General features: G+C 32.3%; 51 protein-coding genes and 1 tRNA gene (2 of these 52 running past the window's edge). 31 read left to right on the top strand and 21 right to left on the bottom strand.

All coding sequences use genetic code 11. From position 1 onward, the window contains the following. The 5 genes from ABD715_RS06075 to ABD715_RS06055 all read right to left on the bottom strand — a co-directional run. Nucleotides 1-365, bottom strand: the beginning of a protein-coding gene (locus ABD715_RS06075) for a hybrid sensor histidine kinase/response regulator transcription factor (protein ID WP_344787224.1). It extends 3,907 nt beyond the left edge of the window; only the first 365 of its 4,272 coding nucleotides appear in the window; its start codon is at nt 363-365; its stop codon lies off the left edge, out of view. A gap of 14 nt (nt 366-379) precedes the next feature. Next, the gene (locus ABD715_RS06070; protein ID WP_344787223.1) at nt 380-3,676 is read right to left on the bottom strand and encodes a VCBS repeat-containing protein; all 3,297 of its coding nucleotides are present in this window, start codon (nt 3,674-3,676) and stop codon (nt 380-382) included. A gap of 87 nt (nt 3,677-3,763) precedes the next feature. Next, nucleotides 3,764-5,335 carry a RagB/SusD family nutrient uptake outer membrane protein gene (locus ABD715_RS06065; RefSeq protein WP_344787222.1) on the bottom strand — a complete coding sequence of 524 codons (1,572 nt, stop codon included), beginning with the start codon at nt 5,333-5,335 and terminating at the stop codon, nt 3,764-3,766. A gap of 18 nt (nt 5,336-5,353) precedes the next feature. Next, the gene (locus ABD715_RS06060) at nt 5,354-8,419 is read right to left on the bottom strand and encodes a SusC/RagA family TonB-linked outer membrane protein (RefSeq protein WP_344787221.1); all 3,066 of its coding nucleotides are present in this window, start codon (nt 8,417-8,419) and stop codon (nt 5,354-5,356) included. A gap of 364 nt (nt 8,420-8,783) precedes the next feature. Continuing rightward, the gene (locus ABD715_RS06055) at nt 8,784-9,857 is read right to left on the bottom strand and encodes a 2Fe-2S iron-sulfur cluster-binding protein (protein ID WP_344787220.1); all 1,074 of its coding nucleotides are present in this window, start codon (nt 9,855-9,857) and stop codon (nt 8,784-8,786) included. Nucleotides 9,858-9,969: 112 nt separating this feature from the next. Between ABD715_RS06055 and ABD715_RS06050 the strand changes: the two genes are divergently transcribed. The 16 genes from ABD715_RS06050 (at nt 9,970) to ABD715_RS05975 (ending at nt 23,306) form a co-directional block, all read left to right on the top strand. Continuing rightward, nucleotides 9,970-10,308 (top strand): PadR family transcriptional regulator, encoded by a 339-nt coding sequence (locus ABD715_RS06050; RefSeq protein ID WP_344787219.1) that lies wholly within the window; start codon nt 9,970-9,972, stop codon nt 10,306-10,308. Beyond that, the gene (locus ABD715_RS06045; RefSeq protein WP_344787218.1) at nt 10,309-11,004 is read left to right on the top strand and encodes a hypothetical protein; all 696 of its coding nucleotides are present in this window, start codon (nt 10,309-10,311) and stop codon (nt 11,002-11,004) included. A gap of 69 nt (nt 11,005-11,073) precedes the next feature. Continuing rightward, a complete protein-coding gene (locus tag ABD715_RS06040) occupies nt 11,074-11,481 on the top strand; it encodes a DUF2059 domain-containing protein (protein ID WP_344787217.1) in 408 nt (135 codons plus the stop codon). A 7-nt stretch (nt 11,482-11,488) separates the two neighbouring features. Next, nucleotides 11,489-12,970: a DUF5687 family protein gene (locus ABD715_RS06035; RefSeq protein ID WP_344787216.1), complete on the top strand. Its 1,482-nt coding sequence runs from the start codon at nt 11,489-11,491 to the stop codon at nt 12,968-12,970. A 7-nt stretch (nt 12,971-12,977) separates the two neighbouring features. Then, a complete protein-coding gene (locus ABD715_RS06030) occupies nt 12,978-13,685 on the top strand; it encodes an ABC transporter ATP-binding protein (protein WP_344787215.1) in 708 nt (235 codons plus the stop codon). Nucleotides 13,686-13,890: 205 nt separating this feature from the next. Then, a complete protein-coding gene (porW, locus tag ABD715_RS06025) occupies nt 13,891-16,455 on the top strand; it encodes a type IX secretion system periplasmic lipoprotein PorW/SprE (RefSeq protein ID WP_486357904.1) in 2,565 nt (854 codons plus the stop codon). 14 nt (nt 16,456-16,469) lie between these two features. After that, on the top strand, nt 16,470-16,886 hold the full coding sequence (locus ABD715_RS06020) for a bactofilin family protein (RefSeq protein WP_344787213.1): 417 nt from the start codon (nt 16,470-16,472) through the stop codon (nt 16,884-16,886). After that, on the top strand, nt 16,846-17,100 hold the full coding sequence (locus ABD715_RS06015; protein ID WP_344787212.1) for an AtpZ/AtpI family protein: 255 nt from the start codon (nt 16,846-16,848) through the stop codon (nt 17,098-17,100). The genes ABD715_RS06020 and ABD715_RS06015 overlap by 41 nt, the downstream gene beginning before the upstream one ends. After that, on the top strand, nt 17,101-17,472 hold the full coding sequence (locus tag ABD715_RS06010) for a DUF6168 family protein (protein ID WP_344787211.1): 372 nt from the start codon (nt 17,101-17,103) through the stop codon (nt 17,470-17,472). It begins immediately after the preceding gene. A 135-nt stretch (nt 17,473-17,607) separates the two neighbouring features. Beyond that, nucleotides 17,608-18,720, top strand: coding sequence for a F0F1 ATP synthase subunit A (gene atpB / locus ABD715_RS06005; protein ID WP_344787210.1), 1,113 nt, complete (start codon nt 17,608-17,610; stop codon nt 18,718-18,720). A 41-nt stretch (nt 18,721-18,761) separates the two neighbouring features. Continuing rightward, entirely contained in the window at nt 18,762-18,950 is a 189-nt protein-coding gene (gene atpE, locus ABD715_RS06000) for an ATP synthase F0 subunit C (protein WP_004569351.1), read from the top strand. A 159-nt stretch (nt 18,951-19,109) separates the two neighbouring features. Next, complete coding sequence (locus ABD715_RS05995) at nt 19,110-19,610, top strand: F0F1 ATP synthase subunit B (RefSeq protein WP_344787209.1); 501 nt, start codon at nt 19,110-19,112, stop codon at nt 19,608-19,610. Nucleotides 19,611-19,616: 6 nt separating this feature from the next. Continuing rightward, nucleotides 19,617-20,153, top strand: coding sequence for an ATP synthase F1 subunit delta (gene atpH / locus ABD715_RS05990; RefSeq protein WP_344787208.1), 537 nt, complete (start codon nt 19,617-19,619; stop codon nt 20,151-20,153). Nucleotides 20,154-20,181: 28 nt separating this feature from the next. Then, nucleotides 20,182-21,762, top strand: coding sequence for a F0F1 ATP synthase subunit alpha (gene atpA / locus ABD715_RS05985; RefSeq protein ID WP_344787207.1), 1,581 nt, complete (start codon nt 20,182-20,184; stop codon nt 21,760-21,762). 117 nt (nt 21,763-21,879) lie between these two features. Next, on the top strand, nt 21,880-22,740 hold the full coding sequence (gene atpG, locus ABD715_RS05980) for an ATP synthase F1 subunit gamma (RefSeq protein ID WP_344787206.1): 861 nt from the start codon (nt 21,880-21,882) through the stop codon (nt 22,738-22,740). 362 nt (nt 22,741-23,102) lie between these two features. Further along, entirely contained in the window at nt 23,103-23,306 is a 204-nt protein-coding gene (locus tag ABD715_RS05975) for a PID-CTERM protein-sorting domain-containing protein (protein ID WP_344787205.1), read from the top strand. Here the strand turns inward: ABD715_RS05975 and ABD715_RS05970 are convergent. After that, entirely contained in the window at nt 23,303-23,893 is a 591-nt protein-coding gene (locus tag ABD715_RS05970; protein WP_344787204.1) for a riboflavin synthase, read from the bottom strand. The two genes, ABD715_RS05975 and ABD715_RS05970, sit on opposite strands and share 4 nt — an antisense overlap. A gap of 62 nt (nt 23,894-23,955) precedes the next feature. On the opposite strand from ABD715_RS05970, the gene pdxA reads away from it, so the two are divergent. From pdxA to ABD715_RS05925, 9 genes are all read left to right on the top strand, one after another. Next, the gene (pdxA, locus tag ABD715_RS05965) at nt 23,956-25,011 is read left to right on the top strand and encodes a 4-hydroxythreonine-4-phosphate dehydrogenase PdxA (RefSeq protein WP_344787203.1); all 1,056 of its coding nucleotides are present in this window, start codon (nt 23,956-23,958) and stop codon (nt 25,009-25,011) included. A gap of 122 nt (nt 25,012-25,133) precedes the next feature. After that, on the top strand, nt 25,134-25,673 hold the full coding sequence (locus ABD715_RS05960; protein ID WP_344787202.1) for a YceD family protein: 540 nt from the start codon (nt 25,134-25,136) through the stop codon (nt 25,671-25,673). A gap of 9 nt (nt 25,674-25,682) precedes the next feature. After that, a complete protein-coding gene (rpmF, locus tag ABD715_RS05955; RefSeq protein WP_344787201.1) occupies nt 25,683-25,886 on the top strand; it encodes a 50S ribosomal protein L32 in 204 nt (67 codons plus the stop codon). A gap of 180 nt (nt 25,887-26,066) precedes the next feature. After that, nucleotides 26,067-27,062: a beta-ketoacyl-ACP synthase III gene (locus ABD715_RS05950; RefSeq protein WP_344787200.1), complete on the top strand. Its 996-nt coding sequence runs from the start codon at nt 26,067-26,069 to the stop codon at nt 27,060-27,062. A gap of 27 nt (nt 27,063-27,089) precedes the next feature. Next, a complete protein-coding gene (gene accB / locus ABD715_RS05945) occupies nt 27,090-27,572 on the top strand; it encodes an acetyl-CoA carboxylase biotin carboxyl carrier protein (protein WP_344787199.1) in 483 nt (160 codons plus the stop codon). A gap of 96 nt (nt 27,573-27,668) precedes the next feature. Beyond that, on the top strand, nt 27,669-29,021 hold the full coding sequence (gene accC, locus ABD715_RS05940) for an acetyl-CoA carboxylase biotin carboxylase subunit (protein ID WP_344787198.1): 1,353 nt from the start codon (nt 27,669-27,671) through the stop codon (nt 29,019-29,021). A 227-nt stretch (nt 29,022-29,248) separates the two neighbouring features. After that, complete coding sequence (locus ABD715_RS05935) at nt 29,249-30,361, top strand: NAD(P)/FAD-dependent oxidoreductase (RefSeq protein ID WP_344787197.1); 1,113 nt, start codon at nt 29,249-29,251, stop codon at nt 30,359-30,361. Nucleotides 30,362-30,391: 30 nt separating this feature from the next. Then, nucleotides 30,392-31,102 carry a monofunctional biosynthetic peptidoglycan transglycosylase gene (gene mtgA / locus ABD715_RS05930; RefSeq protein WP_344787196.1) on the top strand — a complete coding sequence of 237 codons (711 nt, stop codon included), beginning with the start codon at nt 30,392-30,394 and terminating at the stop codon, nt 31,100-31,102. Continuing rightward, a complete protein-coding gene (locus ABD715_RS05925) occupies nt 31,080-31,541 on the top strand; it encodes a 3-oxoacyl-ACP synthase (RefSeq protein WP_344787195.1) in 462 nt (153 codons plus the stop codon). The genes mtgA and ABD715_RS05925 overlap by 23 nt, the downstream gene beginning before the upstream one ends. An 11-nt stretch (nt 31,542-31,552) precedes the next feature. On the opposite strand, the gene ABD715_RS05920 is transcribed toward ABD715_RS05925, so the two are convergent. The 6 genes from ABD715_RS05920 to ABD715_RS05895 all read right to left on the bottom strand — a co-directional run bounded on the left by ABD715_RS05920 (nt 31,553) and on the right by ABD715_RS05895 (nt 42,872). Beyond that, entirely contained in the window at nt 31,553-32,917 is a 1,365-nt protein-coding gene (locus ABD715_RS05920) for a hypothetical protein (RefSeq protein ID WP_344787194.1), read from the bottom strand. A 21-nt stretch (nt 32,918-32,938) separates the two neighbouring features. Further along, the gene (locus ABD715_RS05915) at nt 32,939-33,850 is read right to left on the bottom strand and encodes an ABC transporter ATP-binding protein (protein ID WP_344787193.1); all 912 of its coding nucleotides are present in this window, start codon (nt 33,848-33,850) and stop codon (nt 32,939-32,941) included. A 70-nt stretch (nt 33,851-33,920) separates the two neighbouring features. Further along, a complete protein-coding gene (locus tag ABD715_RS05910; RefSeq protein ID WP_344787192.1) occupies nt 33,921-36,020 on the bottom strand; it encodes a prolyl oligopeptidase family serine peptidase in 2,100 nt (699 codons plus the stop codon). A gap of 256 nt (nt 36,021-36,276) precedes the next feature. After that, nucleotides 36,277-38,058, bottom strand: coding sequence for a RagB/SusD family nutrient uptake outer membrane protein (locus ABD715_RS05905; protein WP_344787191.1), 1,782 nt, complete (start codon nt 38,056-38,058; stop codon nt 36,277-36,279). Between the two features lie 17 nt (nt 38,059-38,075). Then, nucleotides 38,076-41,465 carry a SusC/RagA family TonB-linked outer membrane protein gene (locus ABD715_RS05900; RefSeq protein WP_344787190.1) on the bottom strand — a complete coding sequence of 1,130 codons (3,390 nt, stop codon included), beginning with the start codon at nt 41,463-41,465 and terminating at the stop codon, nt 38,076-38,078. Between the two features lie 231 nt (nt 41,466-41,696). Next, on the bottom strand, nt 41,697-42,872 hold the full coding sequence (locus ABD715_RS05895) for a FecR family protein (protein WP_344787189.1): 1,176 nt from the start codon (nt 42,870-42,872) through the stop codon (nt 41,697-41,699). Nucleotides 42,873-42,982: 110 nt separating this feature from the next. Between ABD715_RS05895 and ABD715_RS05890 the strand changes: the two genes are divergently transcribed. After that, nucleotides 42,983-43,585 carry an RNA polymerase sigma factor gene (locus tag ABD715_RS05890; RefSeq protein WP_344787188.1) on the top strand — a complete coding sequence of 201 codons (603 nt, stop codon included), beginning with the start codon at nt 42,983-42,985 and terminating at the stop codon, nt 43,583-43,585. Between the two features lie 84 nt (nt 43,586-43,669). On the opposite strand, the gene ABD715_RS05885 is transcribed toward ABD715_RS05890, so the two are convergent. The 4 genes from ABD715_RS05885 to ABD715_RS05870 all read right to left on the bottom strand — a co-directional run bounded on the left by ABD715_RS05885 (nt 43,670) and on the right by ABD715_RS05870 (nt 47,027). Next, nucleotides 43,670-44,659: an aspartate-semialdehyde dehydrogenase gene (locus ABD715_RS05885; protein ID WP_344787187.1), complete on the bottom strand. Its 990-nt coding sequence runs from the start codon at nt 44,657-44,659 to the stop codon at nt 43,670-43,672. Between the two features lie 139 nt (nt 44,660-44,798). Further along, nucleotides 44,799-45,200, bottom strand: a complete 402-nt coding sequence (gene mscL / locus ABD715_RS05880; RefSeq protein ID WP_344787185.1) for a large-conductance mechanosensitive channel protein MscL — start codon at nt 45,198-45,200, stop codon at nt 44,799-44,801. Nucleotides 45,201-45,277: 77 nt separating this feature from the next. After that, nucleotides 45,278-46,387: an alanine racemase gene (gene alr, locus ABD715_RS05875; protein ID WP_344787356.1), complete on the bottom strand. Its 1,110-nt coding sequence runs from the start codon at nt 46,385-46,387 to the stop codon at nt 45,278-45,280. Continuing rightward, on the bottom strand, nt 46,380-47,027 hold the full coding sequence (locus ABD715_RS05870; protein WP_344787183.1) for a thymidine kinase: 648 nt from the start codon (nt 47,025-47,027) through the stop codon (nt 46,380-46,382). Before ABD715_RS05870 ends, alr begins: the two co-directional genes overlap by 8 nt. Before the next feature lie 266 nt (nt 47,028-47,293). Between ABD715_RS05870 and ABD715_RS05865 the strand changes: the two genes are divergently transcribed. The 3 genes from ABD715_RS05865 to ABD715_RS05855 all read left to right on the top strand — a co-directional run bounded on the left by ABD715_RS05865 (nt 47,294) and on the right by ABD715_RS05855 (nt 49,303). Continuing rightward, nucleotides 47,294-48,037: a hypothetical protein gene (locus tag ABD715_RS05865; protein WP_344787182.1), complete on the top strand. Its 744-nt coding sequence runs from the start codon at nt 47,294-47,296 to the stop codon at nt 48,035-48,037. Between the two features lie 158 nt (nt 48,038-48,195). After that, entirely contained in the window at nt 48,196-48,639 is a 444-nt protein-coding gene (locus ABD715_RS05860; protein ID WP_344787181.1) for a retropepsin-like aspartic protease, read from the top strand. Between the two features lie 31 nt (nt 48,640-48,670). Next, on the top strand, nt 48,671-49,303 hold the full coding sequence (locus tag ABD715_RS05855; RefSeq protein ID WP_344787180.1) for a response regulator: 633 nt from the start codon (nt 48,671-48,673) through the stop codon (nt 49,301-49,303). 290 nt (nt 49,304-49,593) lie between these two features. Here the strand turns inward: ABD715_RS05855 and ABD715_RS05850 are convergent, their stop codons facing one another. Then, complete coding sequence (locus ABD715_RS05850; protein WP_344787179.1) at nt 49,594-50,124, bottom strand: alpha-ketoglutarate decarboxylase; 531 nt, start codon at nt 50,122-50,124, stop codon at nt 49,594-49,596. Between the two features lie 158 nt (nt 50,125-50,282). Between ABD715_RS05850 and ABD715_RS05845 the strand changes: the two genes are divergently transcribed. Both ABD715_RS05845 and odhB read left to right on the top strand, forming a co-directional pair. Then, nucleotides 50,283-53,018 carry a 2-oxoglutarate dehydrogenase E1 component gene (locus ABD715_RS05845; protein ID WP_344787178.1) on the top strand — a complete coding sequence of 912 codons (2,736 nt, stop codon included), beginning with the start codon at nt 50,283-50,285 and terminating at the stop codon, nt 53,016-53,018. 37 nt (nt 53,019-53,055) lie between these two features. Next, nucleotides 53,056-54,264: a 2-oxoglutarate dehydrogenase complex dihydrolipoyllysine-residue succinyltransferase gene (odhB, locus tag ABD715_RS05840; protein ID WP_344787177.1), complete on the top strand. Its 1,209-nt coding sequence runs from the start codon at nt 53,056-53,058 to the stop codon at nt 54,262-54,264. A 354-nt stretch (nt 54,265-54,618) separates the two neighbouring features. Here the strand turns inward: odhB and ABD715_RS05835 are convergent, their stop codons facing one another. From ABD715_RS05835 to ABD715_RS05820, 4 genes are all read right to left on the bottom strand, one after another. Beyond that, a complete protein-coding gene (locus ABD715_RS05835) occupies nt 54,619-55,374 on the bottom strand; it encodes a DUF5995 family protein (RefSeq protein ID WP_344787176.1) in 756 nt (251 codons plus the stop codon). A gap of 41 nt (nt 55,375-55,415) precedes the next feature. Next, the gene (locus ABD715_RS05830) at nt 55,416-57,194 is read right to left on the bottom strand and encodes a patatin-like phospholipase family protein (protein WP_344787175.1); all 1,779 of its coding nucleotides are present in this window, start codon (nt 57,192-57,194) and stop codon (nt 55,416-55,418) included. Nucleotides 57,195-57,301: 107 nt separating this feature from the next. Beyond that, nucleotides 57,302-57,463, bottom strand: a complete 162-nt coding sequence (locus ABD715_RS05825) for a hypothetical protein (RefSeq protein WP_344787174.1) — start codon at nt 57,461-57,463, stop codon at nt 57,302-57,304. 186 nt (nt 57,464-57,649) lie between these two features. After that, a tRNA-Asn gene (locus tag ABD715_RS05820) sits at nt 57,650-57,671 on the bottom strand (it continues 52 nt past the right edge of the window).

The following is a 57,671-nucleotide window of genomic DNA, read 5'->3' as shown; positions in this document are numbered from 1 at the left end:
TCGAAAAAAAGTAAACCATCGCCTGTGGTGCCAATCCAAAAATTACCATTTATATCCTTTTCTATGGCATAAATTAAATTACTTGTAATGCTTGTTGGGTTGTTTGGGTTTGGGTTAAATACTTTAAACTTATAGCCATCGTATTTATTTAAACCATCATGAGTGCCAAACCACATAAAACCATCATTATCTTGAATTATACACATAATGTCGCTTTGCGATAAACCATTATTTGTAGTTATTCTTTCGAAATGGTTTAGGTTTTGTGCAGTGGCTAATGATGTGATTAAAAATAATAGAACCCATAAGATAGTTGCTAAATATTTAGAACTATTAATGGTTATATGTTTGTTTGTAAAACTCATGTAATAAAGCTAACCTATTTTTTTATTTTTAATAGTGTTAAATGGCTATTGTTTTTTGCAATTAAAATAGCAGGTATTTTGTTTTGCCCTAAGTGTATGGTTTTTATATCTTTTACTTCGCCATCTATAAATAATCCGGTTTCCGTATTTTCGGTTAATGTTCCTCCGGTTTTATCTCCTAATAAAACAGAGCCTAAGCTAGCATCGTTTCTAGGTGTTTCAACTTCAGATCCATATAAGTTTCCTGCAATTATAAAATCTGTAAATTCATCATTATTAAAATTAAAAGGATAAAAAGTGTTGATAGAAGAAAACTGTAATGTGTTTGGTAACTTATGTTTTTCGAAAACACCTTTGCCTTTGTTTTCTATCCAATAATGAGCAAATGTATTGGCTGTATAATGCAGCGATTTTTTTAGCATTGATTCGCCATAAATATCAACTAGATCTGCGTTTGCATAAGACTCGTAAGTTTTAAATCTTTTGGCAATAGCTGGCACTTGTTGAGAAGAGCATTCTCTGCCTCTTAAAGGTAATTTGGTGCCGTGTTTTTTATAACTTAATACAATATCTGAAGAGCCATTTTCGTCAAAGTCGTTTGCATATACCTCAAACGGGGCTTTTTCGCTAGCTTTGTATTTATAGTTTAAGCCTAGGTTTCCTGCTAAATAATCAATATCTCCATCGCCATCCATATCAGCTTTTTGTAAGCCATACCACCAGCCTTTTAGATTATCTAATCCTAGGTCTTCGGTGTTTTCTTTAAAATGCTCGCCTGTGTTTTTAAAAAAACGAATTGGCATCCATTCTCCAGAAATAATTAGGTCTAGTTTTCCATCATTATTATAATCGTCCCATAGGGCAGAGGTTACAAGTCCTGCTTGTTCAAGTTCTGGAGCTACAGTTGCTGTAACATCGGTATATTTAATTGAGAGGTTTTTACCTCCATCATTTCTTAAAATGGTGCTTTTTGCAGGGTGCGGATAGTTGCCAGGTATAATACGCCCACCAATAAATAAATCTAAATCGCCATCATTATCATAGTCTCCAGAAATTACTTTTTGTCCACTTGTTGTTGGTAAATTAATGGTAGATTTTATAAAGCCATTAGGTGTGTTAATGTATAGTCTATCTTGGTAAGCTTCATTAGTATTTAGTTTATTGTTGCCTCCGCTTACTACGTATAGGTCTAAATCGTTATCGTTGTCTGCATCAAATAAAATAGCGCCGGTATCTTCAAATTTAGTATCTGCTTGCCAAGGGCCATCTATTATTTCGAATTTGCCTTTATTGGTTTGTTTATATAGGGCTGCACTGCTGCCAGAAGCGTTGCCAATATAGAAATCGTCTAAACCATCATTATTAATATCGCCAACAGCAAGGGCAGGACCCATTTGCGAATATTTATGAGGTAATAGGGGTTCGTACTTAAAATCGTTATATATGTTTTCTTGATGTTTAAAGGCTATTCCAGATGCTTTAGTTATATCTTCAAAATAATTTTTTGGTGTTTGCTTTTGCTCAACATAGGTGTTGTTTTTTTCTATGTTTAATTGCTGATTTAATTTTACGTTCGAAATTTTTTGAATTGACCCGTCTGGCCACTGTACTTTTAATTGTTTTATGTTGTCGTTTTTGCCAAAACCAAAATGTAAAATAGGCTCGACACTAGATTGATATCCTCTGGTAAGTGTTAATTCTTGTGTTTGATTTTGTTTTTCTGATGTTATAGTAACCTTTGCTCCTAAGGCATAAAGATTGTTTTTTGTGCCTTTAAGTTTAATTTTTAGATAGTTGTTTTTTTTGTTGTCTGTATGGTTAATATATATTGAAGCAGGAGCATCCATGTTGTTAATAATGATGTCTAAATCTCCATCGTTATCTAAATCTGCAGATGCAAAACCATTAGAGAATCCTTTTTTATCTAAGCCCCATTTTTTGGTTGTATTGCTAAAAGAGAAATCGCCATTGTTTTTATAAGCGTAGTTAGATATTGGTGTGCTTGGCATTCTTGTAAAATCTTTTGGTTTTTTTTCACCGAACATAGATTCTGTTCTATAGGTTTCGTTAATATCATTATTATTAACATCTCGTTTTACACCGTTAGTAATAAATACATCTTTATAGCCATCGTTGTTGTAGTCTGAAAATAATACACCCCAACTCCAATCTGTGGTTGCCATACCAGCAAACCTAGAAATGTTGCTAAACATAGGTAGGTTGTTTTTGGTTATACCTTTATTTAGCTGAAGTGAATTTTGCATGTATTGGTGATTAAAGCCTAGGTATACAGCTTGGTAAAATGTCTCTGGGCTCATGCTTGCCATGTTGGTTTTAGAGCGTTTGTAATCTCCAGGTGTCATGTCTACTTGAACCAAATCTGTTAATCCATCGTTATTAAAATCTGAAGCATCAATGCCCATACCAAACATAGATGTGTTTTTAGATGTTTTTTCTGAAACTTCGGAGAATGTTCCGTCTCCATTGTTAAGGTATAAGTAATCTGGAACATTGAAATCGTTAGATAAATAGAGGTCTTTATAGCCATCGTTATTAAAATCTGAAGCTACTAGGCCTAGAGTTAATCCAAAACGATGTACACCTGCTTCTGTGGTTACGTTAGAGAACGTTCCGTTACCATTGTTTTTGTATAAATGTCCGGAGTCTTCAAAACGGTTTAAGTCCATTTTTCTTTTATAATACATGTTGCCTTGGCTAACTAGCACGTTAGGGTAATTGGCAACGAAGAGGTCTAAATGCCCATCGTTATTATAATCGAAAAAGGTAGATTGTATAGATTTACTAGAATCTGCAATGCCATAGGCTTCGGCTTGTTCTGTAAATGTGTTATTACCATTGTTTATAAATAATTGGTTGGCAGTATTCCCGGATTTTCCAGAAACACTTAAGTAAATATCTAGATACCCATCATTATTTATATCGGCCATGGTTGTGCCAGAATACCATCTAGAATCGCCTGTAATGCCTGCCGATTCTGTAATGTCTTCAAATTGTAAGTTGCCTTTATTTAAGTACAGTTTGTTAGAAACTAAATTTCCTGTAAAGTACAAGTCTGTAAGACCGTCGTTATTTATATCTCCAGTAGAAACACCGCTGCCTAGGTATAAAAAAGGGAAATTAAAATAGTTTAAGGTGTCGTTTTCTATTATGGTGTTAGCAAACGATATATTAGAATTATTAAGATTTAATTCTTTAAATATTGTGGTTGGGTTGGTTGTTTTTTTTTTCTGATTACATGACGTTAAAACACCAAGTAAAAACAAAATAAAAATTGGGTTCCATTTAATCATTTTTAATTTTTTTAAATTAGGTCACCAATCCAAAAATATGGATCGATGACCTTTAAAACAAACATAATTTAACTAAAATGTTAATTTTTAATAACCTGGATTTTGTTTGAATCCTTCATCATTATTGTTACCATCTAATTCTGATAGTGGAATTGCAAGGTACTCTCTTCCTGGTTTGTAAGATCCAGTTCCTCCACTTTCAGATTTAAAATCAGACTCTACTATTCTAGATTTAACTCTTCCCCAACGTAATAAATCGAAATATCTAGTACGCTCAAATGTTAATTCTTTTATACGTTCGTCTTCAATGTCTTGCATTGTTACTGTTGTAAACTCTGGCATATCTACACGTCTTCTTACTTCATTTACTGCATCTACAGCTGGTTGTGTAGAGTTTCCTCCATTACTCATTACTTCTGCTTCTGCAAACATTAATAATACATCTGCGTATCTAAGTAATCTTACATTATTTCCAGATGCATGCCAACCACCATCTCTTGATTCTTTTTTGCCATTAAATTCCCAATCGGCATATTTATTTCCAAAAATATTAGTTCCTGTTGGGCTAAAAGCTTCTTCATATGATGCGTTTAAATAGGTTCTAGATTTTAATGATTTTCCTTGGTATTGAGTAGAGTCTTGAGTGTTCCAGAAAAATGTAGTGTATGTTCTAGGGTCTATTTCTCCATTAATTGTTTTCTCATCCAAGAATAAATCTAACGCCCATTGGTTTACGCGCATTGTATTTTGATTTGTGTAGCCTACAGGAGCTAAATCTGCTTGGTATGCAGAGCCAGAACCGCTACTTGCGCTATCTGCTCCCCAACCTTGATTTCCGTCAGATATTAATTGGATTTCGAATATAGATTCAACATTGTTTTCAAACTCTTCAGTGAAGTTAGCAGCATAATCATCTGTTAGTGTATATGTTGTTCCCATTATTTTTGCAAATTCAGCTTTAGCTAAATCGTATTTTTTCTGGTATAAATATACTTTTCCTAGCATACCTGTTGCAGCGCCATAAGTGGCTCTACCGGTTTGTGTTGCTGGCCAACTAGAAGGTAGTTTAGATTGTGCCATTTTTAAATCTTCTTCAATAAGTGCCCAAGTATCTGCTGGAGGTGCCTGAGGTATTAAGTCTGGAGCAGCAATTTCAGATATTGGTGTTTTAATAATTGGAACATTTAAAAAGTTATTTATTAAATTAAAATAATTTAATCCTCTAATAAAATGAGCTTCACCTATAATGTTGTTTTTTTCTGTTTCATCCATTTCAATATTTGGAACATAGAATAAAACGTCGTTAGATCTTGAAACTCCTCTAAATTGAGCTTCCCACATCCATTTTGGTGCATTACGGTCTGCGGTAGCATTAAAAGCTCCAGCAGCAGTTCTATCTGATGTGTTAAATCCATTTACAACATCGTCTCTATAATCAGAAAGAAAAATTTCGAATCTAGAGTAATATGTAATTGCTAAAAAAGGACTGTAAGCACCTATAATAGCTTTGTTCGCATCTTCTGGTGTTTGCCAAAAAGAAGTTGGTACCAAATCGTTTGGGTTGTCTTGATTTAATACACTGTCTGAGCAGTTTGTATTTAAGGCAAATACTGCTAATACAGCAAGTATGCCTTTTATAGAAGTTTTGATATTTTTCATTTTTTTCATTTTTATTTTTTAAAAAGAAACTTGTAAGCCAAGTTGGAATGTTCTTGGTGTAGGGTAGTTACCCTCGTCTACACCAGCATTAAATAAGCTTGTCCCACCTCTACTATTTCTACCAACTTCTGGGTAGTAACCAGAATAATCGCTTATGGTAAATAAATTTGTTGCAGAAAGGTATAGTCTTATTTTTTGAAGTTTAATTTTATCCATTACATCATCAGGTAAACTGTAACCTATTTGAGCATTTCTTAATCTAAAATAAGCTCCGCTTTCAAGGTAAAAATCAGACATTCTACGGTTAAACCCAGAATCTACTTGTGTGTTTCTTGGTACATTTGTATTTGTATTTGTTGGAGTCCATGCGTTAATGGCATCTGCTAAATAATTTCCATTAAAATCAAAGTAACCTCTGTATTTTGTAGAATTTAAAATTTTATTTCCTGCAACACCGTTAAAAAATAGGCTTAAATCGAAATTTTTATAATCTGCTGTGATATTAATACCGTATTCAAAATTTGGTATTGGGCTTCCAAGAAATCTTCTGTCGTCAGGGTTTAGCCCATCACCATCAAAATCTTTAAATTTTAAATCTCCAGCTATTGGGTTTCCTTCTTGATCGTTTGCAGCAGATGCTTCATCGTTTGTTTGGTATATACCATCGGTAACATATCCATAAAAAGAGCCAATAGGTTGGCCAATTTCTGTTCTAGTTCCTCGTAATCCGTTAGATGTAAAACCTCCGCCTATTATTGGAGCTTGACCACCTAAAGATGTTACCTCGTTGTCTAGTGTAGAAAAGTTTCCGGTAACGCTAAAGTTTAAGTCTCCTATTTGATCTGCATATGTAGCTAAAAATTCAAATCCTTTATTTTGAATGCTACCTCTGTTAAAAGGAATTGTATTAGAGAAACCAGTGTATAATGGTAATTGGATATCAACTAAGATATCTTCAGATTTTTTAATAAAGTAATCCATAGTAACACTTAATCTAGAGTTTAAAGCATTAAACTCTAAACCAAAGTTTGTCGTTTTAGTTGTTTCCCAAAAGGCATTACTATTTGTACCTCTAGTAACTGCATTACCAGATATTCTTGTATTAACATCTCCTAAAACATAAGTACTAAATAGGTTTATAGTTGGCACTATGTCGTAAGCATTAATGTTGTTCGATCCAATTTCACCATAACCAGCTCTTAATTTAATATTTGTAAGCGCATCGAAATTTTCCATGAATTTTTCGTTACTTAAATTCCAACCCAAAGCAAAAGATGGAAATTGACCAAACCTTAATTCTTCTCTAAATAAAGAAGACCCATCACGACGAATACTTGCTGTTAATAAATACTTATCATCAAAAGTATAGTTTAATCTACCAAAGTATGATTGGATAGTTGAGGTTATGTCTTCTCCAGGAGCAGATTGTAAGTTGTCTTTAGAGAAAGCGCCAGCAGTGCTTATCCCGTTAGTAGCATTAATAGCAACTATGCCTAAAGATCTTGAATTATTTTTTTGATCTGTAAAACCAGCTAATGCATTTACTTTATGTTTACCAAATGTTTTACTATAGTTTAAAGTTTGCTCTACTAAAGTGTTTAATGAGTTTGTGTTAGTTTCGTTTAATTGAGAGGTTGCTTTATTGGTTCCGTTATAAATAACTTGTGCGTCTGGACTAAATGTAAAATTGTTTCTAGAAGCAGCTTCCATACCAAGGTTAAGTTTATATGTTAAGCCTTCTAATATTTCGTATGATGCAGAAATGTTTCCTAATACATTGTTTATCGTGTTTTCTCTTTCTTCTAAAGCAGCAATACCTAGCTCGTTAGCAATGGTTCCGGGACCATAAAAAGCTCCGTAGGCAGTTGTTATTCCGCGATCTGCTCTATCATCAGCACTCCATTCTCCAGCGTCATTTTTTAATCTAATAGTTGGTAAAAGGTTTCTTTCTTTATTAAAGTATGGGTTTGGATTATTTACAGTTCTTGTTAATCCAATAGTACTTTCCATTTTAAACTTACCTTTATCTAGGCCTGCATTGGCTCTAACGGTTGTTCTTTTAAATTCTGAGAATTTAATAATTCCTTCTTGATCGAATTGATTTAAAGAAAGGCTGTATACGCTATGTTCTCCTCCTCCAGAAAGTCTTAAACTTGTATTACTTACAGAAGCAGATCTAAAAGAGTCATCATATAAATTACTACTATAATTTGGGTCGAATTGCGTATCGTTTGCAGGGTATCTTGGTACGCCATCTGCATCATTAGATCTATTTACAATTGTTGCATATTGTGTAGCATCTGCCCATTGTGGTTCGTTTATTACACTTTGAAAACCAAAACTAGTATCTAAGTTTATGCTAATTTTTCCTTTTTTTCCTTTTTTAGTAGTAATAATAACAACACCGTTTGCAGCTCTAGACCCATATATTGCAGTTGCAGAGGCGTCTTTTAAAACAGATACTGTTGCAATATCTCCTGGGTTTATGTTACTCATGCTTCCAGTAATCATTCCGTCTATAACATATAAAGGGCCAGCGTTACTAAATGTACCAGTACCTCTAATTGTTATTACAGAGCCTGCTCCTGGAGCTCCGCCTTGAGCTTGTACATTAACACCTGCCATTTTACCTTGTAAGGCTTGCGAAGCATCATTATATGTGTATTTTTCAATGTCTTTGGCTCCTACTGTTGCCACAGATCCTGTTAAATCGGATTTCTTTTGAGAACCGTAACCAATAATAACAACCTCGTCTAATTGACTAGCATCTTCTGCAAGACTAACATTTAAAGAAGTACCAGATACAGTAATCTCTTTAGTAATGTAGCCCAAGTAGCTTACTACAAGTGTAGCGCCTTTGGCTGCAGAGATAGAGAAGTTTCCATCAAAATCGGTTTGTGTTCCATTAGTTGTTCCTTTAACAATAATGTTTGCTCCAGCCAAAGGGATACCAGACTCGTCACTGGCTACACCGCTTACTGTTATGTTTTGTGCATGTCCTACTGCTATACCAGCAAGCCATACCATCATTAACATAAAAATGCGATGTTGGCATTTTTTCTTAAGTAATTTTGATAATTTCATAAACATTTGAATTTAACGTTAATTTAAATTTAGTTTTCGTTAACACAAATTTAACTTTGACATGCTTATTTTGATGTTACATATTACTAAAAGCATGTAACATATTGCTTATTACTTGTTTTTTGTATGCATTTTTAAAATTGATTTATTTTATTGACTATCAGTTTTTTAATTTAATTTTTAGCTGTTTTTAACATGTTTTTTTTAAGTAAATTGTTGTTGTAATGTTCAAATTGTAGCTTTTAAAAACAGATTTTAATTTAGAGCATATATGGGCAAAAACTAATAGTGTTTTGGAGTTATAAGGCATAAAAAAAGCGCTGAATATTCAGCGCTTTAGGAGGTAATAAAAATATTTTAGATTTTAAACATCGTCAAAATCGATAACTATTTTATCGGTTGTTGGGTGTGCTTGGCATGTTAATGTTAAGCCTTCTGCTATTTCGCTATCGGTTAAAATATTATTTTGTCTCATGGTTGCTTCTCCTTCTTTTATTCTGGCTAAACAACTACTGCAAATACCACCTTGGCACGAATACGGTGCATCTAAATGTTTATCTAGAGCAGCTTCAAGAAGTGTCTGTTTTTGCGACATTTCAAAAGTAGTTTCTTCATCGTCTACAATAACAGTAATTTTTGTTTGTCCGTTAGTAACACTTACTTCTTCTTCTTCTTCTTCTTCTTTTATTTCGGTAGGTTTCGATGCTTTAAATAATTCGTAATGTATAGTGTCTGCATCAATATTGTGTTCTGTTAAAACATCTTTAACTGTGTGAATCATAGCTTCTGGTCCGCAAAGGAAAAAAGCATCAACCTCAATATGTTTGTATTCGTTTTTAATAATATAATTAACGGTGCTTTTTTCTATTCGACCAAAAATAGAATCGTTTTCGTCTTCTTGACTAAATACAAATTGTATTGTGAAACGCTCTTTGTATTGGTGTTGAAGCGCTAATAGCTCGTTTAAAAACATAGTGTCTTTGGTTGTTTTGTTACCATATACAAGTATAACTTTGCTATGTACTTCTTCTTCTAAAGCACATTTTATAATACTTAATACAGGTGTAATACCGCTACCAGCAGCAAAAGCAGCAATGTTTTTTGTTTTAGAGTCGTTTGGGGTAAAAGTAAACCTACCTTTTGGGGTGGCTACATCTAAAACATCTCCAGCTTTTAGAGTATTGTTGGCGTAAGATGAGAACGTACCATCTTTTACTTCTTTAACAGCAACTTTAAGTTCTCCACTTTTGGGGGAGGAGCAAAGTGAGTAATCGCGCCTTACTTCTTTACCGTTTATTTCTGTTTTTAGTGTAATATACTGTCCTGCCTTAAATTTAAAATCGTCTTTTAAATTATTAGGCAATTCAAAACTAATGCTAATCGCTTTCTTAGTTTCTCTTTTTATATCTTTTATAGTGAGTTTGTGAAATCCAGACATATGTAAAATTTTTACAAAAATAGTGAAGCCATAACATATGACATATATAATCGTTGAAAAATAAATACATAAGATTATTATGCATAAGTATTTTATGTATATTTACTGTGTTATGAAAAAATCTAATTTGTATAAGGGTAGTTTAACCACTATTATTTTGAAGCTTTTAAACGAGCATGATAAAATGTATGGTTACGAAATAACCCAAAAAGTAAAAGCTATTACTAATGGAGAGCTTAAAATTACAGAAGGGGCGCTTTATCCTTCTTTACATAAGCTAGAGGCACAGGGTTTGTTAGATGTTGAGGTGTTAAAAGTAGATAATAGATTACGAAAATATTATAAACTAACAGAGGAAGGTGTAAAAGAGACGGTAAATAAACTTAATGAATTAGAGCAATATATAGAGACTATGCGGGCTTTGGTTAATCCTAAATTTAGATTTGAATAGATGAGAAAAGTTACCAAAAACCAAATAGAACAACTATACACTTTTGTTGAAAAACATTATGTAGAATGGTACGACGTACAAACAGAGTTGGTAGACCATTTAGCAAACGGTATTGAAAACCAATGGGAGATAAATACCGAAACTTCTTTTGATACAGCTTTAGTAAATGAGTTTAAAAAATTTGGAATTTATGGTTTTTCAGACTTGGTTGAAGAAAAAACAAAAGCACTAAATAAACACTACAGAAAACAAGTTTTGTTGTATTTAAAACCATTTTTAGAATTACCCAAAATAATAATTACTCTATTTTTTGTTTGGGCTTTATTTAGGTTAATGCATTTTTTAGACGATAAAAATTTATTAATGATGGGACTTGTTATTGTAATATTTTCTGTGCACGTCTTTCATGTTATAAGAATTAAAAAAGGTATTAATAAAAGAAAAAAGAAAACTGGTAAGAAGTGGTTGTTCGAAAATAATATTATCCAGTTAGGCGGATTGATTCATTTTTTAAACATTGGAGTTTGGTCTCAGAATTTATTCGCTTCAGATGGAGAATGGACAACCACTACAGAGTTGATAATTTCAACATGTATCGTTTTATATTTATTAATCTTTTTTATTTCTGTAGTAATAATTCCAAAAAAATTAAAAGAGAAAATGTCAAAACAATATCCAGAATATATTTTATCATAAAAAATGTAACACTTTTCTTAAAAAGAATACATATATCGATAACGACATTAACCTAATTAAATAAAAAAAATGAAAAAAGTATTATTAGCATGTTTATTTGTTGCAACGTTTTCAATACACACTCAAGCTCAAGAGGAAACAGAATTTAAACAAGAAACTATTGATTTTATAAAATTAACAGGTGCAGGAGCTGCATTTGAAAACGCTATAGATCAAATAGGCATGATGGTGTCTGCAGAAAAAAAAGAAGCGTATACTAAAGAAGCTAGTGGGACTTTAAAAGGTTTGTATGCAAAAATGGCAGGACTTTATATGGAAGAATTTACAAGAACCGAAATTAAAGAATTAGTAAAATTCTATCATACAGATTTGGGTAAAAAATTAGCCGAAAAACAATTAGGGTTAACACAAAAAGCCATGGCTTTTGGGCAATCTTGGGGAATGGAAGTTCAAGCTATTGCACAGAAATATAATTAATTAAACGATGTTTAATAATTTTTTAAAGCTAGAATGGAAATCGTTTTTTAGGTCTGCCAATTTTGGTAAAAGTATGGGTATAAAAGTACTTATGGGCTTTTTTGCGGTCTATTTTATGCTTATGTTTTTAATTCTTGGATTTGCTATGGATAAATTGCTTGCCGATTTTTATCCAGAATTAGATGCTTTTACAGCTTTTAATAAGTTAATTTTCTTTTGGATTTTAGGCGATTTAATGCTTCGGTTTTTCTTTCAAAAATTGCCGGTTGTAAGTGTTAAACCATTGCTTATCTTGCCAATAAAACGAAGTGCTATTGTTAATTTTGTTTTAGCTAAATCGGTAATTTCTGTTATAAATATTTTGCCTTTATTTGCTATTGTACCGTTTGGATTAAAACTAATTTCTAGCGGAAGCAATAATGCTTCAGTTATTTTTACCTGGATGATAATTATTGTTTTGCTCACCTTAATTAACAATTTTATCAATTTTATTATTGAGAGTTTTTCGGCAGAATCAGAACTTTCTTTTTTACCAATAATTGTTATTGCAAGTGTTTTATATGGCTTAAATTACTTTAACATTATTAGTTTTTCTAATGGCTTGTCAAACAGTATTATAGTTGTTGCTAACAATCCTGTTTTAATTTTTATTCCTGTAGCAATCTTAATTGTTTTGTATGTTTTTAATTTTAAAATACTTAGAAACAAACTGTTTTTAGATAGTTCTTTAAAAACTAAGGTTGCAAGGGTTAGTACATCTAATTTAGATTGGACAAAAAACTTTGGAGATATTGCTCCTTTTATGCAATTAGATTTAAAATTAATATGGCGAAATAAGCGGTCTAAGTCTACACTTTGGATGTTAGGCCTAGGTCTATTCTATGGGTTACTGTTTTTTTCAAACCCAGACTTTGCAAACCAGCCTTGGTTATTCGTTTTCGTAGGTATCTTTTCTACAGGTATTTTTTTAATGAACTTCGGTCAGTTTATTCCAGCCTGGGATAGTAGTTATTATAAGCTATTAATGAGTCAGAATATTAAATATGAAAAGTATTTAAAATCTAAATTTACATTAATGGCGCTTAGTGTTATTATTTTGTTTGTATTAAGTGTACCCTATGTATACTTTGGGTGGAAAATTTTGTTAGCATATTTTGCAGCTACTATTTATAATGTAGGTATCAATACCCATGTTATTATGTATGGAGGTTCTTTTAATAGGAAAAAGATAAATTTAGACCAGAAAGCAGTGTTTAATTATCAAGGTACGGGTGCTGTACAATGGTTAATTGGAATCCCTATTTTATTGCTTCCAGCTATTATTTTTGGCGTTTTTTATGCTGTTTTTAATTTCGAAATAGGTTGTTTGGTTTTGGGCTTAATGGGGGTTATGGGCATTGTTTTTCATCAAAAATTAATGAAATTTATTGCTGATAAGTACTTAGCATCTAAGTATGAAATGATTAGCGCATTCAATCAAGAAAATTAATATAGTTATGATAACAACATATAATCTTTCAAAAAAATATAAAGAAAATCAAGTATTAAACATAGCGTCTTTAAATATTCCAAAAGGTCAAAGTTTTGGCTTGGTTGGTAATAATGGTGCTGGTAAAACTACATATTTTAGTTTGCTGCTAGATTTAATTAAGCCAACAACAGGGCACATTAAAAATAAGGATGTGCTTGTGCACGAGAGCGAAGACTGGAAACCTTTTACATCGGCATTTATAGACGAAAGTTTTTTAATAGGATATTTAACTCCAGAGGAGTATTTTTATTTTATTGGAGAATTGAGGCATCAAAATAAAGCAGATGTAGATCGTTTGGTTGCTCAGTTTTCAGATTTTTTTCATGGCGAAATATTGAATCAAAAAAAGTATTTAAGAGACCTAAGTAAAGGTAACCAAAAAAAAGCGGGCATTGTTGCTGCTTTAATTGGTAATCCAGAGGTTATTATTTTAGACGAGCCTTTTGCTAATTTAGACCCAACAACACAAATAAGATTAAAAGATATTATTAAAAACTTAGCTAAAAAGCAGGGTGTAACTGTATTAATATCTAGTCACGATTTATTGCATGTAACCGATGTTTGCGAGCGTATTGTGGTTTTAGAAAAAGGCGAAATTGTTAAAGATTTAGAAACAAATACAGAGACGTTAAAAGAATTAGAAAACCATTTTTCTGGGACAGAAGTTATTTAGTTTAATTGGCTCGCGACCAGTTTTTTTGTTTTTGTAAATTGTATTAAAACCTAACAAGCAGGTTTAATTTTGTTATATCAATTATCTCTTAATCAAAAAAGATGCTTATTTTTACCCTCTTAGGTTGGTAAATACAAATATTAACTGGCATAATATACTATAAATAAGAGTTTATAGTTATTTACTTATATTAAATAAGCAGGTATTGAAAACATCTTTAAAAGTTATAAGCGTCCTTTTTTGTTTTTTAATTGTGATTACAAGTTGTTCTCGCAAAAAAGACAAGTTTATTAGCAGAAATTTTCATGCGGTAACTACAGAGTTTAACATATTATATAATGGTTATTTAGCACTAGATCAGGGAAGAGAGAGTCTTAACGAAAGTTATTTCGATAACTATTGGGAGGTGTTACCAATAGAGCGCATGCAAATTGTAGACGAGATTGTTTTGCCAGGGCAATCTAAAAATCAAGAATTTACAAGAGCAGAAGAAAAAGCAGTTAGTGCCATACAAAAGCATAGCATGAATATTGGAGGAAAAGAAAAAAAACCTCAAATAGACGAAGCTTACTTACTTCTTGGTAAATCTAGATATTTCGATCAGCGTTTTGTGCCTGCTTTAGAGGCTTTTAACTATATTCTTTACAAATATCCAACAAGCGATAAAATTAATCAAGCCAAAGTGTGGCGCGAAAAAACTAATATTCGTTTAGAGAACGATGAGTTGGCTATTAAAAACTTAAAACGTCTTTTAAAACAAGAAGAATTAGAAGATCAAGATTTGGCAGATGCTACATCTATTTTAGCGCAAGCTTACTTAAACACCAAAGCTATAGATAGCGCTATTACACAATTAGAAATAGCATCTAACGCAACAAAAAGTAATGACGAGCGTGGGCGTTACCGTTTTATACAAGGTCAGCTTTATAATAAATTAGGTAAAAAAGATAGCGCTAATTATGCTTTCGATCGGGTTATAGAGCTTAATAGAAGAACACCTAGAATTTATATGATTAGTGCACATATCGAAAAAATTAAAAATTTCGATTACGAACATGGTAATAAATTTGAGCTTTTAGAACACCTTACTAAACTTGAAGAAAATAGAGAGAATCGTCCGTTTTTAGATAAAATTTATCATGAAATAGGACAGTACTACTTAATAAATGCATCCGATTCTTTGGCGGTAAATTATTATAATAAATCGTTACGAACCAATTCTAGAGATCATATCTTAATGGCTAAAAATTATGAGGTTTTAGGCGATATGAATTTTGATGCTTCTATTTATAGAGAAGCGGGTGCGTATTACGATAGTACATTAACTAAGCTTAAATTAAACTCTAAACCTTACCGTGTAATTAAAAAGAAGCGCGATAATTTAGAAGATGTTATTTATTACGAAAACATAGCTAAGGTAAACGATAGTATTTTACACCTTGTTAACATGCCAGAAGCAGGACGTCTTGCTTATTTTGGTGATTTTGTTGAGGTTTTAAAAGAAAAAGCAGAAGAGGAAGCTAAAAAACTAAAGTTGGCAGAGCGTAATAATGGACTAGCTACGGTAAATAATAATTTAGGAACTTCGGCATCTAATATGTCTAGAGGTGGTTCTCCAACCCAAGCAGCCACATTTTATTTTTACAACCCAACAACGGTGTCTTATGGTAAAAATGAATTTGTAAAAATTTGGGGAGATCGAGATTTAGAAGATAATTGGAGATGGTCTGTTAAAAATAGTACAGGTGCAGGAGTAAACATTTCTTTAAATAACGCTATTACTGCCAATGCTTCAAACGACGAGTTATTCGATCCGCAGTTTTATATCTCTAAAATTCCAACTTCAGATAAAGAAATAGATAGCCTTTCTAGAGATAGAAACTATGCTTATTATCAATTAGGACTTATATATAAAGAGAAGTTTAAAGAATATGACTTGGCAAAAGATAAATTTCAAAACTTACTTAAAAGCAATCCAGAAGAACGATTAATACTGCCATCAAAATATAATTTATATAAAATTTATGAATTATTAGGCGAAAACGACGAGGCATCTATTGCTAAGGCAGATATTATTAAAAGTTACCCAGAGTCTAGATACGCTACTATTTTAACCAATCCAGAATTAGCTAATCAAAAAGACGAAAATAGCCCGACAAGTTTATACGAGAGCACATATGCATTACACGAAGCACAAAAATATGCCCAAGTAATTGCAAAGAGTAACGAGTATATAAATACGTTTGATGGAGAACCTATCGTGCCTAAATTCGAGTTGCTAAAAGCAACAGCTTTAGGACGTTTAAAAGGGTTTGAAGCGTATAAAAAAGGAATTAACCATTTAGCAGTTACGTATGCAAACACTTTAGAGGGTAAGCAAGCAAAAAATATAGAAACCGAAATGTTGCCAAAAATAGAAACAGCAAATTTTGTTAACGATAGTGTTGTAAATAGTTTTAAGGTTGTTTACCGATTTAAAAACACTGAAGCAGAAAACATGATGAATTTTAATACAGATTTAGATTCGGTTTTAAAAAATATTAAATATTATAAATTAAATACATCTGTTGATGTATATGATGAAAATGAATCTTTTGTTTTAGTTCACGGTTTAAAAAACAACGAAGTAGCCAAGGCATTTTACCAATTATTTGAAGAGGAGGATAAAGGTAAAATTACCAAGCCCTATTTTGTAATATCGTCTGCAAACTATCAAATTATTCAAATTCATAAAAACTTAGAAGGATATTTAAATAAAGACAACAACTAAATAATAGCATTATTATGTTCTCAGATAATAAAAAAGATAAACAAATGGTTGATAGCACATCTAGTCAAAATATAATTTCAAAAGGCACTAAAATTGTAGGTGATTTTAATAGCCAAGGCGATTTTAGAATTGATGGTACTATAGAAGGAAATATAATAACAACAGGTAAAGTAGTTGTTGGTAGGTCTGGAAACATAACAGGTACACTACAAGGTACCGATGCTTATTTTGAAGGTAAATTTTCTGGTAAATTAACTCTCTCTGGAATATTAACATTAAAAACAGCTGCTCAAATAGAGGGCGAAGTAGAGGTTGGTAAACTTGCTGTAGAGCCTGGAGCTATTTTTAACGTAACTTGTGTTATGAAGGGTATTGCAAAAGATATTGACAATGGCAAATCGCGAAAATCGAAATCAGAAAAAACAGCTTAATCCATTTATTCGGTTTTCGTCTATAGCAATTCAAATGGGCGCTACCATTTATTTAGGAAGTAAACTAGGCGAATGGTTAGATGTAAAATTTAATAATACCAATCAACTGTACTACAAAATAGTCACTTTAATCGCTGTTTTTATAGCTATGTATGCAGTTATAAAACAAGTATTGAATATAACAAATAGCGATAAAACCAAAAATAACCATTAAATGATTAAGCGTATATTAATAGTAAGTATAATACTTTTTCTTTTATTTGTAATAGGTTCTAATCTTCAAAATTATTTAACAACGGTAGCGCTTTCGTTCTCGCTGTTTTCTATATACCTATTTCATTTAGTAGCAGCCATTTTAGTTTATGTTTCTGTAGAAATTGTAGCCGAGAAACTTCCAAATCAAGCAGGATATGCCTATTTAACTTTAATGTTTTTTAAAATAGGGGCGTTTGTTTTAATTTTTCAATCATCGGTTTTTGCTAACGAAAATTTGACGCAAATGGAGCGTATAGGTTTGGTAATTCCGTTATTTCTTTTTTTAATAGCAGAGGCCATAGCTGTATCAAAACTCTTAAACAGTAAGTAATTACTAACTTTACAAGAAAAACCTAGTAAATTTCTATTCTTAAAGAATTCTTAAAAAAAAAGGCTTTGCATTTTTAAATTATTACTTACATTTGCACAAAATTTACAGAGCATAAATTTATTAGTTAGAAAAAGTATGATGGTGGCAAAAAAATCTATCAATTTTATAGCAATTTTAGTTTTAGCGTTGTTTTCTATATCTTCTTATGGAGATGATACACAGCATAAACCTGGAAACAAAGTAGATACGGGAGAAGAAATTAGAGAATACATTGCACATCACTTAAAAGATTCGCACGATTTTCATTTTTACACACACAACGAGTCTGGTACGCATTATAGTTTTCCGTTACCAGTAATTGTATGGACTAGCAATGGTTTAAAAACATTTATGTCTTCAGCATTTCATCATGATGATAGTGGTAAGGTTGTTGTTGATAAAGGTGATACTAAATTAGTAAAACTTCACAGTAAAATATACGAACTAGACAATGGGGCTACATCCGTTAATTTTGATGAAGCACATCATGCAACTAATGCACACAAGGTTTTAGATTTTTCTATTACTAAGTCTGTATTTGGTATGTTGTTAACAGGTTTATTAATGTTGTTGGGCTTTGGTGCATTAGCGCGAGGGTATAAAAACGGAAAAACAATACCAAAAGGATTCTCTAGAGTGTTAGAACCTTTGGTAATTTATGTTCGTGACGAAATTGCAAAACCAAATATTGGAGAGAAAAAGTATCGTAAATTTATGGGCTTCTTGCTTACTGTCTTTTTCTTTATATGGATATTAAACTTATTAGGTTTAACACCGCTAGGGTTTAATGTAACAGGACAAATAGCAGTAACAGCATGTTTAGCCATTTTTACCATGTTAATATACATGTTTAGTGGTAGTAAAGATTTTTGGTCTCACACATTATGGATGCCAGGAGTACCGGTAATATTAAGACCAGTATTAGCAATAATAGAGCTTGTAGGTTTTGTAATTATTAAACCATTCTCATTATTAGTGCGTTTGTTTGCTAACATTACTGCAGGTCACTTTGTGGTAATGAGCTTAATTGCTTTAATGATTACAATGAAAGAAGCATTTGGTCCTGTAGTATCTACAGGAATGTCTCTTGTATTATCGTTGTTTATAATGATAATCGAAATTTTAGTAGCGTTTTTACAAGCGTTTATTTTTACGATGTTATCATCGTTATTTATTGGTATGGCTGTTGAAGAACATGACCATCATTAAAAAGAATTTGTTTAATTAATATTTATAAAAATCAAATTAGTATGTACAATTTAATTGGAGCAGGATTAATCGTTATCGGTGGTGGTATCGGATTAGGTCAAATTGGTGGAAAAGCAATGGAAGGTATTGCACGTCAACCAGAAGCAGCTGGAAAAATCCAAACTGCGATGATCATCATTGGAGCCTTATTAGAAGGTTTAGCATTCGGTGCATTAATCTTAGGGAAATAAGAATTTCCTAAAAAAACAACAAGAACAGTATCCTGTAACGGTTGGTTGCAGGACCTGTTTTTAAATTTTCATAATAAGGAAATACTAGTACTAAAGAGAGCTATAATGTTTTCTTTAAAAATTAAACAAAAACAAATAACAACTAATTTATAGTTTTACATGGATCAGTTATTACATGATTTTTCGCCAGGCTTATTTTTTATGCAAGCCATTATCTTATTAATATTAATTGTATTAATGAGAAAATTTGCTTGGAAACCTATTTTAGACTCATTACAGTCTAGAGAAGATGGTATTCAAGATGCATTAGATTCAGCTGAAAAAGCAAAGTTAGAGATGCAAAATCTTCAAGCAGATAATCAAAAGTTATTGCAAGAAGCTAGAGCAGAACGCGAAGAGATGCTAAAAGAGGCTCGCGAAATGAAAAACAAGATGATTGAAGATGCTAAGTCTGAAGCAGAAGGTCAAGCAAACAAAATGATAGCTCAAGCACAAGTTGCAATAGAAGGAGAAAAGAAAGCTGCCATAGCCGATTTAAAAGCGCAAGTATCTAACTTATCTTTAGACATCGCAGAAAAAGTAATTCGTGCAGAATTATCTAATAAAGACAAACAAGTTGCCTTGGTAGAGTCTATGTTAGGTGAAGCAAAATTAAACTAATATACAATGGCGGGAGCAAGAGCAGCAATACGTTACGCAAAAGCGGTTTTAAGTTTAGCATCAGATCAAAAAGCAGCAGATGTTGTAAATACTGATATGAAACTAGTAGCTGATACTATACAAGCTAGTAAAGAGTTGAGCGAAGTGCTTAAAAGCCCTGTAGTTAGCTCAACAATAAAAAAATCTGTAGTTTTAGAGGTGTTTAAAAACCTTAATAAAACCACTTTAAATTTAGTTGACACTTTAATTAGCAATAATAGAATTGATATTTTAGGTGATGTGGCTGTAAAATATAATCAATTATTTGACGAGTCTAAAGGAATAGAGCTTGCTACAGTAACAACAGCGGTAGCTTTAACAGATGCATTAAAAAGTAAAGTTTTAGCTAAAGCTAAAGCACTTACAGGTAAAGATGTGGAAGTAGAAAATATTGTAGATGAAAGCATTATAGGTGGTTTCATTTTACGTGTAGGAGATGTGCAGTACAATGCAAGTATAGCAAATCAACTAAACAAATTAAAACAAGAATTTACATTAAACTAAGATCTTTAAGATCTAAATAAATTATAAGATGGCAGAAGTAAAACCAGCTGAAATATCAGCAATCTTAAAACAACAACTTTCGGGTTTTGAAGCAAGTGCTTCATTAGACGAAGTAGGAACTGTATTAACTGTAGGAGATGGTATTGTACGTGCTTACGGATTAGCTAACGCTCAATATGGTGAGTTAGTAGAATTCGAAGGTGGTTTAGAAGGTATAGTACTTAACCTTGAAGAAGACAATGTTGGTATTGTATTACTTGGTGGATCAGTAGGAGTTAAAGAAGGATCTACAGTAAAGCGTACATCTCGTATCGCATCTATTAATGTAGGTGAAGGTATTGTTGGTCGTGTTGTAGATACATTAGGAAATCCTATTGATGGTAAAGGACCTATTTCTGGCAAAACCTACGAAATGCCTCTAGAGCGTAAGGCACCAGGTGTTGTATATAGAGAGCCAGTAACAGAGCCATTACAAACAGGTATAAAAGCTATTGATGCGATGATTCCTGTAGGTAGAGGGCAACGTGAGTTGGTAATTGGCGACCGTCAAACTGGTAAGACTACAGTTTGTATTGATGCTATCTTAAATCAAAAAGAATTTTACGATGCTGGTAACCCAGTATATTGTATATATGTTGCTGTAGGTCAAAAGGCTTCAACAGTAGCAAACATTGCTAAAACTTTAGAAGAAAAAGGCGCTTTGGCTTATACTACAATAGTAGCTGCAAATGCATCAGATCCTGCTGCAATGCAAGTTTACGCACCAATGACAGGGGCATCTATTGGAGAGTATTTTAGAGATACAGGTAGACCAGCTTTAATTGTATTTGATGATTTATCAAAACAAGCAGTTGCTTACCGTGAGGTATCTTTATTATTAAGACGTCCACCAGGACGTGAGGCTTACCCAGGAGATGTATTTTACTTACACTCAAGGTTATTAGAGCGTTCTGCAAAAATTATTAATAATGATGCAATTGCTCAAGAAATGAATGATTTACCAGATTCATTAAAACCAATTGTAAAAGGTGGAGGTTCTTTAACAGCTTTACCAATTATTGAAACACAAGCAGGTGACGTTTCTGCATATATTCCAACAAACGTAATTTCTATTACAGACGGGCAAATTTTCTTAGATGGAGATTTATTTAACTCTGGTGTACGTCCAGCAATTAACGTAGGTATTTCTGTATCACGTGTTGGTGGTAACGCACAAATTAAATCTATGAAAAAAGTATCTGGTACTTTAAAATTAGATCAAGCACAGTTTCGTGAGTTAGAAGCTTTCGCTAAGTTTGGATCAGATTTAGATGCTGTTACTTTAAATGTAATTGAAAAAGGTAAACGTAACGTAGAGATTTTAAAGCAAGGTCAAAACGATCCGTTTACAGTGGAAGATCAAGTTGCAATTATCTATGCAGGATCTAAAAACTTATTAAAAGATGTACCAGTTAATAAAGTAAAAGAATTCGAAAGAGATTTTATTGAGTTCTTAAAAGCTAAACATGCAGATGTTTTAAGCACTTTAAAATCTGGTAAATTAACTGATGAAGTTACAGATACATTAACTACTGTAGCAAAAGACTTATCAGGTAAATATTTAGCTTAAAAAGTATAATTTAGAGTTATGAGTATAAAACTTATAACTCTAAATTCTATCATATTGTCACTCCGAGCTTAGTCGAAGAGTCTTTTGAATACAAAAACATTCAAATAAAACAAGAGAATGGCGAATCTTAAAGAAATACGTAATAGAATATCATCAGTATCTTCAACGATGCAAATTACAAGTGCCATGAAAATGGTATCTGCTGCAAAGTTAAAGAAGGCACAAGATGCTATTACAGCAATGCGTCCTTATTCAGACAAGTTAACAGAGCTTCTACAGAGTTTAAGTGCAACCTTAGATGCAGATTCTGGAAGTAAGTATGCTATACAACGCGAAGTTAAAAATGTATTAATAGTTTCTATTACATCAAATAGAGGGTTATGTGGTGCTTTTAATTCTAACATAATTAAGCAAACACAAAACTTAATTGATAATGTGTATGCAGATAAAAATGTTTCTGTACTTGCAATAGGCAAAAAATCTAACGATGCTTTTTCTAAAAAAGATATTGTAATTGCAAACAAGAGTGAAATTTATGATAATTTAACTTTTGAAAACGTTGCAGAAATTGCTCAAATGTTAATGGATAAATTTGTTAATGGTGAGTTCGATAAAATCGAAATTGTTTATAACAAGTTTAAAAATGCTGCAACCCAAATTGTAATGACAGAGCAGTTTTTACCAATTTTGCCAGTAGAAGGAGATGTTAATGTTAATACAGATTATATTTTTGAGCCATCTAAAGTAGAAATTGTAGAGCAATTAATACCTAAGTCTTTAAAAACGCAATTATACAAAGGTGTAAGAGATTCTTTTGCTTCTGAGCATGGTGCACGTATGACAGCAATGCATAAGGCAACAGACAACGCTACAGAGTTAAGAGATCAACTTAAATTAACTTATAATAAAGCACGTCAAGCAGCTATTACTAACGAGATATTAGAAATTGTTGGTGGTGCAGAGGCTTTAAATAATTAATAATATACATCTGTTTAACAGATAAAAATAGAAAGAGCTTCACTTATTGTGAGGCTTTTTTGTTTTATGTAAATATGTTATTGATTGATAATGCTTAGAGTATAATTTATCAATTAACTTAAAAAAAACCTTTAATAACTTTTATGTTTTTGTTAATTTGATATATTTGTTTTATTATAAAAAGATAGGGTTAATTTTTATACTTGGTATAATTTTTTATTATAAACAACGTTTAAATTAGATGAATTATAATACAAAAAATAATGTTTTTAAACGATGTTTTTTGATTTTAATGGATGTTTTATAATAAAATAGTATATTTACTCTCTGTTAACTCGCTTTTTTAATATTTTTGTAATTAAATGAGAATACAAAATAAAAGAATAATAGCCTCAATCTTATTTGTATTAATAAGTTTTGTGTGTACAGCACAAACGGTTCAAGTAATACCACCTCCTCCTCCAGGACCACCACCACCTCCAGGTTTACCTATTGATGGCGGTGTGCTATTAGGCGCTTGTTTCGCTATTATTTACGGTGCAAAAAAAATGTTAAAAAGGAATTAGTTGTTTAAACTAACTAATTTAGATACATATTTTCCTAAAACATCAAATTCTAAGTTTATTACAGTGCCCTTTTTAAAAGTGTTAAAATTAGTGTGTTCGTAAGTATAAGGTATTATAGCTACACTAAAAGTATCTTTTTTAGAATTAACAACGGTTAAACTTGTACCGTTAACAGTAATAGATCCTTTCTCTATTGTAATGTTATTTAACTTAGAATCGTATTTAAAAGTAAAAATCCAACTTCCATTTTCTTCCTTTATTTCTGTGCATACTCCAGTTTGATCTACATGGCCTTGTACAATATGCCCATCTAACCTGTCTCCAAGCTTCATAGCACGTTCTAAATTAACTTGGTCTCCAACATTTAAAGTGTTTAAACTTGTTTTATCTAGAGTTTCTTTAATTGCTGTAACGGTATATTCATCATCATTTATAGCAACAACAGTTAAACATACACCATTATGGGCAACACTTTGATCTATTTTTAACTCATTTGTAATATTGCTTTTAACAGAAATATGTAAGTTACCTAGTTCGCTTTTTAAGTTCGATATAACTCCAATTTCCTCAATAATTCCTGTAAACATATTATTATGTGTTTATTTGGTTAAATTTGTATCAAAATTACAAACAAAAGTTATCATTCTTAATGAAGAAAGCAGAAAATATAATAGTCGGTATATCTATAGGCGACTTAAATGGTATTGGAGGAGAAATTGTTTTAAAAACATTTGAAGATTCTAGAATGTTAGAATTTTGTACACCTGTAGTTTTTGCTTCCATAAAGACAATGTCTTATTTTAAAAATCACTTTAAATCGGGCATAAACTTTAGTAGTATAAACGATTTAAATCAAATTCAAATAGGTAAAGTAAATGTTTTTAATGTTTGGAAAGAGCATGTTAATATTAATTTTGGAAAGGAAGATTCTAAAATTGGTGAATATGCTATTAAGTCTTTAGAGTCTGCAACAAAAGCATTAAAAGACAGTAAAATAGATGTTTTAGTTACTGCGCCAATAAATAAGCATAATATTCAGTCTGATAGTTTCGCATTTCCTGGGCATACAGATTATTTAGCACAAGAGTTAGATGGAGAAAGCTTAATGTTTATGGTAACAGATACTTTACGTGTTGGTTTATTAACAGACCATGTACCTGTTAAAGATGTGGCAACTCATATTACGTCAGAACTTATAGAGAAAAAAATAAACACGGTTTACAAATCTTTGGAGAAAGACTTTAAAATAAGAAAGCCCAAAATAGCTGTTTTAGGCATTAATCCGCATACAGGAGATAACGGTGTAATAGGAAGTGAAGATGACGATGTGATGCGTCCAACACTTTTAAAAATTAAAGAGTCGGGTAAATTAGTGTATGGTCCATACGCAGCCGATAGTTTTTTTGGATCTAATAATTATAAGAATTTCGATGCTATTATTGCTTCGTATCACGATCAAGGATTAATTCCATTTAAAACATTATCGTTTGGAGAAGGTGTAAATTATACAGCAGGGTTAAGTAAAGTGCGAACATCTCCAGATCATGGAACAGCATACGAAATTGCAGGAAAAGGCGAATCGGACGAAAATTCTTTTAAAGAAGCTGTTTTTACAGCGATTAAAATTTTTAAGAATAGATTTGATTATGAGGAAATTACAGAAAACCCTTTAAAAAAAGCGCCACGAAACCTTCGTAAACAGTAGGATTAAGTGCTATATAAAATTTTTGAATGCTAGATAGTTAAAGATATAAACAAAAAAATGTTTATAAGTCGTGTTCTGTAAATAAAAATTTATATATTTGCAGGCTCAAAATAGATGTGATAATGAAGCCATTAAAAGAGTTTACAATTCCATTTGTAGGGTTAAAGGTCGGAAAACATAATTTTGAGTTCGATATAAAAGAATCGTTCTTTGAACATTTTGAGTATGAAGATTTTAATAATGTAAATGTTAAAGTAGATCTTGTTTTAGAAAAAAAGACAACATTACTAGAGTTACATTTTAAAATTTCAGGATTTGTTAATATTAATTGCGATTTAACTAACGAACCTTATAATCAAGACATTGAAAATGAATTTGATTTGGTAGTTAATTTTGGCGAAGAATTTAACGACGAGAATATAGATATTCTTATACTTCCACATGGAAGTTACGAAATTAATATTCAGCAATACATTTACGAGTTAATTGTATTAGCAGTGCCAATAAAAAGAGTGCATCCTGGAGTAGAAGACGGTACGCTGGATTCTGAGATACTTGAAAAGCTAGAACAATTAAGCCCAAAGCTTAAAGAAGAAAAAGAGAAAGAAGAGGACATAGATCCTCGTTGGAATAAATTAAAGAATCTATTAACGGATAAATAACTATAAAAAATGGCACATCCTAAGAGAAAAATCTCGAAAACAAGAAGAGATAAAAGAAGAACACATTATAAAGCAACTGCGCCACAGATTGCTACTTGCCCAACAACTGGCGAACCACACTTATACCATAGAGCTCACTGGTTCGAAGGGAAGTTATACCACAGAGGTCAAGTATTAATTGACAATTCTGAAGTAGCTGAAAATTTAGCATAAGTATTATGCATGCATATAGAAAAACGCTCACATGTGAGCGTTTTTTTTGTGATAAATTTTTATAGAAAATAAAAAGGACTTAATTTGCACGTTATTAATCGAAAATTCACTAGTTTTCAACGAATTTTGAGCATTTTAGTCAGATTTAAATGATTTTTTGGTCGAATTAACTATAAAGTTATGAGTAAAATTTCAGCAGCTATAACAGCTGTAGGTGCATATGTACCAGAATATGTATTAACCAATCAAATTCTTGAAACAATGGTTGATACAAACGATGAGTGGATAACAACCCGTACAGGAATTAAGGAGCGTAGAATTCTTAAAGACGACGGTAAGGGAACTTCATATCTAGCTATAAAAGCTGCCCAAGACCTTATCGCAAAAAAAAATATAGATCCAAAAGACATAGAACTTGTTATAGTTGCAACAGCAACTCCAGATATGAAAGCAGCATCAACAGCTTCTTTTACAGCTTCAGAAATTGGTGCTGTAAATGCTTTTTCTTTCGATATGGATGCAGCATGTTCTAGTTTCTTGTTTGGTATGTCTGTAGCAGCAAGTTATATAGAAACTGGGCGTTATAAAAATGTCTTATTAATTGGAGCAGATAAAATGTCTTCTATTATAAATTATAAAGACAGGGCAACTTGTATTATCTTTGGAGATGGTGCAGGAGCTGTTTTATTCGAAGGTAATAACGAAGGCTTAGGTTTACAAGACGAATACTTAAGGAGCGATGGTACAGGACGAGAGTTTTTACAGGCTACCTATGGTGGGTCTTCTCATAAACTAACTCCAGAAATTATGGAGCAAGGTGGACAATATGCTTTTCAAGAAGGCAGAACAGTATTTAAAAACGCTGTATTTAATATGGCAGATGCTGCCGAGAAAATATTAAAGCGTAACAACCTTACAAAAGACACCGTAGATTGGTTAGCAGCACATCAAGCTAATAAACGTATTATTGATGCTACTGCTAACAGAATAGAGTTAGAGCCTGAAAAGGTAATGATGAATATAGAAAAGTATGGAAACACCACATCGGCAACGCTTCCATTACTTATAAACGATTACGAATCGCAACTTAAAAAAGGAGACAATATTATATTTGCTGCTTTTGGAGGCGGTTTTAACTGGGGCTCTATTTATTTAAAATGGGCATACAATAATTAAATTAAACAACCATTAATAAGTTAAATTATGGATATTAAAGAGATTCAAAACTTAATCAAGTTTGTTGCAAAATCTGGGGCAAGCGAGGTTAAATTGGAGATGGATGATATTAAAATCACCATAAGAACTGGTTCAGAGTCAGATACTACAATTGTACATCAAGTACCTGCAGCTCAACTACCAGTAGCACCTGTCGCAGCTGCACCAGTAGCAGAAGCAGCACCTGCAATACCAGTTGCACCAGCAGCAGTAGCAGACGAGAATTCTAAATATATTACAATAAAATCACCTATAATTGGAACTTTTTATAGAAAACCAGCACCAGACAAACCATTATTTGTAGAGGTTGGGCAAACTATTGCAGAAGGCGATGTACTTTGCGTTATAGAAGCTATGAAGCTTTTTAACGAAATAGAATCTGAAGTTTCAGGGAAAATTGTAAAAATATTAGTAGACGATGCCTCTCCTGTAGAATTCGATCAACCATTATTTTTAGTAGATCCATCTTAATTTTAGATTATTAGAGCTTTCGATTGTTAGATGTTTACTAAATCTAATAATTCAATAATCGAATAATCAAATGTCTAATTATCTAATTCAAAAAAGATGTTTAAAAAAATATTGATAGCAAATAGGGGAGAAATAGCACTTCGTGTTATTAGAACCTGTAAAGAAATGGGTATTAAAACAGTAGCTGTATACTCTACTGCCGATGCCGAAAGTTTACACGTAAAATTTGCAGACGAAGCAGTATGCATTGGTCCTGCTGCAAGTAGCGAATCGTACCTAAAAATGTCCAATATAATAGCTGCAGCAGAAATTACTAATGCAGATGCTATACACCCTGGATATGGTTTCCTATCCGAAAACGCAAAATTTTCAAAAATCTGTGAAGAGCACGGTATCAAATTTATTGGCGCATCTGCCGATATGATTGATAAAATGGGAGACAAGGCTAACGCTAAAGAAACCATGAAAGCAGCTGGAGTACCATGTGTACCAGGAAGCGACGGTGTAATTAAAGATTTTGAAGAATGCGAAAAGCTAGCTGTAGAAACAGGATATCCTGTTATGCTTAAAGCATCTGCAGGTGGTGGAGGTAAAGGTATGCGAGGTGTTTTTAAACCAGAAGATTTAAAAGACGCATGGGATTCTGCAAGACAAGAATCTAAAGCAGCCTTTGGTAACGACGATATGTACATGGAAAAACTTATCGAAGAGCCAAGACATATAGAAATTCAAATTGTAGGAGATTCTACTGGTAAAGCATGTCATTTATCAGAAAGAGATTGCTCTGTGCAACGTCGTCATCAAAAATTAACCGAAGAAGTTCCTTCGCCTTTCATGACCGCTGCATTGCGTAAAAAAATGGGTGAAGCAGCAGTAAAAGCTTCAGAGTTTATAAAATACGAAGGTGCAGGTACAGTAGAGTTCTTGGTAGATAAGCATAGAAATTTCTATTTTATGGAAATGAATACGCGTATTCAAGTAGAGCACCCAATTACAGAGCAAGTAATAGATTTCGATTTAATTCGAGAGCAAATATTAGTAGCTGCAGGTGTGCCAATTTCTGGTAAAAATTACGACCCAAAATTACACTCTATAGAATGTAGAATTAATGCCGAAGATCCATTTAACGATTTTAGGCCATCTCCAGGAAAAATAACAACACTTCACGCTCCAGGTGGGCACGGTGTTCGTTTAGACACACATGTTTACGCAGGTTATACTATACCACCAAACTACGATTCTATGATTGCAAAGTTAATTACAACAGCGCAAACTAGAGAAGAAGCGATAAATAAAATGAAACGTGCTTTAGACGAGTTCGTAATCGAAGGTATAAAAACTACCATACCATTTCACAGACAATTAATGGATCATCCAGATTATATTTCTGGAAATTATACCACTAAGTTTATGGAAGATTTCGAAATGAAAAAAGTAATAGAAGAATAAAACAAGACTCCGAAAGCAATTTCGGAGTTTTTTTATGGTGTTACCCAAGGGTCGGGCTTTCCGCTATATCTTTAGTTTTTATATATTGCTACTAAGGCAAAATCTATTATTAAGTTAAGCACTTTTAATGCTATGCAGTTGGCTACCTGTAAATAAAAACAAAAGGATGCCGCATCAATCCCTAACACAGAGCCAGTTCATTTTAAAGAAAACATTACATTAGCAATATGGACCTTTCGTATTGGGAAATAAAAAATTGGTTAACACAAATAGATTTTACCATTGTAGGTAGTGGTATAGTAGGCTTAAACTGCGCATTACAATTAAACAAACGTTACCCTAAAGCAAAAATATTAATATTAGAAAAAGGCATGTTGCCACAAGGCGCCAGCACTAAAAACGCAGGTTTTGCATGCTTTGGTAGTTTAAGTGAAATACTAGACGATTTAAAAACACATACCGAAAGTGAAATTATAGAGCTTGTAAAAAAACGAGTAGAAGGCTTAAATGTATTGCTAAAAACTGTAGGCAAAAAAAATATTAATTACAAAAATAATGGTGGTTTCGAGTTGTTTCAAAAAAACGATTCTGTTTTGTTTAACCATTGCTTATCGCAAAGAGAACGTGTAAATAAAATGCTTCAACCTATTTTTAAAGACGATGTTTTTAGTCTAAAAAATAATGTTTTTAATTTTCAGAATATAAAAAATAAATACATCTTTAATAGCATAGAAGGCCAAATAGATACCGGAAACATGATGGAGGCTTTACTTAAAAAAGTACAATCAAAAAGTATAAAAATTTTAAATAATTGCAGTGTCCAATCTTTTATAGACGATACCAATTCAGTAAAAATAAAAACCAATCAATTTAGCTTTTCAACATCAAAATTACTAATTGCTACAAATGGATTTGCATCTCAACTTTTAAAAGAAGAAGTAAAACCAGCAAGAGCACAAGTTTTAATAACTAAGCCTATAAAAGACTTACATATAAAAGGCACATTTCATTTAGACAAAGGTTACTATTACTTTAGAAATATAAATAATAGAATTCTTTTAGGAGGCGGAAGACATTTAGATTTTAAAGGAGAAGAAACCACAGAGTTAAAGCAAACCCAATTAATTCAAAACAAGCTAGAAAGTCTTTTAAGCGACTTAATTTTACCAAACAAGCATTTTACTGTAGAACATCGTTGGAGTGGTGTTATGGGCGTAGGAAGTCAAAAAAAAGCTATTGTAAAGCAATTAAGCAATAATGTATTTTGCGGTGTTCGCCTTGGCGGTATGGGTGTGGCTATAGGTAGTCTAGTTGGTAAAGAGTTGGCGCAATTACCATAAATTATACCAGTAGAATAAGGAGGAATAAAAATGATAAAGCGTTTATTTAAATTTGTATTTAAAATTTTATTTTGGCTTGTAGCGTTTTCTATAGGTATGGTTTTTTTATATAAATACGTACCAGTTAAAATTACTCCGTTAATGGTTATTAGGTATTTTGAACCATCAAAAGAAGAAGTAAAAACCTTTTGGAAACACGATTGGGTACCCTTAAATAAAATATCTAAAAATTTACAATTAGCTGTTATTTGTAGCGAAGACCAAAACTTTTTAAAACATAATGGTTTCGATTTTAAAGCTATAGAAAAAGCATTCGAATTTAATAAAAAAGGTAAACGTATTAAAGGCGGTAGTACTATAAGCCAGCAAACCGCAAAAAATGTTTTTTTATGGCCAGAACGCAGTTGGTTAAGAAAAGGTTTAGAAACTTACTTTACGTTTTTAATAGAATTTTGTTGGAGTAAAGAGCGTATTATAGAAGTGTATTTAAACAGTATTGAAATGGGAAAAGGTATTTATGGAGCAGAAGCAGCATCAAAATATTGGTTTAATAAGCAGGCTAATACACTATCTAAATTTGAGGCTGCAGCTATGGCATCGATTTTACCAAATCCAAGAGTTTACAAAGCAAATCCTGCATCAAACTATATAAAAGATAGAACCGTTTGGATTACAAAACAAATGATGTATTTTGGAGCATTAGATTATCCTAAAGAAAATGAAAAGTCAGTTAAAAATTAAAGCGCAGTTATTTAATGCTTGTGCAGCATTTATAGAAAATAGATATACAACCATACAACATACAATAAACGAAATACAAACATCATTAACATCAGAAACCAAAAGTAGTGCAGGCGATAAACACGAAACGGGTCGAGCTATGTTGCAGTTAGAACGAGAAAAGGCAGGAAACCAATTGGCAGAAGTTGAAAAAACTAGAGCGTTATTATCTAAAGTAGATGTAGAGCAAACATCTAGTAAAGTAGGTTTGGGTAGTGTTGTTTACACCTCTAAATTAAATTATTATATTGCTATTAGTGCAGGAGAATTAAGTGTAGAAAATACAAAATTTTATGCCATTTCTGCAAATACGCCTATAGGACAATTATTAATAGGAAAAACAATAGATTCTGAAATTGTTTTTAGAGATCAAAAATTTAAAATAACCGCAGTATTATAAAAGTAAGAGACTTATTTTTCTATTCTTGTTGGGCCTTGGTAAACATCTAACTGTTTTTTTACGAGTTTTTTTTTAATTATTGTGTTTCGTATTAATTTGTATAGGGTGTTTAGAAACAACAAAATAACTATTAAGCAAATTCCAAAAGGAAACAGCGCACTTTGAATATTTTCTTTTTTTCTTTCTTGTGTTTTAAAACTAACAAGGCTATTGTTCTTTGGCGTATAAAACCCATAAACTTCATAGGTACTTTCTAATCCTGTTTTAATACTGTTTGGTTTTTCTTTTAAGGCATTAAAGCATTCCTCATTAATATTTAAAATAAAATTCTTTGGTTTTAAGGTTTCTAGCGATTTTTCGATATTTTTAGCAGCCTTTAGTCTTCGCTCGTAAGTTTTAACACGTGATTGGTATTCTTTATTTAAAATCGCATTAAAAGTAGAATCTGGTAGGTCTTTAAAAACAGCCAATTCCATAAGATTATTTTTTTCTAGGTTATTTTTAAAAGTATTTTTGTCTGGCTTTTGAAATGCTCTAGAGGGTAAAAAATATTGTAAATTAATACTTGATGATGGGTTGTTGTAAATACGGTCTCTTTCTTGTTTAGAAATCACAAAATAGTCACCTTTATAAGCGGAAGGAGATTCAAATTGATACACCCAAGCTTGCTCAATTTTAATGTAACTTGGCGTTGTTATTTTGGCTAAATCTTCAACTGAATTTAGTGTTATTTCGTCTGCTTTACTTAATGTTATTTGTTTGTAATCTTTAATGTGTTGCAAATTCGTATTAAAAGACTGTACTAAAACAACAGGCACAACTAAAAGGATACTCACAATATTTAAAAACGATATAGGTTTGGCTTTTCTAAGTCCGTTTTTAATTTCGTAGTCTAACGAAAGTACATCGTTTATAGAGATTATGTAATTTGGTATACCTTCGCTCATAGAAACAGCACCATCTCTAGTGATATACTCATAATCAATTTGTGCTTGTTGTGCTTTTAGGTAGCTTCTCCAATGCCAAGGCACTTTTATTTTAAAACCATTTAGGGTATCGTAATACCTTCCGTTTTTACCGTGTTGCTCGTAAATACGTTTATAAACCCCTTTAGATTTATGAACTAGAGGATTTATAATATAATTTTTATATCCTTTTACAAACCAATTTAGTCCGTAAAGTAGAATTATTAAAAAACCAAAGTTGATATTAAGAAAAAAATTATACTCATCAAGTTCGTTATAGACAGTAAATGCTAAAGCAGAAACTACAATGACAAGGATAATAAATGTAACAAACAATAAAGTTTTGGTTTGGTTAATCTGGTTAGAAACGTAAGCAAATTCGTTTTTATTTAAATTTCTATTGGTAAACATGGTTTAGGCTTTTGCTAGAGGTTAATCGATTATTTTAAGAAATAACTCGGTTCCCTCTGTGTATTTTTTAGAAGCTTCAAAAAATACTTTTTCATTATTTAAAAGCCCTTCAATTAAATAAAAATGCCCTTTAAAATAGCTACACAACACGGTTGCTTTTAAGTTAGATTGTTTAACTATTTTTAATTGATTGGCATAAATAATGTTATCGTTTATAACATTAAATTCTCCAAAAAAAGATGCTATTAAAGGTGTATTTGGGTTTTTGTAGAGTGTTTCGGGTAAGTTGTTAACCGCAATTTTATTGTTGTTTAAAACAATCATGCGGTCTGCAAACCCTAACACATCTTCTTTATCGTGGGTAGCTACAATACAAGTAACGTTATTGTTTTTTAAGTATTTAAAAACGTTTCTTCTAAGACTTTGTTTTTTAAAATTATCAATATGGCTAAAAGGTTCGTCTAGTAAAATAATTTCTGGTTGTTTGGCTAAAGCACGAGCTAAGGCTACACGTTGTTTTTGGCCTCCACTTAAGGTTTTTACTTTAATGTTTGCAAATTTTGTGAGTTCTACAACTTCCATTAATTCGGCTGTTCTTCGTGCTTTTTCTTCTGGGTAAAACCGAGAAAGAAACTTGCCTATATTTTCGGCAACTGTAATAAATGGCATCAAGTCGAACTCTTGAGCTACATATTTCATAAAATCATAACCAACAACTAAGTTGTGTTTTGGTCCTAAAATTTCTTGATCGTGCCAGTATGTATGTCCTTTGTCTAGATCGTACTCGCCATATAAAACCTTTAATAATGTACTTTTTCCAGAGCCACTTTCTCCAATAATAGCAACATGTTCTCCTGGTTTTGCTTTAAAAGAAATATCTGTTAAAACAGGCGTTTTATTATAAGAAAATGTTAGGTTTTTTACGTTAAGCATCTTTGGTTTATTACAAGACCTGCCTAGTTATTTTAACTAAACAGGTCTATTATATCAAAAGTATTAAAAATTATCCTTTTATTTTATTTTCTGTTTTTGAAGGTAATGATTTAAAACCCATATTGTAAAGTGTAAAGCCAAAAATGTCTACATATTGTTCTATCATTTTACTAACTGGTGTTCCTGCACCATGTCCAGCATTGGTTTCTATACGTATTAAAGTAGGGTTTGTACCAGCTTGTTTACTTTGTAACTCGGCAGCGAATTTATAACTATGAGCAGGAACAACACGATCGTCATGATCTCCTGTTGTTATTAATGTTGCAGGATATTCTACGCCTAGTTTTACGTTGTGTACAGGAGAATATCCTTTTAAATAATTAAACATTGTTTCGCTTTGGTCTGCGGTTCCGTAGTCGTAAGCCCAACCTGCACCAGCTGTAAATATGTGGTAGCGTAGCATGTCTAAAACGCCAACAGCAGGCAAAGCAACTTTTGCTAATTGAGGTTTTTGGGTCATGGTTGCTCCAACTAGTAAGCCTCCGTTAGAGCCTCCTCGAATAGCTAAATAACTGGATGATGTGTAGTTTTTAGTTTTTAAATATTCTGCAGCAGCTATAAAATCGTCAAAAACATTTTGTTTTTTTTGCTGTGTACCAGCATCGTGCCAAGTGCGACCGTATTCGCCTCCACCTCGTAAATTGGGCACAGCTAAAATACCGCCTTGTTCCATCCACACTACATTAGCAATATTAAAAGATGGTGTTAAGCTGATATTAAAACCGCCATAGCCATAAAGTATTGTTGGGTTTTTGCCATTAAGCGTTATTCCCTTTTTATGGGTTATTATCATGGGAACTTTTGTTCCGTCTTTTGAAGAGTAAAATATTTGATGACTTTCGTATTGTTGACTATCAAAATCTATAGTTGGTTTCCAATATAATTTTGTATCTCCCGTTTTTGGGTTTAAAGACATTATGTTGGTGGCTGTATTATAATTTGTAAAAGAAAAGTATAATGTTTTATCTTCTTTTTTGCCACTAAAACCAGAGGCTGTACCTAAATCTGGAAGGGATATATCTCTTATAAAGCGACCGTTATAATCGATCTGTTTAACCAGGGAGAGCGCATTAACCATATAGTGCGCAAAGAAAAAACCACTTCCTGTTGTTGGACTTAAAACATGTTTGGTTTCTGGAATAAAATCGACCCAATGTTCTGGCTTTGGGTTTGCAGCATCAACAGTTACTATTTTTTTGTTAGGTGCATTTAAATTGGTAACCAAGAAAAGTTTACTTCCTTGGTTTTCTATAATATAAGTATCAGTATCTGTGTTGTCGAGTACAGTTATTAATTTGCTATTAGGTTTCGATAAATCTCTTATATATAATTTATTTCCAGAAGTTGATACTCTTGGGGTAATAATTAAATATTTATTGTCTTCTGTTACCGAGGCATAAATATAGCGGTGTTTTTCTTCGGGAATACCTCCAAAAATTAAAATATCTTCGGTTTGTGGTGTTCCTAATTTATGATAATACACTTTGTGTTGATCTGTTTTTGCAGACAACTCGCTACCATCTGGTTTATCGTAACTAGAGTAGTAAAAGCCTTCGTTTTTATACCACGATAAATTACTAAATTTAACATCTATAAGTGTATCTAGAGTTTTTACTTTGGTTTTGGTATTTATGACAATAACTTTGCGCCAATCGCTTCCACCTTCAGAAATAGAATATGCTAGTTTACTACCATCTTCAGAAAAACTTAATGAGCCTAAAGAGGTAGTGCCATTTTTAGAAAATGTATTTGGATCTAAAAAAAGCTCTTCGTTTTCGTTGTCTTTTTTTCTGTAGTAAACATTTTGGTTTTGTAAACCGTTGTTTTTAGAATAGTAAGTGTAGTCTCCTTTTTTGAATGGAGCACTCCTTTTTTCGTAATTCCATAAATGAGAAAGACGTTTGTTTAATTGTTGCCTAAAGGGGATGCTATCTAAATAACTTTCTGTTGTTTTATTTTGAGCAATAACCCAATTTTTTGTGTCTTTACTTTTATCGTCTTCTAACCACCTGTATGGATCTTTAACTTTAACATTAAAGTAAGTATCTGTAGTTTGCCCTTTTTTAGTATTTGGATAGTTCACTTTAGCTTCTTTTTTGTAAGAAATCAAGATTAAAGCCTTAATAGGCTAATCATAAATTTTATGAGATATTTACCACTCAAAAATACTAAAAATGAAACAGTATTGTTTATCTCGTAGCTTTGTTTAACTTATAATTAGGTATTTGGTTTTGTGTGTTTTTTTTAATATTGTGTTTTATTTTTTGATTAAGAAATAAAAAAGGCTGTCTAAATTTTGACAGCCTTTTCAACGAAAACTAAATTATTACCTTTTACTTAAAAAAAGAATAATTTAATATCTTTTATTATTCGTATCCAGGGTTTTCTATTAGAGCAGGGCTTCTTTGTATTCTTTCTAAGCCAATAGGGAAATAATAATGGTGTTCTTCAAAAATACGATCCCAACTGTCTGTAGCTGTGCCTGTTGTTGTATGGATTATTTCGTACATACCTGGGTTGTCATAATCTTTACGCCATCTTACTCCAGAATATTTATTGTTTTTACTTGCTCTTCTGTCAAGTTCTGTGTGAGCAATTCTCCATCGTCTTAAATCCCAATAGCGGTGCTGCTCAAAAGTTAGTTCTACAGCTCTTTCTTTTTGAATGGTTTCCCAGTCTATGGTTGTTTTATCTGGCATTAATACACGTCTTCTAACTGTGTTTAATGCTTCTAGAGCTTCACCATTTTTTTCTAGTGCAAAAGCAGCCTCGGCAAGGTTTAAATAAGTTTCACCAAGTCTAAAAACCATATAATCGGTTCCGCCTAAACCAAAACCATTACCAACTTGATAATCTTCGTTAGATCTCTTTTTGTTAAAAAAACCAGTTCTTTGGATATCGCGAGCAGGACCTTTTGCAGGAACATCAATACCAGCTACATCACTGGTTTGTAAAACACCGTTTACGTATAAACCTTCGTGCATCCAGGTAGTTACACCTCCATATTCTACTTCTGGTAAAAATATATTAGCCCTACATCTTGGGTCTTTTTTGCCAATAAAGTCTGCCATATCATGAAATACTCCTTCTACTAATGTAGATCTATCAAGTTTTCCAGAAGTACCATCAGTATACTCATACATTTCAAATGTTTCTAAATATGTATTTAAAAACGTGGTTCCGTTAACAGAGGCTGGTGCGCACCAACGTTCCCAATCTTCGGCTTTAGCACCTTCTCCAGTAAAAACTTCTGCAAAAATGGTTTCGCTATTGCCTTCAGCTCTTGTAAATAGGTCGTAGTATGATTTTTCGGCTTCTTCAAAAGAACTAGCTCCTGTGCCATATAAGGCAAAAGGTCCTTGCTCAATAATTTTCTTAGAAGCATCATAAGAAAGTTTCCAATATTTATCGGCATTATCGATACCTAGCAAACCATTTAATTGTATGGTGCCAAATTCGCCTATACTTCCTGCATACATCATGGCTCTACTTTTTAATGCTAATGCAGACCAAGATGTGGCTCTACCATATTCTAGGTTTTTCCCTTCAAGTAGGCTTTCTGCCATATCACATTCTTCTGCAATAAAATCGTAAACTTCTTGTTCTGAATTTCTTGGTACAGATATTTCTTCAAAAGTTTGTTCTAGTGTTTGAGGACTTTTAATAATAGGAACTCCACCATAACGTTTAACTTTTTGAAAGTAAACCCAAGCTCTTAAAAAGTGTAATTCGCCTAAGCGAGATTCTCTATATTCTTGAGGTAAAGTGCTGTTGTTAAGTTCTTGTATACCTGTATTGATATCTCTAACCAAATCCCATTTCCAGTATTCGTTAGAGTTATTACCTGTGCCTTGCGATGAAAAATTACCTTGTGTAAATTGGTACCCTGTTGGCCAACCACCAAAAGCTCTGCTGTAGCCTCCTGCACAGGCATCTACAACTAATTGCCCAGTGTCTTCATTTGTTGCTCCAGGCAAAAATAAGGTGCGAGCAAATGCATTTGCTATAAATAAATCTGCTAAAGCTTCATCATTCCAAACGTTTTCTTCAGAAAAAATACCTTGTGCTTTTCTGTCTAATGGGTCTTCACATGATGCCAAAATTCCTGTTAACACAAAAACTAGGGCGTATATTTTTATTTTGTTCATTTTGATAAATTTTTTGTTTAAAGTCCTATGTTAACACCAACACTAATGTTTCTTTGTAAAGGGTAAGCTGTTACACCATTACCTCTTAACTCTGGATCGATATCGAAAATACCTGTATTTTGAATGGTAAGTAAATTATATCCTGAAATATATACTCTAGCATTTTTAATGTTTACTTTCTCTAAAATGGTTTTGGGTATGCTGTAACCTAAAGTAACAGATTTTAGCCTAAGGTATGTGCCATCTTTTTGGTAAATATCTAAGGGTTGATCGTTATGGTTGTTTAACCCGCTAGTTGTTGGTGCAGGTAATTTGGCTGCAGCAGTGTTATTTGCATTCCAAGCATAATCGGCTTGATATTGTAATGGCATTTGCCCAATACTTGTATTTGCTGCTAACTCAGAACCTCTCATCATAACATCAAAATTACCAGCGCCTTGCCAAAGCATACCAAAATCGAACCCTTTATAGTTGGCATTAACATTTAATCCAAAAAATAATTCTGGTGTCTCGTTTCTTCCAATAAGTTCTTGGTCTCTATAATCTATAGTTCCGTCTTCGTTTCTATCAATATATTTAACGTCTCCAAGAGTGGGTTCTCCAATATCTGGATCGTAAGTAATACCATCGTTATCAATTTCGTCTTGAGAATCGTAAAAACCATCTGTTCTGTAACCAAAACGTCTGTTAGCCCATTGTCCGTTTGTTTGGTTAAGTCTAGCATCGTCAGGATCGGTTAAATCAAATTCTCTTTCTACGTTGTCAATAATTTTCTCTCTAGTCCATGTTACATTAGCACTTACGTCTAGTTTAAGTTCTCCTATTTGGTTTCTGTGGTTTAATACTAATTCAAAACCTCTATTGCTTCTAATTCCTGCGTTTTCTTGAGGTAAATCTGCTCCAAAAGTATCAGGAAACTGCTCAATTCTATTTCTTAAAATACCAGAGCGTCTTCTGTAAAACATATCTAATTCTATACCTAAAAGGCTATTCCATAGTGTAGCATCTACACCAAAGTTGTAAGTTTCCATGGTTTCCCAAGTAATGCTTGTATTAGCTAAGCCAATAGTTTGTAATGTGCTTGGTATGCTTGTGTTTCCATAAGCGTATGTATTAGCTCTACCGTTTTGTAAACCATAACCGCTTAAGTAATCGAAACTAGATGTGCCATCAAAACCTAAACTAGCAAAAGAGGTTCTAAATTTTAGAAAATCTATAGTTTCTGAATCTTGTAAAAAGTTTTCTTTAGATACTACCCAACCTAAAGAAAATCCAGGAAAATACCCCCAACGTGTTGCTTCTGGAAATTGAATATTAGCATCTGCTCTAAAAAGAGCCTCTAGTAAATACTTATCTTTATAGCTATAGTTTACACGACCTATAATACCTTGACGACCTTCTTGTAAGGGAATAGGGTTTCCGCTGTTATTTAATAAAAGGTCTGTTGTTGTTTGTGTGCCAACAGCACCAAATAAAAAAGGTGTATCTGATGATAAGAGCTGCGTAACTTGAGAGCTAAAAAAGTAACGGTCTATATATCTGTTCTCTAAGATAACTTTCGCTTCTAATTTATTATCGTTAAACTGATTTTTGTAATTAAAACCTATTTGAGTTGTGGTTTGTTTATTGTCGTTTGTTGTAGACCTTACGTAATCATCAGAAGTTGTAAACCTTGGAGAGCTTACTCCAGTTGCATAATCGTAATCGTATGTTGTAAATGGAGTTCTTGTTAATCTATTTAAAGAATTAACAGTTTGATGGGCAAGTGTTCCAAAAGCGCTTAATCCATCTATAAAAGGCAATTTATAATCAAAACTAAGTATAGCATCCATCTGCTTTCTTTGCGTGTTATTTATTCCTGTTATAGCTTGTGTAGAATAGGCAACCGCATTGGTTTCTAAAGGATGTGCAGCAGTTAAGAATCCATCAGGGTTTTGCTCTACCGTTGGATCCATTGAGTTTACATGATCAAAAATTCTAAAGTAACCATCATTATCATCACCATCTCTACCACTAGGTGTTTCATTTTTTTCTTCTCTGTATTTAAGATTTACACCTACATTTAGCTTATCATTTATTTTAATATCTACGGTAGCTCCAATGTTATACCTTTTAAACTCTCCGTCTCCAGATTCTAAAAGTGAATTTTGAGTTAATTGACCAATTGAAGTAAAATATTTTACATTTTCTGATCCGCCTTGAACATTAAAATTATGTTGTTGCATGGCAGCCCAATCTTTTAAAACTACGTCTTGCCAATCTGTGCCTCTATATCCTTCTTCTGTTCCTGCTGCGTATTTAGAAATATCGTCGTCAGAGAATGTTAAGTCTGCAACAGCTACGCCTTCAAGTAGTTCTGCTTGTTGTTGATATTTAGCATAATTGGCAGCGTTAGCTACTTTTGGTAAAAATGTTGGCTGTTGTAGTGTGTAACTTCCTGAATAATTAATTTTTGGAGCTCCAGTTTTTCCTCGTTTAGTTGTTACTAATATAACGCCATTACCTGCTCGTGCTCCATAAACAGCTGCTGATGCATCTTTTAAAATAGAGATGGATTCTATTTCGTTGGGGTCTAATTGCTGGTAATCTCTTGGTACACCATCAACAATAACTAGGGCATTAACAAAACCTCTAATGCTAACATTTGCTTGGTCTCCTCCTGGTTGCCCATTGTTTTGTGATACTACTATTCCTGGTAATCTACCAGATAATAATGCTGTTGTATTTGTTGCTGGGGTTTGGGTAAGTTCTTCAGATTTTACTGTAGAAATAGACCCTGTTATGGTTTCTTTTCTTTGTGTACCATAACCAACAACTACAATTTCGTCTAGACTAGCAGCATCTTCTTCCAATGTAATATTTAAGGGGTTTGAGTTGTTGTTAACTGCAATTTCTGTTGTTTTAAAGCCAATATAGGTAATTATTAATATGGCGTTTTTATTGTTTATTTTAATGGTGTATTTTCCATCAAAATCGGTTTGTGTTCCGTTAGTTGTTCCTTTTACAACAATGTTGGCGCCAGGTAAGGGTTGGCCATTAGCATCTGTAATTGTTCCAGAGACTTCTAGTTCTTGAAAGTTAGATTGAGTTGTTTGTGTTTTTGCGTCTTTAATAACAATGGCGTTATTATCGGTAACGGTAATGTCTAAATTTCCTTTCGACAAACTTAAACTAAGTAGTTTGTTGGTTCTTATAGTTCCCTTTTTAACATGTACTTTTGGGAATTCTTTAAATATACCTTCTTCGTAAAAGAATTTATAATTGGTTTGATCCATAATAAGGTCGAAAACCTCATCAACTTTTAATGTTTTATCTTTTTCTATCTTTATTTTAGAGTTTTGAGATACTACATCGTATGGCCCTATAGCAAAGAGCGTAGTGCAAAATAAAAAAATGAATGTTCTCATAATGATCATTAATAGCCGGTTTCGGAATAGAAAACGGACACTGGTAAATTTAATTTCCATAAATTTGTGTGTTATTAGTTAGTTAAACTTTAATAATTAATTGGTAATAATTTTTGTGGGGATGAAGCTTTTTACTTTTGCCGGTTAAACTACTTTATCCTCATTTTTTTGTGACGGAATTACTTCATGGGCGAGAGTTTTTAATGGTTATTTAGTTTGGTTTTTAGTTGGTTATTCTATAATAATAACTTTATTATCTTTAATTTGATAATTGTTTATCGTGTTAGATTTCATGATAGATAGAATTTCTTCTATACTTTGATCTTTATCTAAACTGCCTTTAAATTTTAAAGTTTCTAAAGTTTTATTTTTAAATATTATATCTACATCATACCATCTTGAAAGTACTCTAGCAATGTCTTTTAAAGGTTTGCCCCTAAAGCTAAAGAAACCGTTTTTCCAAGATACTACATATTTTACGTCTACTTTAGAAATGGACATTTTGTTATTTGTGGTGTTTAAAATAGATTGCTCGTTAGGAATTAAGTTTTGAGTATATTTACCTGTGTTAACAGCAACCTTGCCTTCTACCAAAGTGGTGTATACATTAAATTCGTTTTTATAAGCTTGAATATTAAATTCGGTACCCAGTACTTCTATATCTTGAAACTTGTTTTTAACTATAAATTTAGAGCCTTTATGTGCTGTGCTTGGTGAGACATCAAAATAAGCTTCGCCATAAATAAGTTCTACCTTACGAGTATCGCCATCTACAAAAGCAACAGGGTATTTTAGTTTAGATTCTGAGTTTAGCCAAACCGATGTACCATCGGCTAATTTTATAAAAAATTGACCACCTCTAGGAATGGTAAGATAATTATACACTATTTCTGTAGTTTTGTGTTTTTTAGTGTTGTAAATTATTTGTTGGCCATTACTATTAACGTTTTTAGTTTTAAATGTTTTTTCCTTTTTTAATTCTACATTAGATCCATCTTCTAGAGTAAGAATGGCTTTATCACTGCCAGGAATAATGTCGTTATGTTTAACTAGTGTTGGAGTAGGTGTTTGGGATGGTGAGAAAAATAAAGAGTCTTTAAATACAAAAGCAGTAATTAATAAACCTACAATGGCAGCTGCAACCGCGTAATTTATTTTTTTTCTGATTTTTCTAACTGTTATAGTTTTCTGTTCGCTTTTTTCTAAAGCTAATAATTTTTGCTTTACTTTATCGGCATTAAATTTTTTCAAATTATAATCAATAGCATAATTTGTTTTTATGTAGGCTTTAAATAATAATTCATTTTTTGAATCTGATATCCATGTTTCTAATTCATCTAGCTCTACATTAGATGCTTGATTGTTTAGAAATTTTACGATTATATTTTCGATTCTAGAATTAATCATTAATGTCTTATTTTTATCTATTACGTTATAATTTTGCTTAACCCTTACTTTTTTATACTTTTTTTTATATTTTGCGTAAATAATCACTCTTTTATTATCATATTTATAAATTGAATAATCTTTATTTAGACAATAAAAAGCTCATAGGTGCTCTTAAAAAAGGAGATTCCAAAGCTTATACTTTTTTAGTTGATACCTATCACCATAAGTTATGTGTATATGTGTGTAGTTTAACTAATGATGTGGATTTGGCTGAAGATATTGTTCAGAATGTTTTTATACGTACTTGGAAAAAACGCGATAAATTAAAAGATGAATTCTCTATAAAAAGTTTTTTGTATCGGTCTGTTTATAATGAGTTTATAGATGGTTACCGTAAACAAAAAATGGTATTGCCTTTAGAAAAAAAATATATTGATGCGTTATCTTCTATAGTAGAAGAACGCGATGAATATGCTTTAGAGCGTTTAATAAAAATGGTTAGAAAAGAAATTAAAAATCTTCCGCCAAAATGTAAAGAGGTTTTTTTATTAAGTAAAGAAGAAGGTCTTACAAATATAGAGATTGCTGAGTACAAACAAATATCTATTAAGTCTGTAGAAGGACACATAACTAAAGCTTTTTCTATATTAAGAAGTGCTGTAGGTAATAAAACAAGCAGTATTTTGTTTTTAATGTTTGGTATGTATAACTCTAAATTTCATTTAAAATAAAAAAGCTAAAATATAAGTTTTACATAGCAAAAATGCCTCTAATTAAAATAAATTAGAGGCATTTTTAAAAGAGTAAAAGGTATTTTAAACAAGGTTGTTTTCAACTAAATATTCAGCAATTTGTACTGTATTTGTTGCAGCTCCTTTACGTAAATTATCGGCAACTATCCACATGTTTAGTGTGTTAGGTTGTGTTTCGTCTCTTCTTAAGCGCCCAACAAAAACCTCGTCTTTATCGTGTGCAAATATAGGCATTGGGTATGTGTTTGTTGCTGTGTTGTCTTGTAAAACAACGCCAGGAGTTTCGCTTAACATTTTACGAACCTCAGATAAATCGAAATCGTTTTCAAACTCAACGTTTACAGACTCAGAGTGCCCACCAGCAGTAGGTATTCTTACAGCGGTTGCGCTTACAGAAAATGTTTTGTCGTTAAATATTTTTTGTGGCTCTCTAGCCAATTTCATTTCCTCTTTTGTGTAACCGTTTTCCATAAAAACATCACAGTGCGGTAATGCATTGCGCCCAATAGGGTATGGGTATGCCATTTCGCCTTCTACACCTGCAATTTCGTTTTCTAATTGGCGCACAGCTTTTATTCCTGTACCAGAAACCGATTGGTAAGTAGAAACAACAACACGTTTCATTTTATAGGCTTTATGCAAAGGAGCTAATGCCATAACCATTTGTATGGTAGAGCAGTTAGGGTTTGCTATAATTTTATCTTCTTTGGTTAACTCGCTCGCATTAATTTCTGGAACAATTAATTTTTTTGATGGATCCATTCTCCAAGCAGAAGAGTTATCTACTACTGTAGTGCCAGCCTCAGCAAACTTTGGTGCCCATTCTATAGAGGTGTCTCCACCAGCTGAAAAAATGGCAATATCTGGTTTTGCTGCAACAGTATCAGCTAAACCTATAATGGTATATTCTTCGTTTTTGTATGTTAATTTTTTTCCAACAGATCGTTCTGATGCTACCAATAATAATTCGGTAACAGGAAAATTACGCTCTGCCAATACTTTTAACATAACTTCGCCAACCATACCAGTGGCTCCAACTACAGCTATTTTCATCTTTTTGTGTTTTTGTAATAATTATTGAGTACGCAAAATTAGCTATTAATTCTAGTTTACAAATTAAAAAAGCCCTCATTTTTAGAAAACAAGGGCTTTTTAACAACAAATAACACGTTGTTATATAATTAACATTTTGTTATTTTTTAAGTAAATCTCTAATTTCAGAAAGTAAATCTTCTTGAGATGGTCCTGCAGGTGCTGCTGGAGCTTCTTCTTCTTTCTTTTTCATGTTATTAACACCTTTAACAACTAAGAACATTACAAATGCAACAATTATAAAGTCTATAATGTTTGTTAAAAATGTACCATATTCTAAGTATACTTCTCCAACCATTTTTCCTGTTTCGTCTAAGGTTCCGTCTTTTAATTTATGTCTTAATGATTTGAAATCTGAATCGAAAATTAATCCAATTAATGGAGAAACAATTCCTCCTGTAAATGAAGTTACAACTTCTTTAAAAGCAGCACCCATAACAAAACCTACAGCAATGTCTACTAGGTTGCCTTTCATAGCAAAATCCTTAAACTCTTTAAGCATAATTTAAATTTATTAGTTAATTAATAAGTTGGACACAATATAGTTAAAAAGTCACAATTTTAAATGTTTTATAAGTATTAAAGATTTATAAAACGTCTTTTAACCCGTTGAGAAATACCAGTAATAAGTTCGTAAGAAATTGTGTTGGATGCAATAGCTAAGCTTTCTGCTGTGGTATTGGCGTCAAAAATAACAACTTCGTCTCCTTCTTCGCAATCTATATGTGTAATGTCTACCATAATCATGTCCATGCAAACATTTCCTATTATTGGTGCTTTTTTATTGTTTATATAAACAAACCCGTTGCCATTACCGTATTGTCTTCTAATGCCATCGGCGTGGCCAATAGGTAGTGTAGCTGTTTTTTGACTTTTGTTGCTTTTAAAGGCTCTATTGTAGCCAACAGAATCTCCTTTTTTTATATGGTGAATTTGAGAAATAATTGTTTTTAAGCTTCCTATAGGTATAAGGTTTTTGTTCTCTTTTTCAGAATTTCCAAAACCATATAAACCAATGCCACTTCTAACCATATCTAAATGCGCTTCAGGATAATTTAATATTCCAGATGTATTACACATATGAAGCCAAGGTTTATAACCTATTTCTTTTTTGAAATTATCGGCTATACTTTTAAATTTTTCAATTTGGTTTAGTGTGAATGTTTTTTCTTCTAAATCTTCACTTGCTGCCAAATGAGAGAATATAGATTTTACACTTATATTTTTGGTTTCGTTAACTGTTTTTGCAATATATTTTATATCATCTTGCCAAAAACCTAATCTGTTTAAACCTGTGTTAAACTTAATATGAACGGGATAATCTTTTAGTTTTTCTTGAAAAGCTACGCTTATAAATTTTTCTAATATTTTAGAGCTGTAAATGCTAGGTTCTAAATTATATTCTATTATTTTTTTAAAATTTATAGCCTGCGGATGTAGTACTAAAATAGGTTTGGTAATGCCAGAATTTCGTAATGCAATACCTTCGTTTAAATAAGCGACTGCAAAGTAGTCTGCACCAAAACTCTGTAAGTGTTTAGCAATTTCTATAGCTTCATTACCGTAAGCATAAGCTTTTACAACAGCCATAAATTTTGTGCTGCTTTTTATTTTAGATTTTAAGTGGTTAAAATTATGTTTTAAAGCTTTTAAATCTATTTCTAAAACGGTTTCTTCAACTTTAGTCATCCGATTCTTCATTTTTAGAAGGGAATTCCTCAACGTCGTTAACGTTCATATTACGAATTTTATCACGAGTCATGGCTTTGTAATAAGCAGCTCTACTTAAGGGTTCGTACTCATCAACTTCACCTAAAAGAACAAGATTGTCATTTTTTGCTTTTCTATAGCTGTATTGAGCCAAATTTCCAGTTCTTGTACAAACAGCATGAACTTTTGTAACATAGTCGGCAGTAGCCATTAAATAAGGCATTGGGCCAAAAGGATTACCTTTAAAATCCATATCTAACCCGGCAACAATAACACGTATGCCTTTGTTAGCTAGGTCGTTACATATGCGTACAATTTCGTTGTCAAAAAATTGAGCCTCGTCTATACCAACAACATCGCAACCATCGGCCAAAATAGGGATATTAGCAGCTGCAGGTACTGGAGTCGATCTAATTTCGTTCGAGTCGTGAGACACAACCATTTCTTCGTTATAACGCACATCTATAGCTGGCTTAAAAATTTCTACTTTTTGCCTTGCAAATTGAGCACGTTTAAGCCTGCGAATTAATTCTTCGGTCTTTCCAGAAAACATAGAGCCACAAATAACTTCTATCCATCCAAATTGTTCTTTATGATTTACTGTATTTTCAAGAAACATTTTGTAATTTTAACATTGAACTTATTATAACTTTTTAATACAGGCGAAAATTAGATATTTAGCAGCTACTTAAAGGCTTTTTTGAGTTGCACAGTATAGCTACAAAATAAAAAAAGGACAAAAAAATGTGCGAAATGCAATTTTTCTAACCAATAAAAAAAGTTTAAATTAGTTTATTAAACAAAGCTAATATTCGGTTGTATAAAGGTGGCGTAAATTTATTAAAAAAGAAAAAGCTAAACATCATTAATTTAAAATAAAATATAATGAAGAAGAAGTTAGAGTCTGAACTAATTAGTATTGCTCATCGAATTCTTAAATTAAAAGGAAAAGAAGATGTTGTTAAAATGCATACTGAGGTAAAAGAGTTATTCGAGAAGTTATCTGTGCTTAAATTTGCTCAAGAAAACTTTGAAGACGAAATGCCAACTATTGGTAACGATTCATCTTTTTTTGGTATGTTAGATACCGCTTTTAATAATAAAATTAGCGACACTATTGAGGTAGAAGATAAACTTTACATAAATCTTGACGATAAAGAAGAAGAAATAACAGAGCCTTTAATGGAAACCATTAAAGATATGGTGGCACAAATGCCAGAAGAAACCCATGAGATTGATGCGATGTTAGATGGTGTTTTACCTAAAAAGAAATTTATTAAAAACGATTTAGAAGATCTTGCTTCTGGATATCAAGAAATGCCTGTTTTCGAGCCTGTTTCTCAAGCAAAAAAAGAAGAGATTAGTAACGAGAAAAAATCGTTAAACGATACCATAAAAAAAGGTGGACTTAATATTGGTTTAAACGATAAAATAGCTTTTGTTAAGCATTTATTTGATGGGCAAAATGCCGATTATGACCGTGTTGTATCGCAATTAAATACACTTGCGTCTTTTAATGAAGCTTCCCGTTTTATAAACGATATGGTTAAGCCAGATTATAATAATTGGGAGGGTAAAGAAGAATTCGAAGAGCGTTTTATGTCTATTGTCGAAGGGCGTTTTTTGTAATAATTTACTAGTCTTAATTTTGTGTTGCTTTATTATGGTGTTGCTTTGGTAGTGAGAAAACACTATAGCTGTCAATTTTAAAGAATAATTACTTTTGTATTTACTTTTGCGTTTTATTGTGCTTATTGTAATACTTTTGAGGTTGAAATTAATAAGGTATGACAGAAACGCTTCAAAGTTTTCTTTTAAATAAGGGTTATGCAAAGGTGAAACTTCATCTTACTAAAACCAATCATTTTGAAATAAAGGCAACTATAAACGGTAAAAAAGGCGTGTTTATTTTAGATACTGGCGCCTCGAGTTCTTGCGTTGGGTTTGAAGCTATTGAAATCTTTAAATTAAATGCTAAAGACTCTTTGGTAAAGGCAGCTGGAGCTGGTGCAACAGACATGGAGACTAAAATGTCTAAAAAGAACAAAATTAAGATTGGAAAATGGAGTCATAATAAAATTGTTTTAATCCTTTTTGATTTAACACATGTTAACACAGCGCTAATTAATCATAATTCTAGACCAGTTGATGGTATAATAGGTGCAGATATTCTAAAAAAGGCTAAAGGAATTATAGATTATGAAAAGAAATATTTATATTTAAAATTATAAATTGATAGCAAGTTAATTCTCTCTTAATAAAATGAATACATCCATCGTTATAGCAGACGACCATCCGCTCATGCTTCGTGGTTTAACAGATTTTTTAACCTCTAGGGGTTTTAATATTGTTGGAAGCGCTCAAGATGGTAGCTCGGCTTACAATTTAATTGTAAAATTAAAACCAGAAATAGCTGTTTTAGATATTCAAATGCCTAACAGGACAGGTTTAGAGGTTGCAGAGGCTGTTTTTAAAAACAATCTTAATACCAAAGTTATTCTTATCACTTTTGATAAAGAAGAAGAATTATTTAGACAGGCAAAAGCTTTTAATGTATATGGTTACATTTTAAAAGAATTTGCTGTAGAAGAAATAGAAACCTGTATAGAACATGCACTAAATAACAGGCCTTATTTTAGCGAAGAGATAGCTTCTTTACTTAGTGTAAGCGATTTAGATAATAAGCCAGAGGGTTTAAATTTGTTAACCAAAGCAGAATTTAAAATAATAAAGTTAATTGCTCAAAATAAAACAAGTCAGGAAATTGCAGACGAATTATGTGTGTCAATAAAAACAATACATAAGCATAGAAGTCATATAGTTTCTAAGCTTCAGTTAGATAATAAACCTGCTTCTCTGTCTATTTGGGCAAACGTTAATAAATATCATTTTTAAAAATACGCATAAGTACGTATTTCATATCATGGTATTCAATATTACCTTTACAGAGCTATTAATTAGTTCTTAGGGAGAAATAATTATAAAGAGCTCTAAATTGTAAAAGGTTTAGGGCTTTTTTATTTGTGATTATTTTAGAGTGATTTTAAAAATACGCATAAGTACGTATTTCATATCATGATATTCAGTATTACCTTTACAGTGCTATTAATTAGTTCTTAGGGAGAATTAAGAAGGCTCTGCATTGTAATGGTGTAGAGCCTTCAATATTTAAGCTGTTTTTTTAACTAGAAATAAAACCTAACAAAAGGAGCCCAAGCGTCTACATAAATACTTTTGTCTTTGTCGTGCAGTACATCATACCTTACTCCAAGAGTAATATTGCCTTGTCTATAGCCAGCTCCTAAAAACAGGGCAGGTGTCCAGTAGTTATTGTTAGCAATATTTAAACTACTATCGTATTTTCTATTAACATTTAGCTCTTCAAATTCTGCCGAAAGTTGTATAGCATTAAATGGATTATATAAACCAATTAAGCTCCCGCCTAAAATAGTTGATTTGTAAATGTCTTTTTGGCTATTAAACGTAGCATTTAAACCCACTCCAAAAGCAAGTTTTTCATCAACTTGATAAATGGCACTTGGTGCAATAGTTGCGCTAAAAAAATCGTTTGCGAAATTTAAACCAAAGCTTCCGCCAAAGCGAACATGTTCCCAAAAATCACTTTTATATTCTTGAGCGTTGCTAGAATTTGCGAAAAAAAGAAAAATAGATAAGATTAATACACCTTTTTTAATAATACCATTAATTAAACCCATAGAAACTAGAAACCTTTAATAATTTAACATAAAATAACACTTATTTTCTAAAAGTGCTTCTTAAGCTTATAAATATAACAAAACAAACATCTATTTTTCGTAAAAGTTGTATTTTTGAAAAATATTTTTGACTAAATCGATATAGGATAAAAGTAATAATGGATAAATTTTCCTTTTTAAACGCAGCACATACAGCATATTTTGCTGATTTATATGATCAATATTTAGAAAATCCAGATGCCATAGAGCCAAGTTGGAGAGCCTTTTTTCAGGGTTACGATTTTGGAAATGAGGAAAGTGGTTTAAATACAGATGATGTAAACGATAATACTTTACAAATTCCAGAACATGTTCAAAAGGAATTTCAAGTTATAAGATTGATTGATGGTTATAGAATGCGAGGGCATTTATTTACCAAAACAAACCCAGTAAGAGATAGAAGAACGTACTCGCCAACATTAGCCATAGAAAACTTTGGTTTATCGCAAAGCGATTTGAGTACCGTTTTTAAGGCAGGAGAAGTTTTAGGTATTGGAGCTAAGCCTTTAAGTGTTATTTTAGAACATTTAGATCGTATTTATTGTAGTTCTATTGGTGTAGAGTATATGTATTTGCGTAATCCAGAGGTTATTGCATGGTGGCAAAGTAGGCTTAATATAAACGATAATCAACCATCGTTTTCTGCCGAAACTAAAAAATATATTCTTTCAAAATTAAATCAAGCGGTAACATTCGAAAACTTTTTGCAAACCAAATATGTTGGTCAAAAACGTTTTTCTCTTGAAGGAGGCGAGTCGTTAATTCCAGCAATAAGCAATGTTATGTTTTATGCTGTAGAGAAGTACGGTGTAAAAGAGTGTGTTTTAGGTATGGCTCACCGTGGGCGTTTAAGTACATTGGTAAATATTTTTAGAAAACCAATGCACGAGCTTTTAAGTGAGTTTGATGGTAAAGATTTTGAAGATGAGAATATTGATGGAGACGTAAAATATCATTTAGGTTTAACCTTAGATAAAACCTACCAAAACGGGAAGTCTATAAAAATGAACCTGGTGCCAAATCCATCACACCTTGAAACTGTTGGCCCAGTTGCCGAAGGTATTACAAGAGCTAAGATAGATGATGATTATAATGGAGACGACTCTAAAATTGTTCCTATTCTAGTACATGGTGATGCTGCAATTGCAGGTCAAGGTATTGCTTACGAGGTGGCGCAAATGAGTCAGTTAAACGGATACAAAACAGGAGGTACCATACATATAGTTGTAAATAACCAAATAGGTTTTACAACTAATTATTTAGATGCACGTTCTAGTACTTATTGTACAGATGTTGCAAAGGTAACTTTATCTCCGGTAATGCACGTAAATGCAGACGATGCAGAAGCAGTTGTACATGCTGTAGAAATGGCATTAGAATACAGAATGCGTTATAAAAAAGATGTTTATATAGATTTGTTAGGATACCGTAAATATGGTCATAACGAAGGGGATGAGCCTCGTTTTACACAGCCTAAATTGTATAAGGAAATATCTAAACACGATAACCCTTTTAAAATATATGTAGATAAATTAATTGCAGAAAAAACAATTGATAAAGCATACTCAGAAAAAATTGTTGCAGATTTTAAAGAGATGCTAGAGAGTGAGTATACAAAATCTAAAGAGGCAGAGTCTTCTAAGGTTAGAGAGTTTATGCAAGAGCGCTGGAGAGGCTTTAGTCGTCAAGGTATAGACTCTATGTTAAAGCCTGCAGAAACCGGTTACCCAAAAGAAAAACTAGAAGGTATTTCTAAAGTAGTCTCTACCGTGCCAGAAGGTGTTAAGTTTTTGCGAAAGGCAGAGCGTATCTTGGCAGGGCGTGCTAAAATGGTTTTTGAAACCGATACTTTAGATTGGGGAATGGCAGAAACTTTAGCTTACGGTAGCTTGTTAGAAGAAGGTTTTAATGTTCGTATTTCTGGACAAGATGTAGAGAGAGGTACGTTTAGCCACCGTCATGCTATTTTAAGAGACGAAATTTCTGAAGAACGTATTAACCTGTTAAATACAAATAAAGAGAATAAAGGAGAAATGTATATTTATAATTCATTTCTTTCAGAGTATGGTGTGTTAGGTTTTGATTATGGTTATGCTATGGCAAACCCAAATACACTAACCATTTGGGAAGCTCAGTTTGGAGATTTTAGTAACGGAGCTCAAATTATATTCGATCAATATTTATCTGCAGCAGAAGATAAATGGAAGTCGCAAAATGGTATTGTTGTATTATTGCCTCACGGTTACGAAGGTCAAGGGTCTGAGCATTCCTCGGCTAGAATAGAACGTTATTTACAGTTGTGTGGAAACGATAATATGATTGTTGCAAATTGTACAACGCCAGCAAGTATTTTTCACTTGTTACGTCGTCAAATGAAACGCGATTTTAGAAAACCATTAATAGTATTTACACCAAAAAGTTTACTACGTCACCCCAAAGCTATTTCGTCTATAAGCGAATTATCTAGTGGTCAATTTGAAGAGGTAATAGACGATACGGTAAATCCAGAAGCGGTTAAAAAATTAGTATTCTGTACAGGTAAATTTTATTACGATTTATTAGCAGAGCGAGAAGCTTCTGGTAAAGATCATATCGCTTTAGTAAGATTAGAGCAGTTATTTCCATTACATTTAGATAAAATACAGAAAATAGTAGATCGTTATCCTAATGTAGAGAATTATATTTGGGCTCAAGAAGAGCCTAAGAATATGGGGGCATGGAGCCATATTGTACAACGTTTAGATATTGTTAAGTTAGAAGTAATGTCAAGACCATACAGTTCGGTACCAGCACCAGGATCTAGTACAAGAGATAAAAGAAGACAGCAAGCAGTAATTGATGCAGTTTTCGCATAAATAAGAAAGTTTTAAGTATACCTATAAAATTATAAGAATGATTTTAGAAATGAAAGTGCCTTCACCAGGCGAGTCTATTACAGAAGTAGAAATAGCAACATGGTTAGTAGAAGACGGAGATTATGTTGAAAAGGATCAAGCTATTGCTGAGGTTGACAGCGATAAAGCAACTTTAGAATTGCCAGCAGAAGCAAGTGGAATAATTACGCTTAAAGCTGAAGAAGGTGATGCTGTTGCGGTAGGTGCTGTAGTTTGCGATATTGATACAAGCGCAGCAAAACCAGAAGGTGATGCTCCAAAAGCAGAAGCAAAAGTAGAAGCGCCTAAAACAGAAGCACCAAAAACAGCTCCTGCAGAAACTAAAACATATGCTTCTGGTAGTGCAAGCCCTGCAGCTAAAAAGATTTTAGCAGAAAAAGGCATGGATGCTTCAAGTATTTCTGGAACAGGTAAAGCAGGAAGAGTAACTAAAGAAGATGCTGTTAAGGCTGTGCCTTCTATGGGAACCCCAACCGGAGGTAATCGTGGTACTTCAAGAAGTAAAATGTCTATGTTACGTCGTAAAGTAGCAGAGCGTTTAGTAGAAGTTAAAAACACAACTGCCATGTTAACAACGTTTAACGAGGTAGATATGTCTCCAATATTTGCATTACGTAAAGAATATAAAGAAACCTTTAAGTCTAAACATGGTGTTGGTCTAGGGTTTATGAGTTTCTTTACTTTAGCAGTTGTTAGAGCTCTAGAAATGTATCCTGCTGTAAACTCTATGATTGATGGTAAAGAGATGCTTTCTTATGATTTTTGTGATATAAGTATAGCAGTGTCTGGACCAAAAGGATTGATGGTGCCTGTAATTAGAAATGCAGAAAACTTAAGTTTTAGAGGAGTGGAGTCTGAAGTAAAACGTTTAGCACTTCGTGCTAGAGATGGGCAAATTACTGTTGACGAGATGACGGGTGGTACTTTTACAATTACTAACGGAGGTGTGTTTGGTAGTATGTTATCTACTCCAATTATTAATCCACCACAAAGTGGAATTTTAGGAATGCATAATATTGTAGAAAGACCAGTAGCTATTAATGGCGAGGTGGTAATTAGACCAATAATGTATGTAGCATTATCTTACGACCATAGAATTATTGATGGTAAAGAAAGTGTAGGTTTTTTAGTAGCAGTTAAAGAGGCGCTAGAGAACCCAATAGAATTATTAATGAATAATGATGTTAAAAAAGCGTTAGAGCTTTAATAAGCGTTATTTACAATAATAAATTAAGGCCTGAACATATGTGTGTTCAGGCTTTTTTTATGAGCTTAAAACACCTTTTATGGTGTAATTTACGCGTTGTAAGGAGAGTGTAGATCGTTTTAAGTTTAAAAATGAAAAAGGTGAACAGATGTCCACCTTTTTGCCCCAAATCTACCATAAACTTAACCTACTTATGTTATGGTTCGTCAAATATATAGTAGCTTAAAAGAGTGAGGAAATTTTTTGGCTAAACTACGCAAATATCAGCTTAAGAGGTGTGTTTACAATAAAACCATACTCAGCTTTAAAACATAGTTTTGTTGCGTTTAATGTTTGTTTTTAGGTGTGTAGTTATTAATCTTGTTTTAATTTTTTAATAACTGTTCCTATGTTCTTATTTTCAAAATATCTTATTGTTTTTAAAATAAAGCGTACAACTCGTGTTTTTGGAGCCTGTATTATTTCAGAAATTTTAAGTACTACTTCATCTATTTGTTTTATAGCTTTTTCGTTATCTAAATCGTCTAAAGCCCAAAGTAAATTAGCAGAATTCCACGATTGTTCTCTAGCTTTTCGCATACTAAAATCTATAATTTGTTCGTCTTTGGTTTTTCCTAGTAAATCTAGAACAAACATTAATGGAGAAACACGACTTAAACGATCTTGAAGTTCGTTAGTAATTTGAAATAAAATATCGTTAACCTTGTTAAAATCTGCTTCAATACTATTAATTTCTTTTCCTTTCATGGTTAAGGCTGTCGATATGCCTAAATCTAAATTAATATGAGCGTTCATGCCTAGCATAATATGTTGTAGTATGGTTAACGGTTTGTTGCTATGCTTAAAAGCAAATGCCCACGATGCGCTTACCTCTTTATTATTTTTGTAGTTTTTATATGCGTCTAGGTAAAGGTTTGCAAAGGCTACATCCATAATTTCTAACCTTTCGTTATTTTTAAAGTTTTTAAGTTTAATTTCTTTAGCAATTTCTGCGGTAGTACGCCTATAGATGTAAGCAAATAAACCTAAATTGCTATTGGTTGCAATGGCGTCTTCAATAATTATGTCTAATTGATTAAGAACCTCTTGTATGGTAGTCGCTTGGCTCATTTTAAAATAGTATATATTTTTTGTTTTATTTTTATGCAGACTTACATGCCACGTTTAGCAAAATCTTTTTCTATGGTTTCCATAATCCATTTTGTCATTTTTTTAGATATTTTATTTATTACAAAGCTTTTGCCAATACTCCATATCCATCCAGAAACCTTTCCGTCTAATTCTGCTTTTAAAATGGCTTTTACTCTGTTTTTTATAGGTTGCTCAAGTTTTTTAAAGCCTTGTTTATTAAATTTTGGAAAGTCTTGTATTTTATACCTTGAAGGGTTCGATTCGTCATCGGCTTTAAGTTTGCTAACATCAGGAATTATTGGCATGTAAATTTTCTTTGTACCATCTGCTTGTTTTATTTTTTTCGAAAACTTTTTAATGGCTTTATCGCTAACACCGTTAAATAGGTTTTTAGGGTCGTCTTTATCGTATTCCATAAACATAATACCTCGTAAAAAATTTTTTGCGTTTTTACGACCTAAAAAGAAATCATGTTTTCTAAACTCTATATCTATAAACCCGCCAAATCCACCTATACCTCCTGTAGCTAATGGCGGATGGTCTACCTCTTTTTGTGTCCCCAATTTTAATTTTCTTGGAAAAGCCATAAGTTTAAATAATCCTGTGCCATAAGTATCATTTTGTTTGTTGCGCGCTTGGTTAAGTATGGTTGGTATCAAGCTACCAATAATTTGCATGATACTAGTTTTCTCGTAATTTGGTGTTTCTGCACTTTTTTCATCTTCAAAATTAGGGAAAGGATCTATCAAAATAGTTCCGTATTTAGGATTGGTAGCGTCTTCTGGACCATGATTTGCAACTAGGCATCGTAGTACTTCGTCAAAAGGTTCGTTGTTTATTGCTCCACCATCAACAGCAGTAAATTGAAAATTTCCTTTCTTGTTAATATTTAATTCTACATCCATTTTAGTGGAAAAAGAATTTCGCTCTATAAGGCTGTTATAAACGTACTCTAAAGGGAAATCAGATTCGAAATAACGCGGTGCTAAACCAATAGGGAAAGCTCCGGTAGCTTTGGTAACATTAATTAAGAAGTCTCTATTAGATTTTAATGTTTTGCCAGAATTATTAGTGACATCTAATTTAAGAGGCTGAAAAGGTAAGTATTTGTTTTTATCGGTATCTTCATTGTAATTTAATTTAAAATGAGCAACAAGGTCGTGGTTGCTTATGCGATGCCCAGGAGTGGCATCCAGAAATTTCGATTTTATTTTGCTAAATTTTACTTTATAATCTAGCGGGCGTAAACTTGTTACGGTAAGTAATACTCTAAGACTTTTAGAGATGTAAGGCGGTAAGTTGGTTTGGCTTGTGTTTGCTGGTAATTGTTCAAAAACTTTTTCGGCAATTCTATCTATAGGAGTAGAGTTTAATAAAGATGCAGCACCTTTTCCAGATTTTATATCGGTGTTAGAAAGCATTTTCTCAAAGGTAGTTTTTCCTTTATTACTGCCATTGTAAAGGCTGTCGTCGTCGTCTAGAAATACCCAACTATCATAAAGTATGTTGCCTGTTTTTGTATTGGCAACTTCTTTTACAGGTTTTATTTTTCCAGAACATAAAGCTAAGGTTGTTATCATACTTACCATGCCTCCAGCAGAAGCTCCGCCAATTGCATCTATAATTACATTATGGTTAGGAATGTTACTATTAGGGTTGTCTTTGTTTTCTTTTTTAGCAGTTTCCCAAGCAGAAAGAGCCTCTAGAATATAATCCATAAAACCAGCAGTGTAAGCTCCTGCAGAAACAGCGCCAGCCATAGTTATGCCTAGGTGAAATGTATTTGATTTTTTGCTCATGATTTATTTTGATTAATGATTGATACTAAATGTTTACATTTTTTATTTGATATAGAAATTGATTAATTTTTTATATATAATTTATGGTTTAATATCCAAACATAGTTTTATAATAAATTACTTGTGTTATAGTAGCTTAAAGCAATAGTTAAGCCTGGCGTTATGGTATTGATGTAAAGAGGTGTGTTGGGTAGAGCCCGTTTTACTAGGTAAGCATAATGTTTGCTTAGGCTTAAACGTTGGTGTTTTGTAAGGGATAATAGTAACATTGTGTTTGGTTTAACATGTGTTAGTGTTACTATTAAAAAAGACTTAGGGAGTTTAAGTTGCTTAAAGATAATATTTTAAAAATAATTTCTTTAAATTTCTGAATAACAATTATTAAGAATGTTATAATTGTAATGTATAATATATTAAAAACAAAAAAGTCTAACATTTCTGTTAGACTTTTTTTGCTCCTTCTCTTGGGCTCGAACC

Source organism: Postechiella marina (genome assembly GCF_039538365.1).
GTDB lineage: Bacteria > Bacteroidota > Bacteroidia > Flavobacteriales > Flavobacteriaceae > Postechiella > Postechiella marina.
The sequence above is the reverse complement of the archived record's forward strand: the minus strand, read 5'-3'. Positions and strand labels throughout refer to the sequence as shown.

Coding starts and splice junctions, on each gene's coding strand:
- ABD715_RS05960 (WP_344787202.1), top strand. CDS start 25,134: ATGAAGCCATTAAAAGAGTTTACAATTCCATTTGTAGGGTTAAAGGTC.
- ABD715_RS05935 (WP_344787197.1), top strand. CDS start 29,249: ATGGACCTTTCGTATTGGGAAATAAAAAATTGGTTAACACAAATAGAT.
- atpE (WP_004569351.1), top strand. CDS start 18,762: ATGTACAATTTAATTGGAGCAGGATTAATCGTTATCGGTGGTGGTATC.
- ABD715_RS05885 (WP_344787187.1), bottom strand. CDS start 44,659: ATGAAAATAGCTGTAGTTGGAGCCACTGGTATGGTTGGCGAAGTTATG.
- alr (WP_344787356.1), bottom strand. CDS start 46,387: ATGACTAAAGTTGAAGAAACCGTTTTAGAAATAGATTTAAAAGCTTTA.
- mtgA (WP_344787196.1), top strand. CDS start 30,392: ATGATAAAGCGTTTATTTAAATTTGTATTTAAAATTTTATTTTGGCTT.
- ABD715_RS05830 (WP_344787175.1), bottom strand. CDS start 57,194: ATGAGCAAAAAATCAAATACATTTCACCTAGGCATAACTATGGCTGGC.
- ABD715_RS06020 (WP_344787213.1), top strand. CDS start 16,470: ATGTTCTCAGATAATAAAAAAGATAAACAAATGGTTGATAGCACATCT.
- ABD715_RS06065 (WP_344787222.1), bottom strand. CDS start 5,335: ATGAAAAATATCAAAACTTCTATAAAAGGCATACTTGCTGTATTAGCA.
- ABD715_RS06035 (WP_344787216.1), top strand. CDS start 11,489: ATGTTTAATAATTTTTTAAAGCTAGAATGGAAATCGTTTTTTAGGTCT.
- ABD715_RS06010 (WP_344787211.1), top strand. CDS start 17,101: ATGATTAAGCGTATATTAATAGTAAGTATAATACTTTTTCTTTTATTT.
- ABD715_RS05925 (WP_344787195.1), top strand. CDS start 31,080: ATGAAAAGTCAGTTAAAAATTAAAGCGCAGTTATTTAATGCTTGTGCA.
- ABD715_RS06015 (WP_344787212.1), top strand. CDS start 16,846: ATGGCAAATCGCGAAAATCGAAATCAGAAAAAACAGCTTAATCCATTT.
- ABD715_RS05895 (WP_344787189.1), bottom strand. CDS start 42,872: ATGATTAATTCTAGAATCGAAAATATAATCGTAAAATTTCTAAACAAT.
- accB (WP_344787199.1), top strand. CDS start 27,090: ATGGATATTAAAGAGATTCAAAACTTAATCAAGTTTGTTGCAAAATCT.
- atpA (WP_344787207.1), top strand. CDS start 20,182: ATGGCAGAAGTAAAACCAGCTGAAATATCAGCAATCTTAAAACAACAA.
- ABD715_RS05865 (WP_344787182.1), top strand. CDS start 47,294: ATGAAGAAGAAGTTAGAGTCTGAACTAATTAGTATTGCTCATCGAATT.
- ABD715_RS05970 (WP_344787204.1), bottom strand. CDS start 23,893: ATGTTTACAGGAATTATTGAGGAAATTGGAGTTATATCGAACTTAAAA.
- atpB (WP_344787210.1), top strand. CDS start 17,608: ATGATGGTGGCAAAAAAATCTATCAATTTTATAGCAATTTTAGTTTTA.
- ABD715_RS05835 (WP_344787176.1), bottom strand. CDS start 55,374: ATGAGCCAAGCGACTACCATACAAGAGGTTCTTAATCAATTAGACATA.
- atpH (WP_344787208.1), top strand. CDS start 19,617: ATGGCGGGAGCAAGAGCAGCAATACGTTACGCAAAAGCGGTTTTAAGT.
- ABD715_RS06055 (WP_344787220.1), bottom strand. CDS start 9,857: ATGTCTGGATTTCACAAACTCACTATAAAAGATATAAAAAGAGAAACT.
- ABD715_RS06040 (WP_344787217.1), top strand. CDS start 11,074: ATGAAAAAAGTATTATTAGCATGTTTATTTGTTGCAACGTTTTCAATA.
- ABD715_RS05850 (WP_344787179.1), bottom strand. CDS start 50,124: ATGGGTTTAATTAATGGTATTATTAAAAAAGGTGTATTAATCTTATCT.
- odhB (WP_344787177.1), top strand. CDS start 53,056: ATGATTTTAGAAATGAAAGTGCCTTCACCAGGCGAGTCTATTACAGAA.
- ABD715_RS05995 (WP_344787209.1), top strand. CDS start 19,110: ATGGATCAGTTATTACATGATTTTTCGCCAGGCTTATTTTTTATGCAA.
- ABD715_RS06045 (WP_344787218.1), top strand. CDS start 10,309: ATGAGAAAAGTTACCAAAAACCAAATAGAACAACTATACACTTTTGTT.
- ABD715_RS05825 (WP_344787174.1), bottom strand. CDS start 57,463: ATGTTACTATTATCCCTTACAAAACACCAACGTTTAAGCCTAAGCAAA.
- ABD715_RS05915 (WP_344787193.1), bottom strand. CDS start 33,850: ATGCTTAACGTAAAAAACCTAACATTTTCTTATAATAAAACGCCTGTT.
- ABD715_RS05845 (WP_344787178.1), top strand. CDS start 50,283: ATGGATAAATTTTCCTTTTTAAACGCAGCACATACAGCATATTTTGCT.
- ABD715_RS06060 (WP_344787221.1), bottom strand. CDS start 8,419: ATGAAATTATCAAAATTACTTAAGAAAAAATGCCAACATCGCATTTTT.
- ABD715_RS05855 (WP_344787180.1), top strand. CDS start 48,671: ATGAATACATCCATCGTTATAGCAGACGACCATCCGCTCATGCTTCGT.
- ABD715_RS05920 (WP_344787194.1), bottom strand. CDS start 32,917: ATGTTTACCAATAGAAATTTAAATAAAAACGAATTTGCTTACGTTTCT.
- accC (WP_344787198.1), top strand. CDS start 27,669: ATGTTTAAAAAAATATTGATAGCAAATAGGGGAGAAATAGCACTTCGT.
- ABD715_RS05905 (WP_344787191.1), bottom strand. CDS start 38,058: ATGAACAAAATAAAAATATACGCCCTAGTTTTTGTGTTAACAGGAATT.
- ABD715_RS05900 (WP_344787190.1), bottom strand. CDS start 41,465: ATGAGAACATTCATTTTTTTATTTTGCACTACGCTCTTTGCTATAGGG.
- ABD715_RS05870 (WP_344787183.1), bottom strand. CDS start 47,027: ATGTTTCTTGAAAATACAGTAAATCATAAAGAACAATTTGGATGGATA.
- atpG (WP_344787206.1), top strand. CDS start 21,880: ATGGCGAATCTTAAAGAAATACGTAATAGAATATCATCAGTATCTTCA.
- ABD715_RS06070 (WP_344787223.1), bottom strand. CDS start 3,676: ATGATTAAATGGAACCCAATTTTTATTTTGTTTTTACTTGGTGTTTTA.
- ABD715_RS05950 (WP_344787200.1), top strand. CDS start 26,067: ATGAGTAAAATTTCAGCAGCTATAACAGCTGTAGGTGCATATGTACCA.
- rpmF (WP_344787201.1), top strand. CDS start 25,683: ATGGCACATCCTAAGAGAAAAATCTCGAAAACAAGAAGAGATAAAAGA.
- ABD715_RS06050 (WP_344787219.1), top strand. CDS start 9,970: ATGAAAAAATCTAATTTGTATAAGGGTAGTTTAACCACTATTATTTTG.
- ABD715_RS06030 (WP_344787215.1), top strand. CDS start 12,978: ATGATAACAACATATAATCTTTCAAAAAAATATAAAGAAAATCAAGTA.
- ABD715_RS05860 (WP_344787181.1), top strand. CDS start 48,196: ATGACAGAAACGCTTCAAAGTTTTCTTTTAAATAAGGGTTATGCAAAG.
- ABD715_RS05975 (WP_344787205.1), top strand. CDS start 23,103: ATGAGAATACAAAATAAAAGAATAATAGCCTCAATCTTATTTGTATTA.
- pdxA (WP_344787203.1), top strand. CDS start 23,956: ATGAAGAAAGCAGAAAATATAATAGTCGGTATATCTATAGGCGACTTA.
- mscL (WP_344787185.1), bottom strand. CDS start 45,200: ATGCTTAAAGAGTTTAAGGATTTTGCTATGAAAGGCAACCTAGTAGAC.